Below are 57671 nucleotides of genomic sequence, written 5' to 3' on the forward strand. Positions count from 1 at the left end.
CTGGGTGATCCGGCCCCTACGCTTCAATATACAAGCCCCCAGGAATACCTCTTTACACTCTTTCGCATCTCGATGGTGTTCGGCTTTATTCTGGCTTTTCCTGTGATTGCCCATCAGATGTGGCGCTTTGTGGCGCCGGGGCTCTACAAGAACGAAAAACAGGCGTTTTTGCCTTTTGTTGTCGCGTCTCCGATCATGTTTATCCTGGGCGCGGCCTTTGCGCATTTCGTGGTCACGCCGCTGGCGATGAACTTTTTCCTTGGCTTTGCCGATGTCAGCTCGATCTTTGCCAACCTTTTGTCGGGTGCGGTGAGCGAGGTGGAAACTGTAGCCGACCCCAATCTGCCTGTTGTGCCCGACAATTTCGGAGCCGTGGTGCCGGAAACGGACGAGGGTATTCGCATCACCTTCTTTGGCAAGGTGAATGAAAGCCTCGACATCACCCTCAAATTCATCATGGCCTTTGGCATCTGCTTCCAACTGCCCGTGCTGCTCACCCTCATGGGCAAGGCTGGGCTGGTGAGCGCCGAGGGCCTGGGCGGCGTGCGCAAATACGCGATGGTGGGCATCCTTGTGCTGGCCGCGCTTGTGACACCCCCTGATGTCATCACTCAGCTTATCCTCTTCACCGTGGTTTACGGTCTTTATGAGGTCTCGATCTTCCTTGTGCGCCGGGTGGAGAAGTCCCGCGAAGCCAAGTTGCGCGCCGAGGGCGTGTGGTTTGAGGATGATGAGGAAGAGGCGGATGAAGACCTGCTCGAAGAGCTGGAAGAGGCCGCTTCGGAGAAGGACAAATCGTGAGCGACGCCATGGAGCGGATCGCGGCGGCGCTGGAGCGGATGAGCCCGGCGCCGATGGACGCCCCTGATTTTGAGGCTGCAGACGCGTTTGTCTGGCATGTGGAGCCAGATCGTCTTGAGCCGGTTCTAGACGTCAAACGTGTGGATATGTCCCTTTTGGTGGGTGTTGACCGCTCGCGTGATACGTTGTTGGCCAATACAGTCCAATTCGCACGTGGTTTGCCCGCGAACAATGCGCTCCTCTGGGGCGCGCGGGGGATGGGGAAATCCTCTCTCGTGAAGGCGGTGCATGCCGCTGTGCAGGCCGAGGGGCATGCGCTGAAGATTGTCGAGTTGCAGCGTGAAGACTTGCCTAGTGTCGGGCGGCTCTTGAATGTGCTGCGGACAAGCGAGGCGCGGTTTCTGCTCTTTTGCGATGACCTGAGCTTTAGCCATGACGACCAGCATTACAAATCCCTAAAGGCGGTGCTGGACGGTGGCATTGAGGGGCGGCCCGACAATGTGGTGTTCTATGCGACCTCGAACCGCCGCCACCTGATGCCGCGCGATATGATCGAAAACGAACGCTCAAGCGCCATCAACCCTAGCGAGGCGGTGGAAGAGAAAGTGTCGCTCTCGGATCGCTTTGGCCTGTGGCTGGGTTTCCATCCGTGTTCGCAGGATGAATACCTAGCGATGATCGACGGCTATTGCGCCGCCCATGGTGTCAAAGTCGACACTGAGACTCTGCGTGCTGAGGCCATCGAATGGCAAGCCACACGCGGCGCACGGTCCGGCCGCGTGGCATGGCAGTTCTTTGTTGATCTCGCCGGACGGCACAGGGTGAAGATTTAGGGCGCGCCGGATACGGCGAAGGGTGGGGGCAGTGCTCTACGGCGCCATGTTTTCACCCCGTACCTCATGAGCCGATGTCTTTAAAAAACATCGGTTCGGAAACTTTTAAAGTTTCCGGCACCGTATCAGTTCACTGCAAAAACGGGATCGGATCTACGCTGTCAAAGCCCTTGCGGACCTCGAAATGCACCGCTGCCGCTCCATCGGATCTGATCTCTGCCAGTTGCTCTCCGCGTTCGATGCGGTCGTCCTTGTCGACCTTCACCTTCACCACATTGGAATAGACCGTCAGCAGGTTGTCTTCGTGTTTGACCACGATGATCGGGATGCCGTTTGTGTCTTTGGTGATGGCGGCCACGGTGCCATCGGCCGCGGCGCGGACCGGGGTTCCGGGTGGGGCTGCGATGTCGATGCCGTCATTCTTGCCTTTGGCATATTCGCGAATGATGTCGCCTTTGACCGGGAAGGCCATGCGCGTCTCACGTTTCCTGGTCTCGCCGCTCAGGTCCGGTGCGGCGGTACGCGCCACGGGTTGCGAGGCAGGTGCCGTGTCTTCTTCGGGCAATGGCTCTGAGGCGCTGGGTGGCAAAGGTGTTGGTGTGCCTGACCCGGGGAGTTCGGTGGCCAGCGGTGTGGCTTCAACCGAAGCGGTCCGCGTGTCAGCAACTGCTACTGGGATCAAAAGATATTGCCCTTCGCGTACATCGAAATCGGCACCAAGACCGTTCCAATCCGCGAGACTGCGCACTGAGACGTTGTAGAGCCGGGCTATGGTAAAGGCTGTTTCACCGCGCTGGACCTGGTGACGGGTCGGTTCAACGCCGGGTGTCGCAGGGGTCAGGGTGCCGGGCCTTGGGTTGGCACCGTCAGCTGCATCAATCGCGGATCCCGCCAGCGTTGTGATGTCCACGCCATTTGCCGTTGTCGGCCCGCCAGCAGGTTCAGCTACGCGAGTGGGCAGGGCGATGATTTCATTTTGGCGCAGGGGCGCATCAGGGTTTATGCCGTTGTAGCTGGCCAAGGCGTTCACATCGACGCCAATGCGCTCGGACACCGTGCGCAGCGTATCGCCTCGTTTTGCGACGGCCACCTGATAGCTTGGATAGGAAATGATCCCGCGCGTGTCGGGCGCAGGCCGGTCTGTGTTGGCGTTGCGGGCCGCAGAAGCGGTGCTCGATGCGCCGCCTCGCAAGTCAAAATCCAAGTCGGAACAGGCGGTCAAGACCATCAATGCAGCGCATCCGGTCAGCGTGCCCACGCGGCGTAAGCGGAGAGTCATCTCGATTTTGTCCTCATCACATGCCCCTTGTTGACCGGGGCTTCTTGTTACAACCTGTATCACATCAGCGCATTGCTGCGCTACTCATCTCGGTCGACACCTCCCAAAAGAGGCACAAACCGCACCGGAGTCAGTTCGTCATAGTCAAAACCATTTTCGGTTTTTGTCACCCGAATGAGACTTTGGACCGTGTCAGACTGTCCCACCGGTACAACCATAATACCGCCTATTTTGAGCTGCGCCAAGAGAGGTCCTGGGGGGTCTTCTGCGGCAGCGGTCACCAGAATTCGGTCAAATGGTGCCTGATCAGGCAAGCCAAAACTGCCATCGCCAGTGAGCACGGTGATATTTGTCAAATCAAGTGCGCGAAAGATTTCGGCGGCTTCGCTCGCGAGGCGTGGATGGCGGTCCATTGTATAGACACGGCGGGCCAGTTGGCTGAGGATGGCGGCCTGATAGCCCGAGCCGGTGCCCACCTCGAGCACCTTGTCACGGGGCTGCACTTTGAGCGCTTGGGTCATCAGCCCGACGACCGAGGGTTGCGAAATGGTTTGTCCGCAGGAAATCGGCAACGGCGTATCGTCATAGGCATGCGTGGCGAAGTGACCACGCACGAAAGGGCCGCGATCGATTTTTTCCATAGCCGTAAGTGTCCGCGCATCCGTCACCCCGCGCGAGCGCAGGGAGAAGAGGAACTGCATCTTGCGCTCCGCTGCGCTTTCCTCGGGGTCTTGAGGAGCCTCTTGAGGGGCGTTTTCACTCATTTTTCAGATCATTCAATCATCGTCAAAGCATCGAGTACATCATGTGCGGTCAGATCAGCCCGCATCGGTGTGACGGAAATATACCCTTTTAAATTCCAATCCGCATCTGACCCTTCCGCGGTAGGTTGCTGCTGTGGCGCGCCGGTCACCCACAGGAACTTGCGTCCTGATGGAGAGTGATGTGGTTTGACGCCAAATCCCATATCACGGCGAAAACCCTGGCGGCAGGCGCGCAGACCTAAGACCTCGCTGCCTGGGACCGGTGGGAAGTTCACATTGTAGAAGATACCATAATCGTCCTGGCTCCACACGCCTTTGTCCAAAAGGGTGCGCACCGTGTGTAACCCGTGCTGTCGCGCGGCTTCGAACTTGTCATCGAGATCTTTGTTGCGTGGGCCGTAGTATTGGCTGAGCGCAATGGCAGGCAGCCCTTGAAGTGCGGCTTCCATGGCCGCGCCAACGGTGCCGGAATAGACCGCGTTTTCTGCAGAGTTGTTGCCGCGGTTGACGCCAGAAAGCACGAGGTCGGGTGGCGTGTTTTTCATCACGTCATGCTTGGCGGCCAGAACACAATCCGCTGGACTGCCCTGCACCGCAAAGCGGCGGGGGGCCATTTCTGCGATCATCATCGGATTGGTAAAAGAAATGCAGTGCCCCACACCGGATTGCTCAAACGCGGGGGCAACAACCCAAACTTCACCGTTTGGGCCGGCCAGTTCGGCAGCTATGTCTTCCATGACGGCCAGCCCGGGGGCGGAGATGCCATCATCATTGGTGATGAGAATACGCAAATTCTGCTCCTTGGGGTTGCAACGACTGGAAGCTGTCTGCGGATATCTATCCGCGGGGGAAGAGAGGGGCAAGCGTGCATGACGTCTGCCGCAATGTTGCTTGATTTTTGTAGCGACATAGCTGCTGTGCGCCGAATGGAGCACCGCTGCGTGGTGAAAAGTCAGCAGTCTTCACAACGTATAGCCTTGTCTAAATGGCGATTTATTTGTGCTGGCACAGACACTTTGATCCCGTAAGGTTGGTCAGGCGAAACTGAGTGCGAGATTGGCATGAAGACGGATGTGCAGGTGGCTGTCATCGGCGGTGGAATAGTCGGCGCGTCTGTCTTGTACTGGCTGGCAAAGCTCGGCTGGACGGACACGGTTTTGCTGGAGCGGCGCGAATTGACCTCAGGCTCAACGTGGCACGCAGCCGGAAACACGACGTATTTCGGACCGTATCCAAAAATGACCGCCTTGTTCGCGGGCTCCATTCGCACCTATCTGCAAGCTCAAGAAGAAACCGGACAATCGGTTGGCTTTCATGAGACGGGTAGCCTCAGGTTGGCCGCCACTGAGCGTGAACTGGAATTGTTTCATGTCTACGCGCCGCGATATGAGGCCATGAGAATACCGTTCCACATCCGAAGCCCGGAAGAGGTTGCGGCCCTGCACCCCTTCATCGATGTGGGCGCAATTCACGGGGCGGCACATACCCCGACAGATGGTCACGTAGACCCAACAGGCGCTACGACAGCATTGGCACAGGCCGCCCGGCAGCTCGGTGCGTCGATTGAACGTCACACGCCTGTTGGCGCAATCAGCAAGACTGGAAATAAATGGGTTCTTGAAACTGTGCATGGCGTTGTCACCGCAGACCATGTCGTTGTGGCCACTTCATTCTGGGCGCGTGAAATGCTGCAGCCGCTGGGTCTGAACCTGCCGATTTACCCGACGCAACATCACGAAATCATCACAGAAAACCTCCCCGAGATCGCCGCATTGGACAAGGAACTGCCCTCTATGCGGGACAGTTGGGTGTCGTGCAACGTACGCCAAGAGCGAGACGGGCTATTGATAGGTATCTACGAAAAAGAGCCCGAATTCTGGGCGTTGGACGGCATCCCTCCGGACTTCAAGGAAGAGCTGCTTCCTCCAAACCTTGACCCTTTGATGCCGCATCTGGAACGGCTGATGGAGCGTATGCCGCTTTTTGCCAAGGCCGGGATCAAAGTCGCCAATAATGGGCCGATGTGTCTGACGCCCGATGGATTGCCTTTGATCGGTCCGCTCCCCTCAATGGAGGGCCTTTGGTTGGCCACAGGGTTCAATGTCGGCATTGGAACCGGCGGTGGATCGGCAGAAATCCTGGCCAATTGGATGGTCACGGGTCGGCCACCCAAAGGGCTTGATGCCATCCATGCGGATCGGTTTGGAAATGACATCGGCAGAGATGAGGCAACAAGGTCTATCCGACACGTTTATGCGCGGGGCTATCATTTGCCTGATCACATCTGATGCGGGCTCACGGATGGAACAGGTCCACTCTTTGGCCTCGCAAAGCCTGTGTTTAACCGTCACATTTATGTTGCGAAACTCCGTTACCTCAATCCCAATATGTGCTGCAATATGTAGGTCTTGCCAGCCGCAAAACACGAGATATAGTGGTGGACATCAGGGGCGCAGGATCGCGTCCGGAGACATAAGGTACGAGGCAGACTGAGCAGGAGAACGAGAGCGTTATGATTGCAGAGTTTAGAACTGAATTCGTCAGAGAACCGTCCGCGTTGAAACATCATCCGGCGTTGGTTCTAAATGCGGATTATCGGCCTCTCTCGTACTATCCGTTGTCGCTTTGGACCTGGCAGGACGCCATCAAGGCGGCCTATCTTGATCGGGTGGACATCGTGGCCGAATATGAAGACACGGTGCGTAGTCCGTCCACCGAGATCAAGATCCCCTCGGTTATCGTGCTTAAAGACTACGTGAAGCCGCAAAAGAGGGTCGCCTTCACAAGGTTCAACCTCTTCCTGCGCGATCAGTTTTGCTGTCAATATTGTGGCTCGAAGGGAGACCTCACCTTTGATCACGTTGTGCCGCGCGCCAAGGGCGGAATTACAAGTTGGGAAAACGTCGTGGCAGCGTGCAGCCCTTGCAACCTCAAGAAAGGTGCCAAGAGCCTTCGGCAGTCCAACCTAAGCCTGCGCCGCCCGCCGCGTGCGCCAGAGGCTGAACAGCTGCGCAATCTGGGGCGGAAGTTTCCACCCAACTATCTGCACGAAAGCTGGATGGATTTCCTTTACTGGGATGCCGAGCTGCAGGCTTAGGCAGCCTTACGACGGCGAGGCCTGCGCCTCTTGGTGCCTTGAGGTGCCTGGCCATTGCCCGCAGGTTTCGATGACCTGTTCCGGGGTGGACCTGAACGACGGCGTTGCCCTTGCTTCTGGCCTCGTTTGGGACGCGCTGTGAAATCTGTTGGCGGCGTGCCACCCGCCACAGGGATCGTGATTTTCATCAGTTTCTCGATGTCGCGCAACAACCCGGCCTCTTCATGGGCGCAAAAGGCAATGGCTTCGCCCTCTCGCCCGGCGCGTGCCGTGCGGCCAATCCGGTGCACATAATTGTCCGCCACTTCTGGCAGATCATAGTTGATCACATAGGCGACACCCGGAATGTCGATGCCCCGGGCCGCCACATCCGTGGCCACCAGTACATTGACAGTGCCTTGCCGGAACGCCTTGAGCGCGCGGTCGCGCTGACCTTGGGTCTTGTTGCCGTGAATGGAAGCAGCGTTGAACCCGTCGGCCACCAGACCCTTCATCAGCTTTTCCGCGCCATGCTTGGTGCGCGCAAAGACCAGAGTCAGCGCACCGGGGTCATTCGACAGGATTTCGCGCAGCTTGGAGGGCTTTTCCGGGCCGGGCACAAAATGGACCGACTGGGTGATCTTGTCGGCGGCTTTGCCCGGAGGTGCCACCTGCACCCGTTTGGGATTGCTCAAATAGGCTTGGCTCAGTTCTTCCATCTGTTTTGGCATGGTGGCCGAAAACAGCATGGTCTGACGCGGGGTGCCCAGCTTCGGTGCGATTTTGCGCAGGTCATGGATAAAGCCCATGTCGAGCATCTGGTCGGCCTCGTCCAGCACCAGATGACGCGCGGTTGAAAGATCGAGCGCACGGCGGTCCATCAGGTCGATCAACCGGCCCGGCGTAGCCACGAGGATATCGGTACTCCGGCTCAGAAGCTTGATCTGTTTGCCGATGGATTGCCCACCCACAACGGTGACAACACGCAGCTTAGTTTTAGCCGTCAGATTGCGCAGGCTGTCGGCGATCTGGTTCACCAGTTCGCGGGTGGGGGCCAGGATCAGCGCCTTGACCGTTTTCTCGCGCGGCTTGCCGGGCTGATCCAGCAAATGCTGAATGAGCGGCAGGCCAAAGGCGAGGGTTTTGCCTGTGCCCGTCTGGGCAAGTCCCAGAACATCATGGCCTTCGAGGGCTAGCGGAATGGCTTTGTTTTGGATAGGTGTTGGTTCAGTCAGACCGGCCTCTTTGATGGCCGTGTTCAATTGGGGCGCAAGGCCCAGCATGTCAAAATCGTACAAGTCGTGTCCTTTTCGGAGCGCACAGCCGCAAGGGCATGCACGCAAGTACATAATGCCCGCACCGAATGCGCAGGCGAGAGGGTTTGGCGATGCTTTAAGACAGTCGGGCGTATCCCGCGCCGTCTGGCACCGCATCAGAAACCCTGCGTGATGGGGAACTGGAAATCTTGGGCTGGTTGCTTGTCCCGGCTTTGCCGCCAGGCTCACGCGCAATCACAGCGATAGGCGGGACATGGGGCTTTGGCGGCTAAGTGTCAAGCATTCTTTGTGTTTTTGCGGGAGTGTGTGGCGGGGGTGTCTTCGAAGGTTTTGCGATCCAAACTAATAAAATCGCATTTCATAGGGCACTGGATCACCATCCAATAGTCTGGCGTTTGCACGGTTTAAGTAGATGGTGGGTTTGAGCTCAGAGCAACGTCGGCTTAACTACATTTCTTCAACACTATTCCGCCACTCCAAAGCGGGGCCCTTATGAGTACCGCCTGTATCAACCAACACTTGGATGTGTTCTTGTGAGGGGAAGTCATCGGAGTGGTGAGGCCAAAATTTCATGACGTGCTTTTCCCACCAGACTGCTGGATCTAATTGATTAATTTTGCCATCATGCACTTCTTCGTAAACGAAACCTTCAGACCTAAGTTCGTATACAGCTTTATTCAGCGCGGCCTTAAAATCAGGGGCGGCAACATAGTAAACGACAACTGCCTTTTCCCATTCTTTTGGCATACTAACGTTTGCGCCCCATGACACTAGAATTGGGCATTCAAATAACAGGTTGGTGTAGCTGAAGAGTGGTTCAGAACTATATTGAATTTCGTCTACCAGAGTTTCGTTCAAAGCATCTGAAAATATCAGGTCCATATCGCAAATACCGGCACACTTTTCGGCTAAGTTTCTACCCAACTCAATAGATGCGCCAGAAGCTTCGACAATGAGCGCAATGCGAACCTTTTCTTCGTCTTTGTGCTTTAACTTTGAGAAATAAGCATTTTTTACTTGAGGAAATGACCTAAGAACTTTTCCGACTTCAAACCTTAACACGCCAATCCCACCACCTTTGATATCTCCGAGGAATTCCATATTTGAAGGCTTAGCCTCAGATTGCTCAGGCTCTTTCTTTTTTCCAAAAATCTTTCCAAACACAAAAGCCTCCTGAGTCACCCAAAAGTTCTGTCATATTCTTTTTTGCACTTACTGTTGGAATTGCCAACGACAGCAAAGTCCTGCGGATTCAGCGGATCGCAAAGCCGACATGCAATACCCCAATACACCGAGCACCGCCGCTAAACCCACTCACACAGCGCACATCAAAAAAGGCGCCGCGACAAAGCCGGGCGCCTTTCAAATCTTTTGGCCGGTGGCCTCAGCTCTTGGCTTGCGCCGGAGCCGCCGCAGGGGCGGCTTGCTGTGCGGGCTTCTTTGCGCCTGCGCTGAGTGGATCATCCTGACGTTGAACCGAGCCTTCGAAATGAGCACCGGATTCAATCGCGATGGTCTTGTGGATGATGTCACCCTCAACACGTGCGGTGGATGTCAGGCGTACTTTGAGACCGCGCACGCGGCCTACGATACGGCCATTGATCACCACATCATCGGCAATGACTTCGCCTTTGATCGTGGCGCCTTCGCCGATGGTCAGAAGATGTGCGCGAATGTCGCCCTCAACCGTGCCTTCGACCTGAATGTCGCCGGTTGTCTTGAGATTGCCAGTGACGTGCAAATCGGTCGACAGAGTAGAAGCCGGGGGTTTCGCCTTGGGGGCTGTTGCCTTGAACTCTCCACTTGCGCCGGATGCTGGGGGAACATCGGTGCGTGTCTCAGGCGTCGCGGGTTTGGCCGCGGTGTCTGCCTTCGGTGCTGGTTCGTTGATTTTGCTTTTAGAAAACATTGTTTGCAGCCTTGATGTAGATCATAGGGTTGACGGCTTTGCCGCCGACACGGACCTCATAGTGTAAATGCGTGCCCGTGGAACGTCCAGTGTTCCCCATATCACCAATTCTTTGGCCACGCGAGACTCTTTGACCTTCCTTGACGCGAATGGCGGACAAATGCGCGTACCGGGTCTCAATTCCGAATTCATGCTTTATTTTGATAAGCCTGCCATAACCCGACAACCATCCGGCATGTGTCACCACACCGTCTGCTGTTGAATAGATGGCCGTGCCATGCGGCGCTGCAAAATCTGTGCCGTTATGCGGTCGTCCCCAGCGAATGCCGAAACCAGACGTGTAGCGGAAAGAGCTTTTGACCGGCATGGCAAAAGGCGCTTTCTCAGCTGCGATACGGTAGAGGTTGAGCTTGTCCATCTGGTTCAGGATGCGGTTGGCCCGCTCAGCATCAGGAGAAGGCGTTTCGCCAAGCGTTGAAAAGCTGAGTGGTAGCAAAGGGCCGCCTTGTCCGGAATATCCCCGGCGTACGGTGTTCAGAAGCGACTCTGTGTTCATACCAGCAGCACGAAACATCTTGTCGAGCGGTTCGACCGATATGCTCATGGCTTCCTCCAACTGGCGGAAAATCTGTTCGTTGCGATCTTCCATCAGACGGATCTGCGTGGCCATTTCGTCTGCAGCCAATAGTGCTTCCTGCGCATCCTCAATGACCTTGTCGCGTTCCTGAGCCGTTTGGGCGAGAGCGTTGGAGAGAAAGTCCACGGTGCTGTCGCCTTCGCCGTCGGCCTCAGGTGTGTTGAGAGGTTCTATATCTGAATTTTCAAGCGCAAGGGCGAGGGCTTCGTTTTCGTCGCGTGCGGAGTCGCGCTCTTGCATGGCACGACGCAGTGTGGACTGCACAACCTCAATACCGGTTTCCAGTTCACGCCGACGGGTTTCGGATGCCAAAAGCTCGGTTTGCATCACTGAAATCTGTTCCAGCGCCGAATTGAAACGTTGTTGTGCGGCAAGCGCCTCTTCGGCGCGCAAATTGCGCTCTGCTTCAAGCGCGTTGAGACGTGTCTCGTACGTGCGCTGATCGCGTTTGGCCTGTTCGCGGAAGTTGCCAGACCCGATTGAGTCCATCACCAGAATAGCTGTGGCGATGATGGCCCAGGCCACAACGGCAGAGGCGCCGAGAAAGGCAAAAAGCTGTGACGCCGGTTTCAGGCGGATGAACCGCGTGTCCGTGTCCGAGCGCAAAAACACCCTGCGCTCAGGAAAATTTCGTTCCAACAGATTGTGGATTTTTATCGCAAGACGCGTCCGCACGAGGCCCCCATAGTCGTCTTTGGCCAACCATTCCCTTGTCGGTGCTCTTCTACGCCGCTTTGCCCCATATGTGCTCACTTTCCCATGTGTGCGACATATCAAAACGCCGTCTCGGCACCGTCGCAAATTGCCTACACAGTGCCTCAGCTTTGGGCAAGTGTTTTGACCAACTCATGCCGAAATTGCGACGAAATCCGCTCCAAGCGGCAGAAAATCGCCGACTTAGAAGGGTTTGGGGGTAACCGATGTCAATGCCCGGATTTGACCTCTGTGGCGAGAGGCCAGTAGAAGTCCGGAGGTATCCCGGCCTCTGCGCGTTTTTCTTCGTTGAAAGGCGGCTTCAGCGCGCCATGAAAGTAGCGCCGCACAAGGGTATGAAATGCCTCTTTGGGGTCCAGCTCATGACGACCACACAGAAAGTGGAACCACTTTGATCCGTAGGCCACGTGACTGACTTCTTCGGCATAGATGGTCTTCAATGCATCGACAGCCTTGTCATCCTTGGCCTTGCGGAAAATCTCGATCATGCCGGGGGTTACGTCGAGACCGCGGGCCTCGAGTACCATAGGCACCACAGCCAGTCTGCCCATGAAGTCATTCACAGTGTCTTCGGCGGCACGCCACATACCGGCATGGGCATCAAGCGCACCGTAGTGGCTGCCCAACGCTTCAAGACAGTCGCATACAAGATTGAAATGCTTTGATTCCTCATCCGCAGCTTTCACCCAATCATCATAGAATCCTATGGGCATGGACGTGTCCGCGAAACGCGGAATGATGTCCCAATGCAGATCAACCGCGTTCAGCTCGATATGTGCCACAGCGTGCAAAATCGCAATGCGCCCGGCCTCTGTGCCAGGGCGACGTCGCGGCACGTCGCGTGGATCACGCAAGCGCGGCGTCTCTGGGCGTGACGGGCGCAGGGGCACGTCCGCGTGCCCAATCTGCAAAGGCGTTCCCGCATCTCGCGCCTCGGACCACTGTTGGGCATATGCGCGCGACATTGCGGTTTTCTCACGGCCATCAGCGGTGGTTAGAACCTCCACCGCCATTTCTGAAAGAGTCTTTTCCGTCATGCGATCTGTCTGTCACAAGGCGCGTACGGCCTCCAGCACTTCTTCGGCGTGGCCGGGCACTTTTACCTTGGGCCAGATCTGTAGGATCTTGCCATCGCCCCCAATCAGAACTGTTGTACGCTCGATCCCCATGTATTTCTTGCCATACATGCTCTTTTCTTTCCAAACGCCGTATTGCTCACAGATATCTGCTTCGGCATCTGACAAAAGTGGAATGCCCAAACTATGCTTGTCCCGAAACTTGTCATGTTTGGCCACGGTATCTTTGGAGACGCCAAAGACCTTGGCCCCGGCCGCTTCGAAGTCAGCGTTCAGGCCGGTAAAGGCGATGGCCTCTTTCGTGCATCCCGAAGTGTCATCTTTGGGATAGAAGAACAGAACAACAGGTGCCGGGCGCAGTTCGGAGAGCGTCACGTCGTCTCCGCCATCGCGCGGCAGGGTGAAATCAGGGGCCAAATCGGCGATTTCGGGCATTTAGGGACCTCCAAAAATAAAAAGTGAGTTTTAAATTAGAGTGTAACGCGCGAGAATAAAGGCAGCAGGCAGGCCAAGTGGCCATAACGGGAAAAATGACCGAAACGGCAGAGACAAAACCGCGTCGCGGCTGGGTGAAGAAAACCGGCATGCGTTTGGGTGTCGGCTTACTTCTGATAGCCGGGGTCCTGGCCGTTTTGTTTTCAGCTTTGATTGGCACCCGAATTTCTGCACCAGACTGGGTGCGTGATCGGCTGACCACAGAGATCAATGAAGAGCTTGAAGGTGTTTCGCTGCACTTTGGGGATGTGGCGGTTGTGCTCAATGAAAACCTCGTGCCGCGTCTGTGGTTGCGTGACGTCATGTTGCGGGATGAGACTGGCCTGCCAATAGCCAATCTTTCTGATCTACAAAGCCAAGTTGCGCTTAAGCCGTTGATGCGTGGTGAAGTGCAGCCAAGTTACATCAAGCTGAGTGGTGTTCGCTTGTCTCTGCGCCGCGAAAACACCGGCGCAGTGGGGTTGTCGGTCGGGCAAGCCGATGCGCCTGTTGAAGAGGCCAGCAGTTTGCGCGAACTGATCGGCGAGACCGAAGCCATTCTGTTGCGCCCAGGGTTTGCCGATCTCACCTTAATTGACGTGGAAAACGTCTCGGTGCGGTATGACGACTTGCGTGCCGGGCGGTCGTGGAGCGTGGATGGTGGGCGTCTGTCATTGACCCGTGACGACAATGATCTGCGCCTGCGTGGAGACTTTGTGCTCTTGGGCGGGCGAGACTACGCGACCACGCTGGAAATGAACTACACGACCCAAATTGGCGAGACTGCCGCCGAGCTTGGTCTCAACTTTGAGGACATGCATGCGCGGGATATTGCGGGCCAGTCGCCTGCGCTTGCGTGGCTCAGTGCGCTGGACGCACCGATTTCAGGTGCCTTGCGCGTTGCTGTGGAAGAGGACGGTGCGCTTGGGCCTCTTAATGCAACACTGCAAATCGGGGCAGGTGTGGTTAAACCTAACGAGGCAACCAAACCCATCTCGTTCGATGCGGTGCGCAGTTACTTTACCTATGACCCGGAAGATCAGGAGATCCTTTTCAGCGAGCTATCGGTCGATAGCAAATGGCTGAAGACAAGTGCAGAGGGGCGCGCCAATCTGATCGGGGTTCGACAAGGTCTGCCGAGCGAGATTGTCCTACAGGTCGGACTTGACCAGATCCAGGCCAACCCGGCGGATATTTACCCCGAGCCCATTACTCTCGGCCCCGCTCGCATGGATATGCGCCTGCGGTTGGACCCGTTTGTCGCCACATTGGGTGAGTTGTCGTTAAGCGACAATGACGTCAATGTCGTATTGTCCGGAGAAGCGCGCGCAGGTGACGATGGGTGGACTGTGGCACTTGATGGCGGGGTTGATGAAATTGGCGATGCTCAGCTTTTGGAGCTTTGGCCCAAGACATTGTTGGCCAATGCGCGCAATTGGATTGCCGAGAATGTGCGCAGGGCAACTATTCAAAATGTGCAGCTTGCCGTGCGCTCTTTGCCCGAACACAAGCCAGATGTCTTCCTTGGTTTTGATTTCGAAGGCCTCGACACGCAATATGTCAAACGCGTGCCGATCATCGAGAACGCTGCCGGGCATGCCACGCTTTATGAAAATCAATTTGTCCTTTCTGCGCAATCCGGTTCCATCAGCCCCGCCCAGGGTGGGCGGATTGATATTTCCGGCACAAGTTTTGAGATCCCTGATGTCGATATGAAGCGCACGCCCGCACAGGTGCATTTGCGCACGCAAAGCACCATCACTGGCGCGCTTTCGCTTTTGGACGAAGAGCCGTTTCGCTTTATGCAAAAGGCGGGGCGGCCGGTCACACTGGCAGATGGACGAGTTGATTTGTCCGGCCTGCTCAAGTTTCGCATGGTTCCCAAACTAACAACCAAGGACGTTCTCTTTGACGTTGCGGGCACATTGCGCGATGTGCGCAGTGAGGTTCTTGTGCCGGATCGGGTGTTGAAAGCCAACACGCTTGACCTCAACGTTACGCACGAAGTTCTGAAGGTCAGTGGCCCAGGGCTTCTTGGTCAGGTGCCCTTTGATGCTCAATTTGAAGCGCTCCTGGCCGAAGAGGCGAACGGTGCGGCTAAGGTTCGCGGCACTGTGGAGCTTTCGGAACGGTTTACCGATGAGTTTCGGATCAACTTGCCACCTGGCAGTGTATCGGGCTCAGGTCAGGCAGATGTAGAGCTTGATTTTGAGAAGGATAGGCCCGGTGATTTTCGCTTGAGCTCTGATCTGGCGGGCATTGCTCTGCGGTTGCCTGAGATTGATTGGGCGCTTTCGCAGGGCGGCACGGGAAGCTTGTCGCTTGAAGGTCGGCTCGGTGAGCCGCCTGTGATTGATCAAATCACGTTGAATGCGGCAGGGCTTGAGGCGCGTGGAAACGTGTCTCTGTTGCCTTCCGGCCAGCTTGATCGTGCGTCTTTTACCCGCGTACGTGCCGGAAACTGGATTGACGCGCCAATCGAGCTTGTCGGGCGCGGCGGAAACACACCTCCTGCGGTGCGTGTGTTGGGCGGAGAAATTGACCTAAGAGAGACATCTGTCAACGGTGGAGATGGCGAGGAAGGCACATCTGGGCGGCGTGGACAGACTGGCCCGGTGTCTCTTGTTTTGGACCGGTTAATTGTCTCTGACAGTATCGCGCTCACTGGGTTCCAGTCGGATCTGGACATGCGCAATGGGCCTGATGGAAAATTCACCGCACGCGTCAATGGAAATACACCCATTGAAGGCCGCGTTATTCCACGCAACGGGCGCAGTGCGTTTCGCATTCAGTCTCAGGATGCAGCGGGTGTGTTTGCCTCGGCGGGCTTGATCAAGCAGGCGCGCAATGGGGTGTTGGACCTAACTTTGATTCCGGGAAAGGCGAGCGGCACTTATGAAGGCCGCCTGCAGGTCACAGACGGCATGCGCATCAAAGATGCGCCGTCCATGGCCGCCCTGCTGAACGCGGTCAGCGTGGTGGGGCTTTTGGAACAAATGGGTGGCGAGGGCATCCATTTTCAAGAAGTTGACGCGCGGTTTCAACTCGCGCCAGATCGTATCACGCTCTATTCGGGTAGTGCGGTTGGGGCTTCCATGGGCATTTCGATGGATGGGTACTACTACCCCGAAAATGGGCGCATGGACATGCAGGGGGTCTTATCGCCGGTTTATCTCGTTAATGCTGTCGGCAGGCTGTTTACGCGTCGAGGTGAAGGCTTGATCGGGTTCAACTACACAATACGCGGCAGTGCTTCTGACCCGCAGGTCGGCGTTAATCCTTTGTCGGTTTTTACACCTGCGATGTTCCGGGATCTGTTTCGCCGCTCACCCCCAGAACGACCGGATCTTGAAACATCTCAGAGGGCATCTGATGCGGCGCAACCGGACGCCGCAGCCCCACAAGACCCGCCGAGTGACAGGTTTCGACCGCCCCAGATCGAGGAAGACGGCGGTCGATGAAGCTTTCCGAATTTGATTTCGATCTGCCTGAAGAGTTGATCGCAACGCGTCCTGCGCGGCCACGCCCTTCGGCGCGGCTTTTGGTGGCTGAGGGGGATCAGACCACGGATGCACATGTCTATGACCTTGGCCATTGGTTGCGACCCGGAGATCGGCTTGTTCTGAACAACACCAAGGTGATCCCGGCGCGTCTCTTTGGCGAAAGGTTTCGCGAGGGGCCGCAAGGTAGAAGTAAAGCAAAGATTGATGTGACGCTATTGGAGCCCGATGGGCAGGGGCACTGGTCGGCTATGGTGCGGCCATTGAAGAAGCTGCGCGAAGGTGAACGTATTTGTTTCAATGCCGACTTCTCGGCCACGGTTCTGTCAAAGCAAGAGGGCCAGGCCACGCTGTCTTTCAATCTGGCAGGCGATGATTTTGACGCGGCGCTGAACCAAGCCGGGGCGATGCCTTTGCCCCCTATATTGCCAGCAAACGTGCGGCAGATGCCCAGGACCGCGAAGATTATCAGACAGTCTTTGCCAAGAAAGAAGGGGCCGTTGCCGCGCCCACCGCCAGTTTACATTTCGACCAAGCGCTTTTGGCTGAGCTTGCAGAGCAGGGCATCGAGTTCACCGAAGTGACTTTGCATGTAGGGGCAGGGACCTTTCTGCCTGTCAAAGTTGAGGATGTGACCACCCATAAAATGCATGCTGAATGGGGTGAGGTAAGCGCGGCCGCAGCTGCTGAAATCACAGCGACGCGGGCGGCGGGGGGCGGATCATTCCGGTGGGCACAACGGCGTTGCGGTTGATCGAAAGCGCCGGGCGAAGCGGTACGATCCAGCCATGGCAAGGGGAGACGGATATTTTCATCTACCCTGGTTTTACCTTCCATGTTGCTGACGCTCTGATGACCAATTTCCACCTTCCCAAGAGCACTCTGATGATGCTGGTCTCGGCGATGATGGGGCAGGAGCGGATCAGAGCCATCTATGAGCACGCTGTGCGCGAAAAGTATCGCTTTTTTCTTACGGGGACGCGTCCTTGTTGATTCCGTGACAATCGCCTGTCACGAGGGTTTCAACGACATTTGCGAGTCGTGTTTGAGCCAGACATATACCTGGCCAACCACGTAGAGCGCTCGTAACCATTCGGAGTGCGCGATGTTTTCGGTCTTATCCAGCGCTTGGGCTTTGTTGCTCGGCATGATGCTGTTGCAAGTCGGGAACGGCATGCAGGGCACGCTCTTGGGTGTGCGTGGAGAGATCGAAGGGTTCTCGACTCTGGAAATGTCCCTCGTCATGTCTGGATATTTTGTCGGGTTTCTCTTTGGCTCACGAAAAGCACCTGACATGATCCGCCGCGTCGGGCATGTTCGCGTCTTTGCGGCGCTCGCGTCCATGATCTCGGCTGTGATGATCCTCTATCCGGCATTTACCAATGTTTACGCATGGGGGGCAGGGCGCATTCTGATCGGGTTCTGTTTTTCCGGCGTGTATGTGACCGCTGAAAGCTGGCTCAACAATGCCGCGACCAACGAGAACCGCGGCAAGGCGCTTTCACTTTACATGATCGTGCAAATGGTCGGCATCGTAAGTGCTCAGGCCCTGATGTTGAGCGCGGATCCGGGGGGCTTTTTGCTCTTTATCATTCCGTCAGTTCTGATTTCGTTATCCTTTGCGCCGATCCTATTGTCCGTCAGCCCTACGCCGTCTTTCGATTCTACCAAGCCTATGTCTTTGCGAGAAATCCTTCGCATTTCGCCTCTGGGCTGCGTGGGCATGTTCCTTTTGGGCGGGATATTCTCGGCTCAGTTTGGCATGGCCTCGGTTTACGGGGCCGAAGCTGGTTTAAGTGTCGGGCAAATATCGACCTTTGTGGCAACGTTTTATGTTGCGGCGTTGCTGATCCAGTATCCGTTGGGATGGCTTTCGGATCGTATGGACCGGCGCCTGCTTATCCTTGGTGTGTCCGCCGCCTGCGGGGTCGGGGCCATTATCGGCATGCTTTTTGGAAGTGTGTTCACACTGCTTCTTGTCGCAGCTTTCATTGTCGGGGGCACGTCCAATCCGCTCTATTCGCTTCTCATTGCGTACACCAATGACTTTCTGGGCCATGACGATATGGCCGCCGCTGCTGGCGGCATGGTGTTCATCAACGGGTTGGGGGCCGTGTTTGGGCCAATCATCACGGGTTGGATCATGGGGATCATCGGCCCTAGCGGATTCTTTCTTTTTATAGCCGTACTTTGCGCCGCCATGGTGGCCTATGCGGCTTATCGGATGACACAGCGTGCGGCCCCTGCGGTGGAAGACACCGACAGCTATGCCGCCGTGGCACCGGGGGCATCCCCCATTGTGGTTGAGGTGGCGCAGGAATACGCCATCGAAACCGCTCAGGACGACGAAGAGACAGCACCCTGAGTTTGTCACCAAATTGTCACGCAGTATTGCCGCTGTAGTAATTTTTTACTGTGCAGAAGGGTTTAACTGTCGTTTACTCGCCTTATGTGCGGTGTGTCTTGGTGAGGAGGGTGAGATGAAAGCGCCTGAAGATGTGTTGGGGTTTTGGCTCGACAAAGTCGGCCCCAAAGGCTGGTACGAACAATCCGATGAACTGGACGCTGAAGTTCGTGATCAGTTTCAAGGAGCTTGGGAAAATGCGCGCGAAGGCACCTATGGCCTTTGGCTCACCTATTCGAGTGGGACATTGGCCTACATCATCCTGATGGATCAGTTCCCGCGCAATATGTTCCGTGATCATGCACTGTCTTTCTCCACCGACAAACACGCTCTTGCCGCCGCCAAGGCCGCCATTCATCGTGGCTGGGACAAGCGCATAGACGGACCCGCGCGGCAATTCTTTTACTTGCCACTTATGCACTCCGAGAACTTGTGTGACCAGGACCGCTGTGTGCGGTTGATCTGTGAGCGGATGAGTGACGATGATGGCACCAATTTATTGCACGCGCGGGCGCATCGCGAAGTGATCCGTCGATTTGGTAGGTTCCCGCATCGCAATGCGGCTCTGGGGCGCGCGTCCTCTGCAAAAGAAGAGCAGTTTTTAGAGACCGGTGGCTATGGCGGCATCGTACGTGAGCTGCAAAAGGCCGACGCGGCCTGAAAATTCCTTTCCAAAAGTTGACCTAAATCAAATCTTTAAGGTCGGCACCCGTGGCAAGTTGTTGCGGGTGTGAAATGCTGCGTTGCGGCGTTCTGCAAAATAGTTTAATATCAAACTAGTTTTGAAACGGAGATGAACATGGCGGCGAAATCCTTCGACATGATTGTGATCGGGGCGGGGCCCGGTGGATATGTTGCGGCAATCCGTGGCGCGCAACTGGGGATGAATGTCGCCGTTGTAGAACGTGAGCATATGGGTGGCATCTGTCTCAACTGGGGATGTATTCCGACCAAGGCGATGCTGCGCTCGTCCGAGGTCTTTCACCTGATGCACCGCGCCAAAGAGTTTGGTCTTAAGGCCGACAAGATCGATTATGATCTTGATGCCGTGGTCAAAAGATCGCGCAGCGTTGCAGGGCAGCTTTCTGGCGGCATTGGCCACTTGATGAAGAAGAACAAGGTTACCACCGTGATGGGGGAGGCCACGCTGACCGGGAAAGGCAAGGTGTCGGTCAAAACCGAGAAGGGCACCGAAGAGCTCACGGCCAAGAACATTGTGCTGGCCACAGGTGCGCGGGCGCGGGAATTGCCTGGGCTTGAGGCCGATGGGGATTTGGTCTGGACCTACAAACATGCGCTTCTGCCGCCGCGCATGCCCAAGAAGCTTCTTGTGATCGGCTCCGGTGCCATCGGGATCGAATTTGCCAGTTTCTACAATACGCTTGGGGCCGACACGACCGTCGTTGAGGTTATGGACCGGGTTTTGCCCGTAGAAGACGCCGAGATTTCGGCCTTCGCCAAGAAAGCATTCACGAAGCAAGGCATGAAGATCATGGAGAAAGCCATGGTCAAGCAACTCGACCGCGCCAAAGGCAAGGTCACTGCGCATATCGAAGTCGGTGGCAAGGTCGAGAAGCATGACTTTGATACGGTGATTTCAGCCGTGGGCATTGTGGGGAATGTTGAAAACCTTGGGCTGGAGGCTTTGGGCGTAAAAATCGACCGCACCCATGTGGTCGTGGACGCATACTGTCGCACCGGCGTTGATGGACTCTATGCCATTGGGGACATCGCTGGGGCACCGTGGCTGGCTCACAAGGCCAGCCACGAGGGTGTCATGGTGGCCGAGCTGATTGCGGGAAAACACCCACATCCCGTCCGCCCTGAAAGCATCGCGGGCTGCACCTATTGTCATCCGCAAGTGGCCAGCGTGGGCTACACCGAGGCCAAGGCCAAGGAACTGGGCTATGACATCAAGGTGGGTCGCTTTCCGTTTATCGGCAATGGCAAGGCAATTGCGCTGGGTGAGCCTGAGGGCATGATCAAGACGATCTTTGACACCAAGACGGGTGAGCTTTTGGGGGCGCATATGGTGGGCGCGGAAGTGACCGAGATGATTCAGGGCTATGTCGTGGGTCGTCAGCTTGAGACCACCGAAGAGGATCTGATGCACACGGTCTTCCCGCATCCGACGCTGAGCGAGATGATGCATGAAAGCGTGCTTGATGCCTATGGGCAGGTCATTCATATGTAAGCTTGGACGCCGCAAGATGCGGAGTTTTGGGTATTTTTGACAAGAAAGAAGCAAAGGCGGGTTTTCTCGGCTTTGCGCTTCTGAAAGATTGCTGGCATGGCCAGTCTAAACCGCATCGTTCTTTACAAGACCACTCGTGCCTGGCTCGAAGAGCTGGATCTTGCGTCGATGGATGTGGCCGAGATTTCCGGCAAGCACGGGCGGCGGTATGAGTTCAAATCCTACGAACGCTTTCGGTTTCCCGCTTATGATATATGTGCGGGGCCGTTTCTGGATGAAGATGGCGCGCCCAAACAGTTCGACATGATCCTTGCCAATCAGGTGTGGGAGCATCTCGACCGGCCTTATGCGGCCACGCGCCATGTGTTGAACATGCTGCGCCCGGGCGGCTATTTCTGGGTCGCTGTGCCATTCTTTGTGCCGTATCATGGTGACCCGGTGGATTGCTCGCGCTGGACAGCACGCGGGTTGAAAAACCTGCTGATCGAGGCGGGGTTTGATGAGGGCAGGGTGCGCGCTGAGCAATGGGGCAACCGGCTGGCCGGGTTGCGCAATCTGGGCGAGGAATGGCCGCCTGTATACAATCCGGAACGAGATGATCTGACCAATGATCCAGACTTCCCGATCTGTTCCTGGGCCTTGGCGCAGAAATAACTGTGGATAAGTCAAGGATGCTGACAGGTTCTGACGCGTGTTCTGTTTATGTTCTCATTTTTAACTTGGAAGACCGAGCGTCCTAAACTATGTGTTGAGCATCGTGAACCGGGGGTCACATGGCCGAGCTGAAAAATATCGAGGTGCGCGGCGCGCGCGAGCACAACCTCAAGAATATTGATGTTGATATTCCGCGCAACGAGCTTGTGGTGATCACCGGTCTTTCGGGCTCGGGCAAATCGTCTTTGGCGTTTGACACGATCTATGCTGAAGGACAGCGGCGCTATGTCGAGAGCCTCAGCGCGTATGCACGGCAGTTCCTGGATATGATGGAAAAGCCCGATGTGGATCACATCAGTGGCCTTAGCCCGGCGATTTCGATTGAGCAAAAGACGACATCGAAGAACCCACGCTCCACCGTGGGTACAGTTACGGAAATCTACGACTACATGCGTCTGCTCTTTGCACGGGTCGGCACACCCTACAGCCCCGCCACGGGCCTGCCCATCGAGGCGCAGCAAGTGCAGGATATGGTCGATCGGATCATGGGGATGGAGGAAGGCGTGCGCGCCTATCTTCTGGCCCCCATTGTGCGGGACCGGAAGGGCGAATACCGCAAGGAGTTTCTGGAACTGCGCAAGCAGGGCTTTCAGAGGGTGAAGGTCGATGGCGCGTTTTACGAGCTGGATGAACCGCCCACGCTCGATAAGAAGTTCCGCCACGACATTGATGTTGTGGTCGACCGGATCGTTGTGAAAGACGGGTTGGAGACCCGGCTGGCGGACAGTCTGCGTACTGCGCTTGATCTGGCTGATGGCATTGCTGTGCTGGAGACCGCGCCCAAGGAAGGGGAACCGGAACGCACCGCTTTCAGCGAGAATTTTGCGTGCCCGGTCAGCGGTTTCACCATCCCCGAGATTGAACCGCGCCTGTTTTCCTTCAACGCCCCCTTTGGCGCCTGCCCGGATTGTGACGGCTTGGGCATGGAGCTTTTCTTTGATGAGCGGCTTGTGGTGCCCGACGAGGCCCTGCGCGTGGATGACGGAGCTCTGGCGCCCTGGCGCAAGGGTAAGTCGCCGTACTTCCTGCAAACGATTGAAGCGATTGCGAAGCACTATGAGTTTGATGCCAAAGCCCCTTGGAAAGATCTTCCGCCGCATGTGAAGCAGGTGTTCCTGTATGGCTCGGGTGAAGAAGAGATTAACTTTCGATATGATGAAGCTGGCCGTGTCTATCAGGTGAGCCGTGTGTTTGAGGGGGTTATCCCCAACATGGAACGCCGCTATCGCGAGACCGACAGCAACTGGATCCGCGAGGAGTTTGAGCGGTATCAGAACAACCGTCCCTGTGGGGCCTGTGAAGGCTACCGGCTCAGAGACGAGGCGCTGGCAGTGAAGATCGCGGGCCTGCATGTGGGGCAGGTGGTGCAGATGTCGATCCGCGAGGCATTTGACTGGTGTGAGAGCGTACCAGAGCACCTGACGGCACAGAAAAACGAGATTGCGCGCGCGATCCTGAAGGAAATCCGTGAGCGCTTGGGCTTTCTGAACAATGTGGGGCTTGAGTATCTCACTCTGAGCCGCTCGGCAGGAACGCTCTCGGGCGGGGAAAGTCAGCGGATCCGGCTGGCCAGCCAGATCGGCTCGGGGCTGACAGGTGTGCTTTATGTGCTCGATGAGCCATCGATCGGCCTGCATCAGAGGGACAATGGGCGCTTGCTCACCACCTTGCAGAACCTGAGGGATCAGGGAAACACCGTGATTGTGGTCGAGCATGATGAGGAGGCCATTCGCACGGCAGACTACGTGTTCGACATTGGCCCCGGCGCAGGTGTGCATGGTGGTGATGTGGTGAGCCATGGCAAGCCCGAGAAGATTGCGCGCGATAAGAAATCCATCACCGGTCAGTATCTTTCGGGTACGCGCGAAATAGCCGTGCCAACTGAACGGCGGACGGGCAATGGCAAGTCTGTCAATGTGATCAATGCGACAGGCAACAACCTCAAAGCCGTTGATGCAGAGTTTCCTTTGGGCAAGTTTGTGTGCGTCACTGGCGTATCTGGCGGCGGTAAATCGACGCTGACCATCGAAACACTGTTCAAAACAGCGTCCATGCGTCTGAATGGGGCACGTCAAACACCGGCTCCGTGCGAAACGATCAAGGGGCTGGAGCACCTCGATAAGGTCATTGACATTGACCAGCGCCCCATCGGGCGTACGCCGCGGTCCAACCCCGCAACCTATACAGGGGCATTTACGCCGATCCGGGATTGGTTCTCCGGTCTGCCAGAGGCCAAGGCGCGGGGCTACAAGCCGGGGCGGTTTTCCTTCAACGTCAAGGGTGGTCGTTGCGAGGCCTGTCAGGGTGACGGGGTCATCAAGATCGAGATGCACTTCCTGCCGGATGTCTACGTGACTTGCGAGACCTGTCAGGGCAAGCGGTACAACCGCGAGACTTTGGAAATTCTGTTCAAAGGCAAGAGCATTGCGGACGTTCTTGATATGACCGTCGAGGACGCCCAAGAGTTCTTCAAGGCTGTGCCCAGTATTCGTGAGAAGATGGACGCGCTCATGCGCGTAGGGCTGGGCTATATCAAGGTGGGTCAGCAGGCGACAACGCTTTCAGGTGGTGAGGCGCAGCGGGTCAAGCTGTCCAAAGAGCTGAGTAAACGCTCAACCGGGCGGACCCTGTACATTCTAGACGAACCGACAACCGGGCTACATTTCGAGGATGTGCGCAAGCTTTTGGAAGTGCTGCATGAGCTGGTGGAATCAGGCAATACGGTGATCGTGATCGAACACAATCTCGACGTGGTCAAAACCGCTGACTGGATCATCGACATCGGCCCCGAGGGTGGTGATGGTGGCGGTGAGATTGTGGCAGTGGGAACACCGGAAGATGTGGCTCAAGTCGGGCAAAGTCACACGGGGCATTACCTCAAGGACATGCTGCCCGCAGGTAAAGTCGCCGCAGAGTAGCTTAAGCGTCTGATGTGGCTTTAGAGAGTCCGTGAGCTGTGTTTCATGGGCGCTGATTATTTTAAATATTTGTTTTTAAAAAATATTTCATGATTTTTGGGTGTGCGTTCTGCCGCATGCCGCGCCGTCGTCACAGTGGCTCACAGAAGCATGAATTTCGGTGCGTTGTTTCGGACGCGGTGCTTCCCACATGTCATTCGACGAACAGCTCAATGAAAAGGAGCATTGATATGACACTTCGATTTCTTGGAACGGCATTTGCGATGAGTTTGCCCATCCTTGCGGCTTTGACGCCCAACTCAGCGCTGGCGTCGGACAATCGCGACATCGCGGGCGCGCTTCTGGGTGGCATCGCTTTGGGTGTGATTGCAAGTGAGTTGCTGGACAAGGATGATGACCGACATCACCGCAGCTATAACAGGCATCACAGGCACGAACACCGCAAGTATCAGTCACAAAGCTACAAATATGGCGATCGGCACAACAATCGTGCGCGCCATCATGGTCAACGCTACCACAAGCATCAGCCTGGGTATCACGGCCGGTACGATTATGACAGGCGTTAGGTGCGGCTGACATGTATAGCGGGTTATGACATCCTCGCCGGGTGCCTCCTGGCGGGGATGTATTTTTGCGGAGAAAAGCTCTGAAAAGTGAGACTATTTCTCAAGTTTGCGGGTTGAGATCCCGATAATCGAGTAAAGCGCGCAGCTGCTCATCACCCCTGTGGCAAGGGCAATGCTGCCGGCCACAAGATAAAGCCAGCCAAAGCTCGCGCCTGAATTCAGGAAAAACCCAGCGATCAGGGCAATGCCCAGGGCAATTCGGATGATCCGATCCAGAGAGCCAACATTTTTCTTCAGCATAACACATCTCCTCTGACGTTGCGCCCTTTGTTGGGCTTAGCTTTGTGAGATCTAGAGCACATCGGGAGGCATGTCGGTGACTTGGTCACCAAGGTGCTATTGGGTGCGTGCAATTTCCTTGAGTGCATCGGCGTCCAGGATACGAACCAGACCCCGTTCCAGCTTGAGGATACCGCGCCGGTCCAGCGCCTCCAGACGGCGAGAGATCACTTCCCTGGCAGTGCCAATGATTGTGGCGATCTCGGCGTGGGTGCTGTGCAGGACACCGGCCTGCGCTCGCGCCAGAAGACACTCGGCAAGCCGCGCCTCGACACGCTGAAACGCCACCTTTTCAAGAAGATGCATCATTGACTGCATGCGTGCAGCAAAGGCGGAGAAGACAAAGCCCCGAAAACTCTCGGAGCCTTGCAAGAGTTTGAGAAACAGCGCGCGCGGCACCAAGACAAGTTCGGCTTTGTCGCGCACAATTGCCTCACCGGAATAGGCTTCACCGCCCAAAAGGCCGAGTGTCGTCTGCACACAGCTCTGCCCCGGTTCCACTGTATAAAGCAGAATGTCGCGCCCAGTGGGGCCGGTCAGAAACACGTCAACCCGGCCCGATAGCATGATCACAAACCCTTCCGCGGTATCTCCGGGATGAAAAAGTGCTGCGCCTTCGGGCAAGAGGACCGGCGCAAGGTGATGCAGGTGGTCTTGAGTGTCCGGGTCAAGATGCTCCAGACCAAAGGCATGTGCTGTCCAGGTCATTGGTCAAAGATAATCATAATGACCGCCAGTGCAAAGACGTCCCAAATCACGAGCCTGAAGCGCGCCAGTGATTTGAGAAAAGGTGCCAGGTCCAGAGGATAGGGCAGGTGGCCTTCGGGTGATGTGCCTGGGTTGAAGTTGATCTGCACCGACAGCGCCGGAGTGGCCAGTTCCAGAACGCGGTTTTTGATGCCGCGTTCGGTCTCATAGAGGATGGCAGTCGTGATATCGGCATGCGGCAACACCCCGTCGCCAATTTCCACCTAGTCGGCATAGACATGCATCTGCGCCCGCCGCGCTTTGACCCAGGCCAGGGACGGGTGCGGTGGCCTTGACATGCCGTCTGCCGCCTTCACAAATGCGCTCCACAATACGGTGTCTCGCTCATCCGGTGTGGCCGCGTTTTTCAAAGCGGGGCAGCATGGCCGAGAAATCACGACCACGCCCATCTTCCTCTTCGACAAATTGCTGATAGAGCGCCTGCGCCATCTGACCAATTGGGGTGTCGGCATCAGCGGATTTGGCGGCCTCCATGGCAAGACCCAGATCCTTTAGCATAAGCTCTGCGGCAAAGCCCGGTTTGTAGTCATTATCCGCCGGGCTTTGTGGGCCGATGCCCGGGGCAGGGCAATAGGCGTTCATTGACCAGCTGTAGCCCGATGAGGTGCTGACCACGTCAAACATCTTTTGCCGATCCAGGCTGAGTTTGTCCGCAAGCGCAAAGGCCTCGCACGTGACGATCATGGTCGCGCCGAGGATCATGTTGTTGCATATCTTGGCGGCCTGCCCGTTGCCCGATGGCCCGCAATGCACGGCCTTTTGTCCCATGATGTCAAAAAGCGGGTTGGCGATGGCGAAGGCGGCATCTGCACCACCCACCATGAATGTGAGCGTGCCTGCCTGCGCGCCGCCAATCCCACCGGAGACCGGCGCATCAAGGGCCAAAAGGCCCGCAGCCTGCGCTGCATCGGCCACGGCGCGGGCGCTGTCGACATCCACCGTTGAGCAATCCAGAAGCACAGCGCCGGGTTTCATGGCCGGGATCACCTGATCCGCTACGCTGCGCAGTATGGCCCCGTTAGGCAGCATGGTAATCACCACATCAGCCCCCTCAGCCACGGCCTCTGCGGTGGCGGACTGTGTCACCCCATCCGCTGTGGTGCCAGCCGTATCAAAGCCGGTGACATCATGGTGCGCTTTGGCCAGATTGGCGGCCATCGGTGCGCCCATGTTGCCCAGTCCGATAAATCCGATTTTCATGAGAGGCCTCCTTTGTCGAAGCTCAGTGTGTCTTGTCCCAATGGCATCAGCATCTTTGTCGCCGCCAGGCTGGGTGGGGTGTCGAGATCATGTTGCCAAATGGGGCTGCGATCCTTGTCGATCACGGCAGCGCGGATTCCTTCGAGGAAATCCCCATGTTCTGTGGCACGAAAAGTAAACCGGTATTCCATCTCCAGCGCGCGGCGGATCGTGGCGGCCTGGCCGCGCAGCCGGTGGATGACCTCGATAGTAGATGCCATCGAAAGAGGGGAGTTGCGCTTTAGCGCCTTGAGCGCGCTTTGGTTAAAGTCGCTCTCGGTGGACGTCAGCGTATTGAGAATTGCGCGCAGGTCTTCGCCCCCAAAGGCTGCGTCAATGTTAGATTGCAGGATGTCCAGCGTGCCGTCCGGGGCTGGACGGCTGGCAGGGGCAATCAAATTTGGATCGCCAGTGGTTTCCAATTGGCGGATCAGATCAGGCCAGTGATCGCGTGGAATGTAGTAATCTGCAAATCCGGCATAGATCGCATCGGCAGGCCCCATGCGTGTGCCGGTCGTGCCGAGATATTCCCCAAGCCGTCCCGGCGCGCGCGCCAGAATGAACGACCCTCCCACATCTGGTATCAGCCCGATGCCGCATTCCGGCATGGCGATCTGGCTGGTGTCACAGACAACCCGATGCGAGCCGTGGCAGGAAATCCCCACGCCTCCGCCCATCACAAAGCCCTGCATGAAGGCCACATATGGTTTGGGATACTCCGCAATCTTGGCATTAAGACGATACTCATCTCGCCAGAATTTTTGACCATAAGCAAAATCGCCCGCGCGGCCGGCATCGTAGAGGTCTTGGATGTCGCCGCCTGCGCAGAAGGCCTTGTCGCCTATCGCGTCGATGATCACCAGATCAATCGCGTCATCCTCGCGCCAGTCATCAAGGGCTGCCTCAATCGCCAGACACATGTCATAGCTCATGGCGTTCAAAGCCTTGGGACGCGTCAGGGTGATCCGGCCCGCACGCCCGGTGATGTGGATGTCGATGTCACTCATAATCCGGACTATGCCTCAGCCAGCATATGGCGTGCAACGATCAGGCGCATGATCTCGTTGGTGCCTTCGAGGATTTCATGCACCCGCAGGTCACGCACCAGTTTCTCGATCCCGTAGTCTGCCAGGTAGCCATAGCCGCCATGCAGCTGCAGGCATTGGTTGACGATGTGGCTGCCGGCTTCGGTCACGAATTTTTTGGCCATGGCGCAATGGGCGGTGGCGTCATGTGCGCCGGTGTCGAGTTTCCAGGCGGCCTGACGCAGGAACACGCGCGCGGCCTGTAGCTCAATCTCCAGATCGGCGAGGCGGAATTGCAGCGCCTGAAACTGGTCGATGGATTTGCCGAAAGCTTTGCGCTCAGACATATATGTTTTGGTCAAATTGAGTGCCTGTTGAGCGGCCCCAAGGCTACAGGCTGAGATATTCAGCCGCCCACCATCCAGCCCCGCCATGGCATAGCTGAACCCTTGGCCTTCTTCGCCCACAAGGTTCTCGGCGGGAATGGCGCAGTCATCGAACTGGACTTGCGCCGTTGGTTGGCTGCGCCAGCCCATCTTGTCTTCCAACGCGCCAAAGCTGAGCCCCGGCGCACCGTCCTCTACATACACGGTTGAGATGCCTTTGGGACCATCTTCGCCGGTGCGCACCATGCAGACATAAGCATCCGAATACCCGCCGCCCGAGATAAAGGCCTTGGTGCCATTCAACGTATAGCCGTCGTTTGTGCGAGTGGCACGCGTCTTCAAAGCGGCGGCGTCTGAGCCTGAGCCGGGTTCGGTCAGACAATAGGAGAGCACGGTCTTCATCGGGATCACGTCGGGCAGGACGCGGGATTTGAACTCATCGCTGCCAAAGCTGTCGATCATCCGCGCGCACATGTTGTGGATCGAGAGAAACGCCGCCACCGAAGGACAGGCCATGGAAAGCGCCTCAAAGACCAGCGTCGCATCCAGCCGCGTGAGGCCGGAGCCGCCGCTCTCTTCGCTCACGTAAAGCCCGCCAAAGCCCAGATCGCCGACCTGCGGCCAAAGCTCTTTGGGGATCGTGCCTTGCGCCTCCCAATCGCGGGCATGAGGCGCGATATTCTCCTGACCAAAGGCATGGGCCATGTCGAAAATGGCGGTTTGTTCTTCACTCAGAGCGAAATCCAAGGCGATCCCTCCCATGCCGGGCGATAATTGAACGTGTGTTTAATTATCAACTGTTGCAGGAGTATTGCAAGGGGCAGGGCCGTACGAGCGCAAAGCGAGCGAAGCAGACGTGCCTACGACCCAGACGGATAGCAGATTTTCAGCTTTCGCGTCCTTCAGCCTTCAACCGTGCCCTCAATTTGCACGCCTCATCCGCCCCTGCCTCCAAGGCGAAAACATACGCATGGGTGAGGAAGAAACACGCAGTATCCATGTCATTCGCCGCATCCGCAGCCGCGGTGTAGAGGGTGACCAATGCGCGCAAATCCCCCGCCTCGTGGGCGGCAATCATTTGTGCGTCTAAATCCTCATTCATTCCGCGGCGCGTTGGGTTCCACGATGGGCTTCGACCTTGCTCGCCACCCACTCGTGGAAGCAATGCGTGGGGCTATCCATCACCGGTGAGAACCGCCCGCCGTCAAACTGATCTGCGTGGCGCCCGCGCTGCATGCCCTCTACGACAAAAATGTCTTCCTCAAAGACCTCTTTCCACTGCACTGTGTTCTTGGCGCGCAACTTGGCTTCGGTGTTAGGTTCGGAATAGTAAAGGTGAACATGTTCCATCGTAGCTTCAGGCCCCTTAGCCTCCAGAATGATGGCGAAGGCATGGTCCCGGTGAACCCCTAAAAGAACATTGGGGTAAACAGAGATATATTCGGCCTGTTCGTTCCACTTTGCGCCGACATCCTCGAAATCCGGGAACACAGACCCGTCGTCGCCCTTAAGCTGGCGGTAAACCATCGTGCCCTGACCGGAATACGCCCCTGGCTTTTCGATGTGATAGTGATCTTCCAGACGCGAATAGCTGTTGAGGCCCGGATGCACCCAGGGCAGGTGGTAGCTCTCGCAATAATTCTCAACTGCCAGCTTCCAATTGGTGGCAACCTCAAGCTCAAACTTGCTATCGGCCCCGCCATGATAGAGCGGTTTATCAAACTCTGCCCACCGCGCGATCAAGTCTGCATGCACTTCCTCAAAGGGCGCCGCATCGCCTGAGGCATTGATCCAGACCACATCGCGCCAGACATGGCTGCGGACCTCCAAGAGACCCAGTTCATCGCGTTTGATAGCATCATGTGTGTTGTGGCCCGGTCCGCCCACATGCGGGGTTGAAACAAGTTTGCCCTTCGTGGAATAGCACCAGGAATGATAAGGACAGCGGATTGCGCCTTCGATCTTGCGCGGCTCCTCCACCAGGATCATGCCGCGATGGCGGCAGATGTTTTGAAAGACGCGCACGTCGCCGTCTTTGTCCCGCAAAAGGAGAAGCGGCATGCCCAGAAAGCTGATCGGTTTCGCGTCACCAGGTTCGGGGACATCGGAGGCGACGGCCAGTCCTGCCCATTGTGAATAGAGCAGGGCGTGCTTTTCTTCTTCGAAAATGGACGGGTCGATGTAATGCGCATTTGGCAGGCCATTGGCGTGCTCGACGCTGGTGCGGACGGTGGACAGGTTGGTGACGATATCGGACATGAGCGGCCTCCTGAAATCCGGCGGGACACATCAAATCTGCCCGAAAACAGCGGCATTTACCTACATTTCACGACATGGTTTGTCTTGATGCGACAGAAATCAGCGGAATTCTTCGCTCAGCCGCAACAGACGCAGGTGAAACGGTGGCACTTCATCTTGGGTGATCAGCCCCGATTGCCGCGCGGCCGCCAAAACGGCGCTCGTGTTCTCGCCCAGGTATTCGTAGACCATGCGTGCGGCGCGGCGTCCCGTGAGCTTCTCACGTACAGTGCGCGTTGCGTACCCTTCCCAGATATTGGATTGAAACGAGGTTTCCGGCGTCAGAAAATTAAAGGAACAGGCCAAAGAGTTTCTATGTGTGACAACAGCCATGACGCCTTCTTCCTGGCGCAGGACAAGACCTCGGTACTCCCGATTGGCGGATGCCGTTGACAATCCCTGAATGCGCATCGCACCGCGCGGCTCAAACCCTCGCAGGAACGTATAGTTGTTGCGTCGTGTCACATGCACCAACCCGGTCGTAAACTGCGTGTCATCAATAAAGCTCCGGCGCACAAAACGAAAAAACCCACTCGGGAACAAGGTGTGGGACACTCTGGTTGCTTCGGAGCCAAAATATCCTTGGAGGAAACGTTGGTTCAACAGGTCAGAGGAAACCGGGTCCAGATCTTCTATCGGCTCCAGTAGGATCCGCGCGTCCACGCCAAAAAACGTGCAAATCTGATCCAATATATCTGGCCTTGGAAAGCTTTCTCCAGACAAGTAGCGGTTGAATTGCGTGCGATTGAGGCCGAGGTCCCGGCACAGTCCGGCTACAGACGGATAGCCTGCACTCAGAATTTTCAGATTTGTTCCAAAGACTGACCGTATGGCCGCAGGGCTGCGCGTCAACTGGTTCTTTTTGGCGTCTGCTTTGTCGAACACTGATGTCTACCAAATTGAGAGATCCAAGAGTGATTACAATCATAGTGCTATTTGCAAGCATTTGGAGAAAAAACATCAAAATCGCATGTTTCTGACGCCAATTAGCATCAATCTTGAGAAAAGTTGACACAAATACCCTGGGGATATCGCCAAATACACAGATGTACGAAGGCCACTTGTCACGTATCTTAACAGCCATAGGGATGCGGAAATTGGGGAAGATATGTACGGCGTAATTTTATGGAGCGATTCCAAGTGTGACCGGGCGTTAATCTGGTGTGAAGACCATGGAAAACTTGCGTTTTTCAATGGACAAACGGACCGGCCAGACACTCTAGAGGAGATTGAAGCAGGGGATCTCGTCAAATTGGAACTGGAAGAAACACGTGATTTCCGCCTGGCGCGAAACGTCAAGTTGGTATCATCGGATGAATATCCGAAACTGGCAGATACACTGCTGGAAGTCGGGGAAAATTTCTTGGGCCAGCCACAGCAAAAACAACCTGCGTCTGAGAGCAATGTCATACCATTTGGCCGACCTCGGCCCATGGCGCAGTCAGAGAAAGCTTCAAAGAAGTCGGCTCTGCCGAGGTCGTGAGCGTCGCTTGCACCTAATCCCCACGCAAGAGGGCGGCCACTCCGGTGCGCGCAATCTCCTGTAACCCCAATGGGCGCATCAAGTCGGAAAAGGCATCGACCTTTTCCGGCGCACCGGTGATTTCAAAGACAAAGCTGTCAAGCGTGCTGTCCACGACGTTGGCGCGAAAGATATCGGCAAGGCGGAGCGCCTCAACACGTTTCTCACCTTCACCGGTTACTCGGAGCAAAGCCAGCTCGCGTTCCACTGAAGGTCCCTCCACGGTCAAATCGTTGACCTGATGCACCACAACAATACGACCAAGCTGCGCCTTGATCTGTTCAATGATCTGCGGTGTTCCGGCTGTGACGATTGTGATGCGTGACTGATGCCCTTCGTGATCCACTTCGGCCACGGTCAGGCTGTCGATGTTGTAGCCTCGGCCCGAGAATAGCCCGATCACGCGGGCAAGCACGCCCGGTTCGTTGTCTACGATCACTGCCAATGTATGCCGCTCGACCGTGTCGGAAAACGTGGGTCGCAAGTTGTAGGCGGAATGGCTCGTGGCGCCTTTTTTGATTTTTAGGGCTGACATGGGTCTATCCTTTGGGGTTCTTTACGTGTGGAGCGTAGGGTACGTGTGATGGCAATTTCGTAACGCTGAGGGGCCTCTGTTTTTGAGGTGTTTGACGCGATGGTTTTATCGGCTTTTTGGTATTCGCGATCATGCGGGCTCTTCCGGTTTTGACGAAGACAACATCACATCGCGCAAGCAAAGCGCGAAAGCGATACAGGCTAATAGCAAAGAAACAACCCGCAAAAGGTCATTTGGGCCGGTGAGTGATTGTAGCAAAACATATGGCCCGAGCCCCAGCCAAAACGCGATTCCCAAGACCGCGGTTATAGAGTCTTTGTTGAGAACCCCTGCACGAAGCATAAATAAGGCAGCTGGGGCCATCATTGCAGCTTCGTAGTACCAAAGATAGGGCGAAGACAACGGGATGGCGGTCAACAAAGTCGCCGCACGTAGATCAAATCCGATTGATACCTTGCGCCACGCCCAAAAAACGGCCGCCGCACAAAATGCAGTGACAACCCACTGCATCGGGAGTGCGGCGTTCTCGGAAAAGCCGAGTGAAATGAGTGTGGCATAAGGTCCGATCAGAAGGTCGAGTTCCCCAACCGCGCCACGCACAACAGTGCCATGCCGTTCAATAATAGCAAGTAGCTCGGTCCAGTATTCAGCGCCGTAGATGAGTGTGGGAACTGCAGAGATCAAAATCGTTGTAAGGGTTGCCGCAACGATGGTGCGCCATGCACTACACGCCAGCAGCGCAAAAGGGATGAGCAATCCAAGTTGGGGCTTCAACGTCAACAAACCAATAAGGACGCCAGCAAGAACGGGACGATCAGCGCGTAACGCAGCAAGTGCGCCAACAAGTCCCGCACACCACAAAACACTCACTTGACCGTTCAAAAGAGTTGGCAACACCGCCGGCGCCAAAGCGACACAGAGTATGACCTGAACTTTTCCTGCGCAAAAAGGTTTCACTGCGAACCATAGAGCGCCGACGGAAAGCACTGAAAAAACAGCCCAAGCAGTCGCGAACGGCATCAAGCCGAGAGGCGTGATCAAGAGCAGAAACCCCGGCGGATAGAGCCAAGCCATCCACGCTGTGGTGCTTGTTGCGGCAATCTCAATCAACCGCTGCGGATCGAATGCTTCAAGAGGAACGCCCTGCAGTGCCAGTTTCGCCGCCGCCCAAAATACAAAAAAGTCGTTTGAAATGGTCTTGAGCTCGGTTGCCTTGATTTCCAAATGGGCCGCAATAATCGCTGTTGCACACCATAGGACAGTGACCGCAGCACCAAATATTCCGATTTGCCAGCCGCGTTTTTGATCAAACACGGCCAGCCTTTGATCACCCTGATGAGCATCGACTGAATAGCTCTGCTTCGTGCCGTCGCGAGCGTTGTTTTGAGGGAGTGATGTCATTGCTCTAAACCCACGCCGGAGTTTAAACCAGCACCGCTCCCCCGCATCGATCGCATCCTTGGTCGAGGCGTTCTCGCCCAGAAGCATTTCGTTATGGGCCTTGCCGGACGGGATCATCGGGAAGCAATTTTCGTGCTTTTCCACCAGACAATCAAAGATCACGGGCCCATCGTGATTGATCATCTCCATGATCGCATCATCAAGATCGGCAGGGTCGTTGCAGATGATCCCCTTGGCGCCAAACGCCTCAGCCAGTTTGACGAAATCGGGCAAGGCGTCTGACCAGCTGTGCGAATAACGCTCGCCGTGCAGGAGTTCCTGCCATTGCCGCACCATGCCAAGCCGTTCGTTGTTGAGGATGAACTGCTTAACGGGCAGGCGGTACTGCACCGCGGTGCCCATTTCCTGCATGTTCATCAGCCAGGAGGCTTCTCCGGCGACGTTGATCACAAGCGCGTCGGGATGGGCGATCTGCACGCCGATGGAGGCGGGGAAGCCATAGCCCATCGTGCCCAAGCCACCCGACGTCATCCAGCGGTTTGGATCCTCAAAGCCGAGATACTGCGCCGCCCACATCTGATGCTGGCCCACTTCGGTACAGATATACCGGTCATGCTCCTTGGTCAGCGCCTCGAGCCGATCCAGCGCATATTGCGGTTTGATCGTCTTACCTGCTTGCGTGAAAGCCAGGCAGTTGATCTTTTTCCAGTCATTGATCTGCGCCCACCATTTGCCAATGGCGTCGCTGTTCACCTTGCGCCCGCGCTCTGTCCAGACATCTGTGAGCTGTTGCAGCACGGTGGCGACATCGCCCACAATGGGGAAATCGGTGCGGATGACCTTGTTGATCGACGAGGGATCAATATCGATATGAGCGCGTTGCGATCCGGGGCTGAACGCATCGAGCCGCCCGGTGATCCGGTCATCAAACCGCGCGCCGATATTGATCAGTAGATCGCAATCATGCATGGCCATGTTGGCCTCATAAAGACCGTGCATGCCCAGCATCCCGATCCAATTTTTGCCGGACGCCGGGTAACAGCCCAGACCCATCAGGGTCGAGGTGATCGGAATGCCAGTGGCGTCGACCAGATTGCGCAACAGCTTTGTGGCTTCGTCTCCGGAATTGATCACCCCGCCGCCCGTGTAGAAGATCGGGCGCTTGGCCGTTTCGAGCGCCTCGACCAGTTCTGCGATGGTCTCGATGTCGCCTTCCATCTGTGGTTGGTAATGCGATACCTTCGTCTTCTCTGGCGGCGTGTAGGTCGCAGAGGCAAACTGCACATCCTTGGGAATGTCCACCAAAACCGGCCCCGGACGACCCGAGGTGGCCACATGGAAAGCCTCATGTATGGTTTGCGACAGGCGCTCGGTCTCCTTCACCAGCCAGTTGTGCTTGGTGCAGGGGCGCGTGATGCCAACGGTATCGGCTTCTTGAAATGCGTCCGAGCCGATCATGAAGGTCGGGACCTGACCAGTGAGAACCACAATCGGAATGGAATCCATCAGCGCATCGGTGATGCCTGTGACCGCATTTGTGGCCCCGGGGCCAGATGTCACAAGAACAACACCGGGCTTGCCCGTTGAGCGCGCATAGCCTTCGGCGGCATGCACCGCGCCCTGTTCATGGCGCACAAGAATGTGGCGAATGTCGTTTTGCTGGAAAACCTCGTCATAAATCGGTAGCACGGCACCCCCGGGATATCCGAATACGACGTCCACACCCTGATCCTTCAGGGCTTGAACCACCATTTTCGCTCCGGTCATCTGACGTGCCATCTGTTCTCTCCGTTCATGACATCATTCATTTGTCTTACGCATAAAAAAGCCCCCGGTTTTTTCCGAGGGCGCATGGGGTACCGTTATGGTGTCCGTTACCGGCCCATGCGCCATTTGCCTACAATTACGACTAGTTCCGCCATATTGGCCGACTCCTTTATACGCGTTCGGGGACACTAGGTTGGGGGTGCGAGGGCGTCAACAGGATTTGTGAAAAAAATGTCGCAGCGCAGCATTTTTCTTTGCGATTGTTGCGCCGGGTGAATTTCTAACGCGCGCGCACTGCCGCGCCAATGAAGTTGCAGATCAGCCTTTCGGCATGAACAAGCGTAGTTTGCCCAACATCCTGAGAGGGTGCGATTTCCACAATATCCATGCCCACCATGCGGCCTTTGGCAAAGAGTCCGTGAAGCAGTTTGTGCATCTGCACCCAGCTCAGGCCGCCGGGTGCCTGATACATGACACCAGGCATAATCGTTGGGTCAAGACCATCCGCGTCTACGGTGAGGTAGTAGGGCCCACCATTTGGGATGCGGTCCAGCACGGCCTCTATGCCAATGTCGTGCATTTCATAGGCGGTAACAATATCCGCCCCATAGGCGCGGGCGACCTCGACCTCTTCTGGCCGCGCGCTTCCGATGCCGCGAATGCCGATTTGGATGATATCTCCGATCCAGTCCATTTCCGAGGCGCGGCGGATCGGGCTGGAATAGCCCTCACGCTCTCCATTCACATCATCACGCCAGTCGATATGGGCATCGACTTGCACCAGTGTGATTTTCTCACCCAGCACGTCAAGCGCACGCAGAACAGGGATGGGGATACCGTGATCACCGCCAATGGATATGAGCGATGCGCCAGAGGCAAATATCTTGCGCGCTGCGGCCTCGGCGTTGAGGTAATGCGTGTCGGGATTGGACATGTCGGCGACGACGTTCCCGCAATCCACCACCTTGGCCCCGGTATCGCCCAGAAGGGTGCCTCCGAAATCAAAATTGTAGCTACCCAGCATATAGTCAGGCCGCAACGTCGCCTGCCGGAGCGCATCCGGGGCGCGGCTTTGATCATTGGCGAGCTCGTCGGGACCATAAGGTTTGCCATATGGGATGCCAAGGATCGCGATATCCGCGTCGAGGGCATCAAGATCATCGACGAAAGGAAACCCAAGGAACGTATTGGGAACGCTGTCTGGCTTGGTGACGAGCTTGGTCATAAGGGGCCTCCGGGGCTGTTTGCCGGTTTAGCTTATGCTGCGCTTTGCAGTGTGGCCAGTGGCGGTGATTTTGCCAGTTCCGGGCGACGCAGAGCAAGAGTGCGTCGCGCTTCTTCGGTTCGGTTGAGACGCATGAGGACATTTACGTAGGTGAGTTCCAAAAGATCCCGTTGCGCGCGGCTACCGCCCAGGCGCTCATGCGTGGCCATCACGGGTGTGAGGTGGTCCAACGCGTCAGACCAATTCTCATGCGCAATAGCCTTGAACGCACGCGCAATCGGCCGCACCAGATCTCCGGCAAAGCCCTTGGCGGTTTCAGCGATATAGGCAAGCCGTTCGCCTTTACCGGCCATGGCGTGGCTGAGCGCGGCGTGCAGGTCGGCAAAGCTCTGGCCAGTTTCGGGAAAAAATTGCGCCGCGTAGTCGCTCAAAGCGCTCCAACGTTCTGGTGCTACAGGTAAGCCAGCCAGATCAGCCCGGTGATAGATCGCTGCTGTGTCTGTTAGCACGTTGATTGGTAAACCTTTGGCCCCACCCGGCGCGACGGCGCTGTCCACAACAGACCAGAGCGTCTTTTCATCACCATCTGCCAGCGCCCAAAGTGCTTGATGCCAACTGAGATGGCTGTGCAGAACAGACCGATCATCATAGTCCGGCATCCATTTCGCCAGATAAGCCCGGCCCGCAGCAGTTTCGCCTGCCTCGTATTGCGCATGCGCTTTGAAATGCGACCCGTTTGCATTGCGCGGCTCAATCGCAAGGGATTTCTCCATCAGTGTGATGGACGCATCGGTCTGTCCGGTTTCACACAGTGACAGCGCATGCATCGACATCATCCACCAATCTTCACCGTAATGCGGCAAGAGCGCGTGGGTGTAAGCCAGAAGGGCGGCTTCGCGGCCCACCTCACCGGAAAACCCGATGAGGCCAAAGACATTGGTGCACATTTGTGCCGCCAGCGCATCGCGGGGATAGCTGCGCACATGCTCTTCGACCATGCGCCGGGTCTCTACCGGTTTGCCCGCAAGCAGCATGTCAAACGCGGCGATATGGGCCGCCTCACGCGCTGTGACGCCGCTTGTCAGAGACATGGCTGTGCTCACAGAGGTCTTGGCGGCATCCATCTGCGCCGCCATCATCTGTGCTCGTGCCAGGGCGGCGTGGCCCAAGGCAAATCCAGGGTCAGCTGCAACGGCGTCAGAGAAAGCCTCGACCGCGCCGTAGTTGCCGCTCAGAAAAAGCTGAATGCCTGTGTCATAAGCATCGCGCGCGGCATCAGATGTTGTTGTAATGTCGTTGCCGTAGCAATCTTTCCGCATCAGAGAGACACCCCCGTACCCTGCAACACGCCATGCTCCAAAGCATAGCGCGTCAGGCCAGCCGTCGAGGAGATACCGAGCTTGCGCTTGATGTTCTTGCGATGTGTTTCCACGGTACGCACCGAAATATCGAGTTCCAGAGCGACCTCCTTGTTGGACTTGCCTTGGGCCAATTGCAGCAGGATGGTTTGCTCGCGATTGGTCAATTGTTCTCGGGCATCCGAGCCATCCGGATTGAGCGACCCTTCCGCCCCGGTGCACAGATACCGCTCACCGCGCATCACCGTGTCGATGGCCTGTTTGATCTCTTCGGTAGGCACATCCTTGAGCACATACCCCATGGCCCCATGGCTCAGAGCCGATGAGATGTATTCAGGACTGTCATGCATGCTTAGAATGAGGATACGCATATCGGGGCGGCGTTCGAGCAATATCTCTGTGGTGCTCAGCCCGCCGATACCCGGCATGTTGAGGTCAAGCAGAATGACATCGGGATCCAATCGCTCACTTTGATCAATGATATCCTGACCGGTCGAGAGGGTCGCGATCACCTTGATATCGTCATAGCTTTCGAGAATGGCCTGAATGCCCTCGGCGACCATGGGATGATCATCAACAATGGCGATGCGAATTGGAACAGATGCGGTCATGCGCTGGCCTTTGTTTCTGGCTCTGTGCCTTCCTGCGGGGGCAATAGGTGTGACAGAGGAACGGTGGCTTCAATAACGGTGCCGGTTTTGCTCGACAAAACGCGCAGAGTGCCGTCGAGCTGTTCGATGCGTTCTTGCATATTGCGCAGGCCCAGGCCGCTCGATGGGGTGGCGTTGGTTTGGGAATGGTCCAGCCCGTGACCATCATCGGCGATGCGCAATGTTGCCCCCTTGGCATGACCGCGCACATCAACGGTGACACGTCCTGCACCGGCATGGCGTTCAACATTGGTCAGCGCCTCTTGCGCAACGCGGTAGAGGGCCGTCTTGGCGTCTTTGTCGAGCCGGTTGCGGAAGGGGACAGTTTTGAACTCTGTCTGAAGTCCGGTGCGTGTGCCGAAATCCTCGACGAGGGATTTAAGGGCCGGGCCAAGCCCCAGATCATCCAGCACACCGGGACGCAGATCACGGCTGATGCGGCGGACCTCCTGAATGGCACCGGAGAGATTTTCGATGCCTTTGTCGAGAGTTTCTCCGGCCCGATCATCGCCAGACGCAAAGCGGCGGCGGGCGCTGTCGAGTGCATAGCGCACGCCAACCAGGATCTGGCTGATCCCGTCGTGCAGCTCGCGTGCGACGCGCCCGCGCTCTTCTTCCTGTGCGTCAAACACCCGTTGAGTCAGCTTCTTGAGCTTGGCGTCGGCCAAACGGCGTTCACGAATGTTAATGAAGAGGCCCGAGGCAAAGACCACCAGAAGTGCCGCCAGCGTGAGCGCGCCGATGTAAAGGAATGTCTTGCGAATGCGGGTCTCCACATCGGCCTTGGCGGCATTCACCGTGGCGGTCACATCATCGATGAACACGCCCGTACCGATGGCCCAGCGCCAGTCCTGCAACCCGATTGTGTAGGTGACCATCTGTGCCTTTTCACCGGTTGAGGGCTTGGTCCACTCATAACTGTGATACCCACCACCTGAGCGCGCGAGGCGAATGATCTCGTCCGTAATGACGGTGCCAAACGCGTCTTCCAACCCGGTCCAGTTTCGCCCAATCAGTTCAGTGCGACGGGGACTGACAAGATTGTTGCCTTCATAATCGTAAACAAAGAAGTACCCGTCCTGACCATAAACCATACCTGCCAGGATTTGCGTCACGGCCAGCTTGGCCTCTTCATCATCTGGTGCGGCACGTCCGTAGATATTGATGATGGCAGTGCGCGCAATAGAGAGGTAGTTCTTCAACTCATCCCGTTTGGCGGTAATGAGCTGTTGCTCCAAGTTGCGGATTTCGCGCTCGGCCAGTTGCCGAGATTGCAGCGTCACCAGAACAGATATCGTCACCGCCGCGATAATCAGCGGCAGCGTGGCTGTCAAAAAAAGCTTCTGACCATAGTTCAGATGAATGCGAAAACGCTCCAATCCCATACCGAATCGTTAAATCGAATCGGCCGCGTTGCCCAGTAAATTTGCTGAAAAACAGGGCAAGAGCGCCTCTGAAAACGTTGAAAACGGGCAGAATGTTGATCGCGCTACGTAGTAGTCGGTATTCCAATCATCCGAATCGCGCGCTAGGGTCCGCGCACTTGCAACGATCCGCGCCGGGACTTCGACGTCTCTGGCGCATTCATTGACTTGGGAGGACTTACCATATGGATCGTCGTTCTTTTCTAAAAAATACCGCTCTGGGTGGCTCGGCCGCCGCCGCGACATCGCTGGCAGCACCGGCTTACGCTCAGGGCAACCGGACCCTGACCATGGTGACCAGCTGGGGCCGTGGTCTGGCGGGTGTGTTTGATGCCGCACAAAAATGTGCCGACAACATCAACGCTATGACCGATGGCTCGTTGACCATCGACGTGAAAGCCGCAGGCGAGCTGGTTGGCGCTTTTGAAGTGTTTGATGCCGTGACCGCCGGTCAGGCCGATATGTACCACGCCGCAGACTACTACTTCGTGAGCCAGCATCCTGGTTTCGCCTTCTTCACTGGCGTGCCCTTCGGCATGACGGCGACCGAGCTGAACAACTGGTACTACCACGGCAACGGTCAGGCGATGCATGACAAGCTGGGCGAAATCTTTGGTCTGAAATCCTTCCTGGCGGGTAACACCGGCACACAGGCGGGCGGTTGGTTCGCCAAGGAAATCAAAGGCCCTGAAGACTTCAACGGTCTGAAATTCCGTATGCCTGGTCTGGGCGGCAAGGCTCTGGGTTACATGGGTGCATCGGTTCAGAACCTGCCCGGCGCAGAAGTGTATCAAGCGCTGGCCTCTGGTGCGATTGACGGAACTGAGTGGATCGGCCCATGGGCGGACGAGAAAGCTGGTTTCCAGGAAATCACCAAGTTCTACTACACCGCGGGCTTCCACGAGCCAGCAGCAGGTCTGTCGCTGGCGACAAACCGCGAAGTGTTCGAGAGCCTGGCACCAGCGCACCAGTCGGCCATCGAGATCGCAGCGGGCCACGCCAACGTGTGGAACCTGAGCCAGTTCTTGATGAACAACGGTGCGGCGCTTGAGCGTCTGAAAGCCGGTGGTGTGAATGTTCTGGAATTCCCTGACAGCGTTTGGGATGCCATGGGCACCGCGTCACAGCAGGTCTATGACGAGTTCATGGGCGATGAGCTTTTTGCGGAAATCTTCAACGATTACCGTGGCTCGATGAAGGCGTCCTCGGGCTGGCTCACCCAGTCGATCAGCGCCTATCGCAACCAGCGCGACCGCGTTCTGGGCTAAGCCAATCGAAAAAGTACCGGACGGGCCCTTTCCTGGGCCCGTTCATCGAGATTAAGATCGAATAACGATCACTCAACAAAAAGGCGTGGGGACATATGCTGGACGCAATCGTCTGGTTTTTCCAGAATATCGCGCTTGCCTTTTATAATTTCGCATATGCGATCACACATCCGGCAAGCTGGCTGAACTGGTCTGACAAAGAAGCGATCATGCGCTTCGTCTATTACGGTGGATCGGTCGAATTTTTCTTTGTCGTCTTCACGGCGATTTTGGTTATGACCGGTATCGGCTTGTGGCGAAACAGCTTCATGTGGGGCTGTGTGCGCGTCATGGAAGGCTTTGCCAACATGGTCGGTCGGCTCTTTGCCTGGGCTGGTCTGATCATGGTGATCCAGCAGATCGTCATCGTCTTTATTCAACGGATTTTTGTACGCCCTGATATTTCGTTCGGGTTCGGCATTGAACTTGCCTTTGATATCAGCTGGTGGGCCGAAATGCTTAAGCTGCACAACGCTATGGTCGTGGCGCTGTGCTGTACCTACACCTTTGTGCAGGGTGGGCATGTGCGTGTTGACCTGTTCTATGCAGGGGTAAAATTCCGGACGAAAAAGATCATCGACATGACAGGTAGCATTATCTTCATGTTGCCCACTGCCGTGCTGGTCTGGATGTATGGCTGGTACTTTATGTGGCGCCACCTCATCACGCCGAAACCGTCGGCCTCTGATACGCTGGACCGCCTGCTGCTGAAGGCCAAGGCGGTGCGCTGGAACGTGGAAACAATCGGCTTTAGCCCGAACGGCTTCAATGCCTATTTCCTCTTCAAGATTCTCATGGTGGCGTTTGCCGGCATGGTCTTTATCCACGCCATCGCATTTTTCTATCGCTCTTACCTTGAATGGAAAGAAGGCGAGGAAAGTGAAGGAAAATACCTCGACAAGGACAGCCTTGGGGAAGGTGAAGAAGCCTATGAGGGGACGCACTGATGGAACGTTTTCAGCAAAAGTGGGAACCGGTTTTGCGGTTCGAAAACGTGACGGTGGAGGCTTAGATGTTGTTTGGACTTGATGGCGTCGAGATCGGCCTGATCATTGTATTTCTATGCCTCTTCGGGGGTATCCTCTCGGGCTTCCCAGTGGCCTTTGCCATTGGTGGGGCCGGGGTCATCTCCTTTGGCATTATCGCCGCGCTCGACAGTGCCGGATTGCTCATACACCAGGCGATAGACACCGGTTCTGAGGCGTATCGCGCGCTTGTTGCGGGTGGGCTAAAAGCCGAGACGATATCCGTCTTTACGCATCCTGATCTGCCGCGAATAGGCACGCCTGTTTTCCCGCAAGGGTGGGAAACCGCGCTTGATCGCAATGTCAGCTTTGTCGTCAACCGCATGAATGAGCGCGTCTTTGCGGGGCAATCCATCGAAACCCTTCTGGCGGTTTTGATGTTTGTCCTGATGGGCATCACTCTGGAACGCTCGAAAATCGCCAACGACCTTCTGACCACAATGGCGCGTGTCTTTGGCCCGCTTCCCGGCGGTTTGGCCGTATCGGTTGTAGTCGTGGGCGCCTTCCTTGCCGCCTCGACCGGGATCGTGGGGGCGACCGTGGTGACCATGGGCTTGCTGAGCTTGCCGACTATGTTGCGCAACAACTATAGCCCCGAGATTGCCACAGGCGTGATTGCAGCGTCGGGCACATTGGGGCAGATCATTCCGCCTTCGATTGTGATCGTTCTCCTGGGCACCTTGGCGGGGGATCTCTATTCCGTTGCACAGGAAAACCGCGCGCAGGAGGCAGGATGTACTGACGCGCTCACCTATCTTGGTGAACCTGCCGTCGTTTCGGTTGGCACGCTGTTTCAGGCGGCTCTGTTGCCCGGTATTCTTTTGGCCTTGCTCTATGCGCTCTATGCGTTCGGCTATGCGCTGGTGAATCCAAGCCGCGCGCCTGCGGTGGAAATGGGCAGCACCAATTCCGAGCCGATCACACGCTCGGAAAGCTTCACCTGGTTTTTGGGCGTGCCCACAGCGCTCATTGCAGGTGTGATCCTGATGGGACAAATCAACATCGTCGGATCACAAGACCTGACCGTGGACAGCTTTAGTGCACAGGGCCAATCGGCCAGCTTGCGTACAAATGTCAGCCCCGAGTGTCAGGCTTCGATGATTGAGTTGCACGGCCAGGCTGCGTGGGAAGCGGCGGTTGCTGAACAAGAGGAAATTGATGCGGCTGGTGGCGTTCAGCAGTCCAAGGAGTTGACCGAGGAAGAGGTCGCCGAGGCGCTGTCGTCCAAGATCGCCAATGCCGCGCCGATCGGGACCGGTGTCGCCATCTTGTTCCTGCTCTTTGCTCTGGTTCTCGCAGTGGCGCGTGGCATCAAACCGTCTGCCAGCTCCAAACCTTTGTTGGTCGGGGCCGTTGGTGTCGTGCTGGCGTTGCTGGCAGACATTTTGATCATTGGCCCTCAGATGTCCTCGGGTGCGTCTTTCCTCGTATTGGCGATCCCAACGGTGCTGGCTCTATACGGATGTGCACATGGGGCAGGGCGGCTGGCTCAGAATGAGCTTATCCGCGTGGTCTTTCCACCGCTGGTTCTCATTATTGCCGTGCTTGGCTCGATCCTTGGCGGCATCACCAATCCAACACCCGCCGCTGCTCTGGGCGCAGGTGGCGCGATCATGCTGGCGGCCTATCGCAAACTGAAAGACGAGGAACGCTCTGGTCGGATCATTCTCTTTGCGACTTTCGCGATTGTTGTTGCCATTCTGATCGGGGTGAATTTCGATCTGCGCATTAACGTCGCCAACGTCAGTTTTGAAACTTGGGTCGCGTTCTTCTTTGCCAAGGCGGCGTATCTTTATGCGCTCTTCGGTCTGCTCTTTGCGTGCTGGGTGCTCTTTGCAGGCGGTGTTTTGACCCCGGTGGTGAGAGAAACGGCCAAGGTCACGAGTATGGTCTTCACCATCCTCATCGGCTCGCAGCTCTTGAACCTGGTGGTGATTTCCTTTGGCGGTGAACACTACATCCAACAGTTCCTGAAGAGCTTTGACAACGAGTTCAAGGTCTTCCTGATCGTGATGCTGGTGCTGTTCGTCCTTGGTTTCGTGCTCGACTTTCTGGAGATCATTTACATCGTGATCCCCATCGTCGGACCAGTCATTTATGGCGGCACGTTTGATCCCAAATGGGTCACGATCATGATTGCAGTGAACCTGCAGACCTCGTTCCTGACACCGCCTTTTGGTTTTGCGCTCTTCTATTTACGAGGGGTCGCGCCGAAAGAAGTCACGACCGGGCATATCTACCGTGGTGTGGCACCTTTCGTGCTGATCCAGGTGGTGGGTCTGGCGATCTTGTGGTTCTTCCCGGACATCGTGACGATCCTGCCGGACCTGATCGGGCGGTAACACTTGCCAAGAATTGAGAAAGGCCGTCCTGAGGGGCGGCCTTTCCACTTGTGCATGACGCGTTTTATTCGTGACGTGTTCGCAGAGGACGGCTGTCGGGTAGCGAGATATTCGCCACCTGCTCGGCAATGGGATCATTCGACAAAGGATGTCGTTTGGAATCGTAATCCTTCGGATCACGCATTTTCTGCCAGGCGCCACCGGAATAGACCTCAAGCCCGGAAAACCCGGCCTTGTAGCCCATCTTGTCACTGCCCGGCACCCAATAGCCCAAGTAGACATATGGTAGGTCCGCTTCCTGAGCGATGCGGATGTGGTCAAGGATGATGTAGGTGCCCAGCGACGTGCCGTTCTGGTCGGTGTCAAAGAATGAGTAGACCATGCTGACCCCGTCATCAAAGACATCCGTCAGGCATACCGCAACAAGCTCTCCGCTCTCCGGCTCGACATATTCCACCACGCGTGTGCGGATGGGTGTCTCTTCGATCATGGCGGCAAATTCAAAGCTGTCCATGTCTGCCATGCCGCCCGTGGCATGCCGGTCTTCAAGGTAGCGACGAAAGAGCGCATATTGCTCTTCTGTGGCCCAGGGCGAGGTGGCCCGACGCTCAAGATGGCCTGCGCGTTTCAGCGTGCGGCGCTGGCTGCGTGAAGGCGTGTGTTCCGCCACATTGATCCGGGCCGACAAACAGGCCGCGCAATCGGCGCATGAAGGGCGATAAAGGACATTTTGAGACCGCCGAAACCCTTGTTTTGAAAGGGAGTCATTGAGCCTCTGCGCGCCATCCCCTTGCAGCGCCGTGAACAGCTTTCGCTCCATCCTGCCTTCAAGATAAGGACAGGGCTGTGGGGCCGTCACATAGAACTGGGGCGCAAGTGGAAGCGTGTGGCGCATGCATGCTCGTGGGTTGATCTAGTAGACCACGATAACAATGAATAGGTGATGCGCCAAGTCAGAATAGCGACGGTGGCTTGTTACATTGCGGCACGACGATTTACGGCAAGTGTACCGAGCATCACATCGGTCAGGCCCTGACCCCGCGCAGTGGTCAGCATCATCACGCCTGATGCCACAAGAAGTGGCGGGATGACACATGACACTGTAAAGCCGAGGCAGTGCCAAAACGCATATGTCTTATCAAGCCGTTCGCCGCGTAAGGTGATGAATTCAATCGACATCAAGCGCATCCCCAGGGTCGCGGAGCCTTGGGTGACTGTGGCAAGGCGATAAAAGAACCCAACCGTGAGAAACAGCAGCGGCAGGAAAAAGAGCCCTGTAAACGCAGTGAAGGGCAGGATGATGACGCACAAAAACAGCGTGATGATGGTGTCGGCGCACCACGCAACAAGCCGTTTCACCGGAACGTCGTGGTAAAACTCCGGTTGCGTGTCCGGATCGGGAATTTGCCAGCTGGTGTCAGTCATGTCACAGATATAGGTCTCCGCCCCATCGCGTGAAACGAAAGAGCGGAGCAGGTGCAGATCATGGGCGGTGCCTTGCCGGTCAGGCAGGCTTGGTGTCTGCGTCTGTGTCGTCTACTTTTGCAGCGCGCTCATCAATGAACTGGTCAAACTCGGCCTTGTCCCGTGCGTCGCGCAGACGTTTGAGGAACGCTTCAAAGTTCTGTTGTTCTTCTTCCAGACGTTGCAGCGTTTCTTCGCGGTAGGCGTCAAATGCCGCATTGCCCGTGCCGCCAGTTCGAGGGTGATGACGGCGGAACTTGTGCGAATGGCATGTCATTTTTTTGCTCCAGATCATGTAGGCCAGAAGGGCAAGACCAAGCGGCCAGAACACGATCAGCGACACAGCCAATAGCGCGATCCAGGCACCTTTGCCTTTTTCATCCAGCCAGGCCTCGGCGCGCGACAACCAACCGGTGGACCCGGTGGCGTGTGGAGAAGTGGCGGCGATGCTCATGCGTGAACCTTTCTTTTGTTGGGTTTAGGTTAATGTGAATGCTCTTCACATTACAGAGATCGTGATCGCCAGAAGCAATTACAAGAGCTAATGTTAAAAATATTTACATAGAGAAAAGGAGCGCTGATCAAAGCGCTCCTTTTGGATGTTTATTCTAAGTTTACACTTAGGATTGCTTGAAACGGCATCCTTGCTCGCGTGCCAGCTTTACCAGAATGGCTTCGCGCTTGTTCGAGGCTTCCATCGCTTCATTGGCATTCGCATAGTTTCCGATAACCGCAGGCCAAAAGAAAACTGCAGCCGCCACATTGGCCCCAGACATCGTCTTTCCTTTGCGTGCATGCGCGCGAATGTCTTCGAGCTGTTGCATCTGCAGGGCGATGTCGTGGCAACTTAGCTGTCCATTCTCGATCTTATGCGATGACACAACATCCGGTGCTACGCAGCCCGAAAGGGCAACTGTCACGACCAGCGCCCCAGCACTAAAATGTATCTTACTCTTCATGATCCTTGATTCTGCTCAATGGTTTGTGGCGTCTGTGATGTCACAAAAAGATCAATATTCAGTTTCATCTCCTCGCGGATATTGCTCGTGCGGTGATTGACGCCTCACCGGCTTCGCCCCATGGTCACGCCTATGAGTTTTGCGTCGCGCATGAACCGTACGCCTGATGCGTTTGACCCCGAAGCCGGGCGCGAGACGCGTGCGAGTTTGCCCGATCTTTCTCCAGAACTCGGAGCACTGATTGAAGGGGCCGCGGGGTGCAGCCCATATCTGAAATCCCTCATCCTGCGCGAGGCCGAGTGGCTGCCTTCAGCTCTGGAAAACCCCGAAGCGTCTTTGGCGGGCCTTTGCGCTGAATTACCTGAAACGTCTCCTGATCAAATGGGCGCAGCTTTGCGCCGTGCCAAAGGGAAAATGGCGCTCGTCGTGGCTCTGGCAGATCTTGGTGGTGTCTGGTCGTTGGAGGACGTCACGGGCGCGCTCACCCGGTTTGCTGATGTGACCGTGTCTCTTGCGCTGCGCACGACCCTTGCCCCGGAATTGCGGCGCGGCAAGGTGCCAGGCATGTCGGAAGATGATCTCGACACGATGGCGGGCATGTTCGTCTTGGCGATGGGCAAGATGGGGGCAGGCGAGCTCAATTACAGCTCAGACATCGATCTTATCTGTCTCTTTGATGACAGTCGGTTTGATCCCGCTGATTACCATGACGCCCGCGCCAGTTTTGTGCGCGCCACACGTAAAATGGCTGCACTTCTCAACGACCGAACATCCGACGGTTATGTCTTCCGCACCGATTTGCGATTGCGCCCTGATCCGGCGGTGACACCGGTTTGCCTCGCTGTGTCTGCCGCAGAGACCTACTACGAAAGTCTGGGGCGCACTTGGGAGCGTGCCGCCTATATCAAGGCCCGTCCGGCCGCCGGTGATCTGGATGCGGGGGCGCAGTTTCTGGAAACGATGCGCCCATTTGTGTGGCGAAGGCACCTTGATTTTGCCGCCATCGAAGACGCGCATAATATGCGTTTACGCATTCGGGAGCATAAGGGGCTGGGCGGTGAGCTGAACCTGTCTGGGCACAACATCAAACTCGGGCGTGGGGGTATTCGCGAGATCGAGTTTTTCACGCAGACACGGCAGCTCATTTCAGGAGGGCGCGACGCACATCTCAGGGTGCGTGGCACCGTTGAAGGGTTAGACCGCTTGAAAGAAAGCGGCTGGATTCCTGATGACGCGGCCAAGACCTTACAACATCATTACAAGTTTCACCGCGAGATTGAGCACAGGCTGCAGATGCTGCGCGATGCGCAGACGCAGACCCTACCCAATACTGACGAAGAATGGCAGCGTCTGGCCGCCTTTACGGGCCGTTCACTCAAAGATATGCAGGACGATCTCAAGGCACGCCTTGGCGAAGTACACGAGGTGATTGAAGGCTTCTTTGCACCAGAAGAGGCCGCGTCGCAAACAGCGACACCGGACGGTCTGGACGAAGAAATTATTGCGGGTTGGCCGGCTTACCCTGCATTGCGGTCGTCGCGCGCGCTGGAAATCTTTCGCCGGCTGCGCCCCGATATCCTGTCGCGCCTGTCGCGCGCTTCAAACCCCAATGAGGCTTTGCGCGCCTTTGACGGGTTCCTCGCAGGCTTGCCAGCCGGTGTGCAGGTATTCTCGATGTTCGAGGCCAATCCGCAATTGATTGACCTTCTGGTTGATATTGCAGGTACGTCTCCGGCGTTGTCTTCCTATTTGTCGCGCCACGCGAGAGTTTTCGAGGCGGTGATCGCGGGTGATTTCTTTGCCGATTGGCCGGGTGAAGAGACGCTTTTTGCTGAGGCGCAGGCCCGGCTTGACAGTGAAGATGACTACGAACGCAAGCTGGATGCGGCCCGGCGGTGGCACAAGGAATGGCATTTCCGCATCGGCGTGCATCATCTGCGCGACCTGAGCGACGCACAGCGGGCAGGGCAGCAATATGCAGACCTGGCCAAGGCGACGTTGCGGGTTGTGTGGGATGTGGTGCGCGCGCAATTTGAGGCCAAACACGGTCCGGCGCCGGGGCGCGGTGCTGCTGTTCTGGGGATGGGCTCACTGGGGGCAGGGTGGCTCAATGCCGGATCAGACCTTGATCTGATTGTGATTTATGACCCAAAGGACGACGACAGCTCTGATGGCCCTCGTCCCTTGGCAGCCAGACCTTATTTTGCACGTCTCACACAGGCTCTGATCACCGCGCTTACGGCCCCGATGGCCGAAGGGCGGCTCTATGAGGTGGATATGCGCCTGAGGCCCTCGGGCAATCAGGGCCCGGTGGCGACAAGCTGGGGGTCGTTTCGATCTTATCAGCGGGATGAGGCCTGGGCGTGGGAGCATCTTGCGCTGACGCGCGCCGAGGTGATTGCAGGGCCAGAAGACCTCAGCGCGGATATCGAGGCATTTCGGCAAGACTTGTTGCAATCCAAAGGCGCGGCTGAACCCGTTTTGGAAGAAATCACCAAGATGCGGGCCCGCATTGCTGAGGCCAAAACCCCAGAAGGTGAATGGGATACCAAGCTTGGGGCTGGACGCCTGCAGGAAATCGAATTGATTGCACAGGCCGGAGCGTTGATGAACGGAAATCCGGCGCGCAGCGTGCAAGACGGTCTGGAGAGTGGTGTCGCAATCGGATGGTTGAGTGACGCAGACGGGGCGGCGCTTTCTGAGGCTTATGCGCTTTGTAAGAAAATTGTTCAGGTGGGCCGACTAGTCAGTGACAAGCCGCTCGACACAGATGCGCTTGGCAAAGGCGCGAAGTCTTTTTTGCTGAGGGAAGCGGGGTTTGAGCATCTGGGCGAACTGCAAGCCGCTGTGGCTCAAGCCACGTCTGCCGCGGCGGACGTGATAGATGCGGCGCTGAGCCGCAAACCAAAGGATGAGACCCCATGACGCGGGATGCGCTGGACCCCAAGAACCTGATCCGAGAGGCGTACCGCATTGAAGGGATCACAGGCGGTGAGTGCCGGTCGGTCTTTTTGGATTGGGCGCTGTCCATGGAGAACACGGCAGATCACCGCGCCGCAATTGAGGGCTTGCTGGAACGCTATGCGCCTGATGCACCGGATCATCCGATGACTGAGGTTTTGAGAGAAGGCTTGCACGCGGCGCAAGCCCCCAAGCGGCGTGGCGGCTGGCGCTCGCGGTCCCGCGACAATGGGTAGATTCACGGAAAAATAAGCCGTTTATAGGCGTTTAAGCCTCAAAAGATTCACTCAATTTCACCAAATTTGACGCAAATCAGCCGTATTTCTTAATGAAATTCCATGCCGATCAGAGGCATGACCCCGTATATCGAGCAATCAAAAAAGCCGGGGTCGAAGGAGGGTCTATGAAACCTATTCGTATTTTCGTCATGGCTGTGGCAGGCCTTGCGCTTGCAGGCTGTTCATCCGTTGATACCGCGACGCGCAACGCCCCGGCACAAGTCGTGGCATCGGGTGCAGTTCCGGTTGATCAATTGTCTTTTGACATCCAAGAGATCCGGGTCAGCGTGCCTAAGTCGCTGACCGTGTCAGAGGCCAATCGATACCTGCCCAAAGCCGACATTGTCTGGCGCGAAGATGCGCCTGGAGATCGTCACGCACAGGTGCAGGCGATTTTTGAGGACGCAATGGCCCGTGGGGTCAGCGGTCTTCCGCAGGGCACTTTGCCGGTTGTGCTGGATATTCAGGTCACCCGTTTTCATGCGCTGACGGAAAAAGCCCGTTACACGGTGGGCGGCGTGCATGATCTCGAATTTCTTGTCATCCTGCGTCATCCTGAAACCGGCCAGATGCTTAACACTCCCTACCAAGTGACGGCGGACCTCAAAGCCTTTGGCGGGAGTGCGGCCCTGGAGGCGGAAGCGCGCGGTGAAACCCAGAAAGTGCGCATCACAGACCACCTGGCCAAGGTCATCCGGACCGAACTCACCAGTCAGGAAGGGTACAAAGCCCCCAAGCATGGCGTTTTGGGCTTTCTCAACAGCATCTGACCTTTTCGCCAGCGCTTAAACGACTTAAGGGGACGGTATGACATCGTCCTCTTTGCCTGTGATCCGTCTTAAACCCAAAGCAAATGCCGCCGCCATCCGCCATGGCGCACCATGGGTTTATGACAATGAGCTGGTCACAGACCGGCGCACCAAGGCGATTGCGCCGGGCAGTATTGCCATATTGGAAGATGCGGCGCGCGCGCCTCTGGCACTTGTCGCGGTGAACCCATCCTCGCGGATCATGGCCCGGGTGCTGAGCCGTGATGTTTCGACCCGGATCGACAAAACGTGGCTTGCGTCCAAACTCCAACGCGCCTTGGCCCTGCGCTCCAAGCTTTTTGACGCGGCATATTACCGCCTGATCCATGCAGAAGCTGACGGTTTGCCCGGTGTGATCATAGATCGCTTTGGTGATATCGCCGTTGTGCAGCCCAATGCCGCCTGGGCGGACGTGCTGTTGTCAGAGCTTACAGAGGCTTTGACGGACGTGGCGGGTGTGTCCTGCGTCCTGAAGAACGCGTCGGGCCGCGCACGGGGATTGGAAGGGTTGGACGATGTATCCACGACCTTGGCGGGCACCGCGCCTTCGGGCCCCATTCCCGTGCCAATGAACGATGCGACATACATGGCTGATCTTGTCGACGGGCAAAAGACCGGGCTTTTCTTTGACCAACGCCCCAACCATGCCTTTGCGGCTCGGCTGGCAAAGGACGCGCGTGTTTTGGATGTTTTCAGCCATGTGGGCGGCTTTGCCCTCGCCGCTTTGAAGGCCGGTGCCACATCTGCATTGGCGGTAGATGGGTCAGCTCCGGCTCTGGAGCTTGCTTTGAAAGGGGCAGAGGCTTCGGGTGTCGCTGATCGCTTTGATACGCGCCAAGGGGATGCCTTTGATGTCCTGACCAAGCTGAACGAAGAGGGCGCGCAGTTTGATCTGGTCATCTGTGATCCGCCCGCCTTTGCGCCCAACCGCAAGGCACTTGAGGCGGGTCTCAGAGCCTATGAGCGCATTGCCCGGCTTGCATCCCCATTGGTAAGCGAAGGCGGGGCACTGGTGCTTTGTTCGTGTTCCCATGCGGCCTCACTTGAAAAGTTTCGCGCAAGTTCTGTGCGCGGCATTGGAAGGGCAGGGCGCGAGGCCACACTTATTCACACCGGGTTTGCCGGACCCGATCACCCGCTGCATGCGTCTCTTGCCGAAAGCGGTTATCTCAAAGCTTTGTTTTTCCGGCTATGAGAGCGGTGCTGGACACCTGTGTGATCTACCCAACGGTGATGCGCGAAATGCTGTTGAGTGTTGCTGGCGCAGGGGCCTACACACCGCTTTGGTCTGCGCGCATCATCGAGGAATGGCAACGTGCCGCACAAAAACTGGGCCCGGATGGTGTGGCGCAAGCTGCATCGGAAGCCGCATTGCTCAAAGTTTCGTGGCCCAAAGCAGAAGTGACCTGGCCTCCATCTTTGGAACAGCGTTTGTGGCTTCCGGACAAAGCCGACCATCACGTTTTGGCTGCTGCCATTGCCGGGTCGGCGGATATCATCCTGACGGTGAATGCCAAGGATTTCCCACGCCATATCCTCGCGGAAGAGGGCATCAGCCGGGCTGATCCGGACGGGTTTCTCATTGGTCTATATGAGGCTCAGCCAGAATTGATCCGTGACGTGGCGCAAAATGTTTTGACCAAGGCCCGGGCGTTGTCGCAAGACGATTGGCAGATGCGGCCGCTTTTGAAAAAGGCGCGATTGCCAAGGTTGGGCAAGGCTTTGGGGTAACGCTTACGCTTCCAGCCAGCGCTGTTCCAGTTTTTCGATCGCGGCGATGCGTTCCGGCGTCTTGGGGTGGCTCATCAGCCATGCCGGCATTGCGCCTGAGCGCGCTTGGGTCAGGTCTTCAAGCTTGTTGAAAAGCGTTTTTTGCGGATGCGTACCAATCCCGGCCTTGGTCAAAAGGGCTGCGGCATAGGCATCGGCCTCGTACTCATCCCCGCGCGACAATCGTGCAGCCAATACCGTGGTGAGCATATTGGCAATCCAAACACCAACCCCGGGAATGAACCGCGACAGGATCATAGCAAGGGCTGTGCGCAGGGCGTTTTGCCCTGAAAAGTCGATCATGCGTCGGCGCGAATGGCCAAGCGCCACATGTCCCAGCTCATGCGCAATCACGCTTGCCAATTCTTCGGCGCTGACCTCGCCGTTTTGGTATTTGCGATAGAATCCCCGCGTGATGAAAATTCGCCCATCAGGCGCGGCCAAACCGTTCACCGGGTCAATCTCGTAAATATGCACCTTGACCCGATCCAGATCGAGCGCGCTGGCCATTTTGTCGGTCAGACGTTTGAGCTTGGGATCGGCCAGTTCGGTGGATCGCTCGTCCAGCTCACGCGACGTGCGCCAGACAGAAAACCGGTACATGACCAGCCCGTAGATGACCGCCAAAAGGATCGGGAAAAACTTAATCATAACGAAGATATGGGGCGCGTGTCAGGGCCTGACAAGCGACAATTGGGCATGTTCAATGCGCGTTTGACACCAAAACCTCATTCTCTGCGACATGACGTCTTGCCATCCGCTTACACTTGGGTCCGTTCACAAAATCCCGTGCAGGCGCCATGTTGAACACACCATCCGCCAATTCAGGGAAAATCGCGTAGATTTCCGCGCGTGCCTCGGGCGACACACCATTCAATGACACCGGCCCCATGAAAAGGCTTTCGCACTCTGCTCCTTCAGCGAAAAGCACGTGATGCTCGTCAAGAAGGATATGATAATACGTCACCTTTGGCTGGCGCACCTGTTCAATGCCATCAATCACGGCAAGCGCGCGCACGGGTGCCAGAATCTCATCACAGCCAAACATGTGGCGCGCAATGTTGGAGCTTACCAGAACGCGGTGAAGCGGTGAGACAAAGAGATTGCGTTCTGGCAGTCCCTGACCCAACGCACCTTTTTGCACACGGTAGGGATAAAGATGCGGCTGTTCTTTGAGTTCGGCCGTTCCGAGCGTGCGATGGCCGATCCAGCGAATGGGTTGCGCACCGTTATCCTTTGTTAAAACAAGATCACCGACCTTTAAGGTTTCGATCGCTTGCGGGCCGCTGTTGGTTGCGATCAAGGTGCCTGCAACAAAACAGGGCGGGCTAGGCTGACCGGGTTCTGGGGTGGCCTCCTGAAAATCGCCATTGGCATCACGGCGGAACGCCGTGCCATTGGGCGCACCACTGGTGAAGGTTTCTCCGCCCAGGTCATTTGTGCCAGTGAACCCCGGCGGCGGCGGAAGAAGCACGGCGTTTTGGCCGTATGAAAAGGATATGAATTCCCCGGTGTTCGTGTCCAGCAGGTAAAGCGTGTCGTTCCGGGTGCCTTCACCGTCTTCCAGAAACCCCTGATTTGAATTGTTATCGGGCAACCCGGCATCATAGAACCCATCCGGTTCGGCCCCGTCATACTGACCAACAACAGTGGCAGTGCCATTTGGCCCAAGATCGTCACCTGCGTTGAACTCAAAGAGCAGACCGCGCTTGGCACTCCAGATCTGAACGCCGTCTAGATCAATATTTACGCCGCCAACGGTCTGAATTTCGATGAATTCATCAGCCTTGTTCGCACCGCCGTCGCCATCGGTGTCAAACGCATTGCCCCCGGCATTATCGGCCAGAAACTCTGAGAAAAAAGTCCGTTTGAAAGCGTGACTGCCATTCTGCTCAACTCTAATTTGATCGGCTAAGACCGGGATGCCGTGCCTAACTGTTAAAAGCATATGGTCAAAGTTAGTAATTTATTAGCAAAGTTTAAGGCTGATGCGTGTTCTGGCAGATCTTTGCGAGACTTTGACCCGTGAGTTTATCGCACCAAAAGCTCTAAACTCTGCTTTGATAGCCGCTCAACACCGGTCTCTGTCACCAGTACGCAATGGCCCAGGCTCATTCCAAGTCCTGCGTCGCTGTCGGCCAGAATCATGTGCAGGAAAAACACTTGACCAGACTGCATGGGCAGCGGGTTTCCCTCGTAAAACATCGGGAAATCGACCCAAATCGGATTGTAGATTGCCCCCATGCCGTAGCCGCAGGCCTGCATCCGGGCATGCGAGAACCCGTGACTGTCCATCACTTTGGTATGGGCATCAAACACCAGACCCATCGGATCACCGGGTTTGATCGCCGCTTCGCAGGCTTCAAGTGCTTCATACGCGGCGGCGTGCATACGTTTTTGCGCATCGCTTGGCGTGCCGATCACAACTGTGCGCATCATTGCGGCGTGGTAGCGCGCATAGGCCCCGGCCCATTCCCAGGTCATCTGGTCCTGTGCATCCAGATGCCGCCTGCCGGAAAAATACCGCACCAAAAGCGCGCCGGGTCCTGATCCAAGAATGAATTCATTTCCGGCGTAGTCCCCGCCGCCTTTGAAAACAGCACCCTGCATCGCGGCCAGAATATCGCCTTCAAATGCGCCGGGGCGTGTCTCGGCAAGGCCTGCATCCATGGCGTCGTCCGAAAGCCGTGCCGCGCGGCGGTGCATCTCGATCTCGGCAGGGGATTTAACGCGACGGAGGTGGCGAATGAGGTCTGACTGATCCGTCAGCTCCGGCAGCGCAGCACGCAGCATTTGCCCATTAAAGTCTGTTAACCCAACGGTTTGGGATTCAAAGCCTAACCTGCCTTCTGCCACTTTGAGCTCGCGCAGCAGCGCGACAAGAGACTCCGCAGGATTGGCGCCTTCGGTCTCGGTCCAGATATGAATCTGATCCTCGCTGAGCGTCGAGGTCAAACGTGCCTGACGCAGATCAGGCAGGCGTGTGAGCAGATGCAAATCCCCCTTGGCTGTTTGCACAAGGCATTGAAACATCGCGAAACCGAACGTGTCATAGCCGCAGAGCCAGTAATGGCTTTCGGGTGCAAACATCAGCAGCGCGTCAAGACCCGCGTCGGCCACGGCCTGGGTCGCCTTGGCTTGTCGTGCGGTGTATTCGGCATCATCAAAGTGAAGGGGCATGAAGGGCTCCGTTGTCAGTTTGACCGGAGCCTAGTCCGTTTACTTTCGTAAATGCACGTAAAAACTTAGCCCGAACAGCTGGCCCCGCCCAGCACACAGAATTTAGCGCAATGCGGATGGTTGAGAGCCACATCTCGTTCGGCCTCTTCCAAAGTTCCGCCTAGTTCGAATTCCGGCTCATAGGGCAGCAGTGTGCAGGCCAGAACAGCAGGACGATCCGCGCCCTTGCGTTTCACAACCATGCGGGATGACGCGCACATGACATCGTTGGGCGACTTGTCCAATATTCCCCAACATGCCGTGGTGATCTCAGGCACTTCAGCCTGCGTATCCATTTCCGGAAACAACACGGTCATACCGTGGTTGTTCGCATCTATTTCAAAGCCGTGTTTGTCAAAGAAAGCAGCATATCCTTTGCGGGACTCAGCATCACTTTCGCCCCAGACTGTGCGGCCGGCGATCGACATGCGAATGCCAGCATCGCGCAGCCACTCCATGCCTTC

51 protein-coding genes and 2 pseudogenes (2 of these 53 only partly in view) are annotated in these 57671 nt (G+C 56.5%); 20 read left to right on the plus strand and 33 right to left on the minus strand.

Annotated features, from left to right (window positions below):
• Together tatC and RZS32_RS15230 are read left to right on the plus strand one after the other, a co-directional pair.
• Positions 1 to 801, plus strand: the 3' portion of a protein-coding gene (tatC, locus tag RZS32_RS15225) for a twin-arginine translocase subunit TatC (protein ID WP_339106700.1). 183 nt of this gene lie to the left of the window's left edge; the window shows 801 of its 984 coding nt (coding positions 184-984); its start codon lies off the left edge, out of view; its stop codon occupies positions 799 to 801.
• Positions 798 to 1634, plus strand: a complete 837-nt coding sequence (locus tag RZS32_RS15230; protein WP_317054306.1) for an ATP-binding protein — start codon at positions 798 to 800, stop codon at positions 1632 to 1634. Before tatC ends, RZS32_RS15230 begins: the two co-directional genes overlap by 4 nt.
• Positions 1635 to 1764: 130 nt before the next feature.
• Here the strand turns inward: RZS32_RS15230 and RZS32_RS15235 are convergent, their stop codons facing one another.
• The 3 genes from RZS32_RS15235 to surE all read right to left on the minus strand — a co-directional run bounded on the left by RZS32_RS15235 (position 1765) and on the right by surE (position 4468).
• Positions 1765 to 2913, minus strand: a complete 1149-nt coding sequence (locus RZS32_RS15235) for a peptidoglycan DD-metalloendopeptidase family protein (RefSeq protein WP_317054307.1) — start codon at positions 2911 to 2913, stop codon at positions 1765 to 1767.
• 80 nt (positions 2914 to 2993) lie between these two features.
• Positions 2994 to 3677, minus strand: a complete 684-nt coding sequence (locus RZS32_RS15240) for a protein-L-isoaspartate(D-aspartate) O-methyltransferase (protein ID WP_317054308.1) — start codon at positions 3675 to 3677, stop codon at positions 2994 to 2996.
• An 8-nt stretch (positions 3678 to 3685) separates the two neighbouring features.
• Positions 3686 to 4468, minus strand: coding sequence for a 5'/3'-nucleotidase SurE (gene surE, locus RZS32_RS15245; RefSeq protein WP_339106701.1), 783 nt, complete (start codon positions 4466 to 4468; stop codon positions 3686 to 3688).
• Between the two features lie 270 nt (positions 4469 to 4738).
• On the opposite strand from surE, the gene RZS32_RS15250 reads away from it, so the two are divergent.
• Positions 4739 to 5965 carry an NAD(P)/FAD-dependent oxidoreductase gene (locus RZS32_RS15250; RefSeq protein WP_317054423.1) on the plus strand — a complete coding sequence of 409 codons (1227 nt, stop codon included), beginning with the start codon at positions 4739 to 4741 and terminating at the stop codon, positions 5963 to 5965.
• A 224-nt stretch (positions 5966 to 6189) separates the two neighbouring features.
• Positions 6190 to 6774, plus strand: a complete 585-nt coding sequence (locus tag RZS32_RS15255; RefSeq protein ID WP_317054424.1) for an HNH endonuclease — start codon at positions 6190 to 6192, stop codon at positions 6772 to 6774.
• Here RZS32_RS15255 and RZS32_RS15260 read toward each other — a convergent pair.
• The 6 genes from RZS32_RS15260 to RZS32_RS15285 all read right to left on the minus strand — a co-directional run bounded on the left by RZS32_RS15260 (position 6771) and on the right by RZS32_RS15285 (position 12801).
• The gene (locus tag RZS32_RS15260; protein ID WP_317054425.1) at positions 6771 to 8051 is read right to left on the minus strand and encodes a DEAD/DEAH box helicase; all 1281 of its coding nucleotides are present in this window, start codon (positions 8049 to 8051) and stop codon (positions 6771 to 6773) included. The two genes, RZS32_RS15255 and RZS32_RS15260, sit on opposite strands and share 4 nt — an antisense overlap.
• A 426-nt stretch (positions 8052 to 8477) precedes the next feature.
• Positions 8478 to 9194 carry a hypothetical protein gene (locus tag RZS32_RS15265; RefSeq protein WP_339106702.1) on the minus strand — a complete coding sequence of 239 codons (717 nt, stop codon included), beginning with the start codon at positions 9192 to 9194 and terminating at the stop codon, positions 8478 to 8480.
• A 220-nt stretch (positions 9195 to 9414) separates the two neighbouring features.
• Complete coding sequence (locus RZS32_RS15270) at positions 9415 to 9939, minus strand: bactofilin family protein (RefSeq protein ID WP_317054427.1); 525 nt, start codon at positions 9937 to 9939, stop codon at positions 9415 to 9417.
• Entirely contained in the window at positions 9929 to 11251 is a 1323-nt protein-coding gene (locus RZS32_RS15275; RefSeq protein ID WP_317054428.1) for a DUF5930 domain-containing protein, read from the minus strand. Before RZS32_RS15275 ends, RZS32_RS15270 begins: the two co-directional genes overlap by 11 nt.
• A 248-nt stretch (positions 11252 to 11499) precedes the next feature.
• Positions 11500 to 12327: a ferritin-like domain-containing protein gene (locus tag RZS32_RS15280; protein WP_317054429.1), complete on the minus strand. Its 828-nt coding sequence runs from the start codon at positions 12325 to 12327 to the stop codon at positions 11500 to 11502.
• Between the two features lie 12 nt (positions 12328 to 12339).
• Positions 12340 to 12801, minus strand: coding sequence for a peroxiredoxin (locus RZS32_RS15285; RefSeq protein ID WP_317054430.1), 462 nt, complete (start codon positions 12799 to 12801; stop codon positions 12340 to 12342).
• Between the two features lie 95 nt (positions 12802 to 12896).
• On the opposite strand from RZS32_RS15285, the gene RZS32_RS15290 reads away from it, so the two are divergent.
• The 8 genes and pseudogenes from RZS32_RS15290 (at position 12897) to RZS32_RS15325 (ending at position 25136) form a co-directional block, all read left to right on the plus strand.
• A complete protein-coding gene (locus RZS32_RS15290) occupies positions 12897 to 16301 on the plus strand; it encodes a hypothetical protein (RefSeq protein WP_317054431.1) in 3405 nt (1134 codons plus the stop codon).
• A pseudogene (gene queA / locus RZS32_RS15295) lies at positions 16298 to 17341 on the plus strand (tRNA preQ1(34) S-adenosylmethionine ribosyltransferase-isomerase QueA). Before RZS32_RS15290 ends, queA begins: the two are co-directional and overlap by 4 nt.
• A gap of 104 nt (positions 17342 to 17445) precedes the next feature.
• Entirely contained in the window at positions 17446 to 18705 is a 1260-nt protein-coding gene (locus tag RZS32_RS15300) for an MFS transporter (protein ID WP_317054432.1), read from the plus strand.
• 115 nt (positions 18706 to 18820) lie between these two features.
• On the plus strand, positions 18821 to 19405 hold the full coding sequence (locus RZS32_RS15305; RefSeq protein ID WP_317054433.1) for a DUF924 family protein: 585 nt from the start codon (positions 18821 to 18823) through the stop codon (positions 19403 to 19405).
• A gap of 138 nt (positions 19406 to 19543) precedes the next feature.
• Entirely contained in the window at positions 19544 to 20938 is a 1395-nt protein-coding gene (lpdA, locus tag RZS32_RS15310) for a dihydrolipoyl dehydrogenase (RefSeq protein ID WP_317054434.1), read from the plus strand.
• Positions 20939 to 21034: 96 nt separating this feature from the next.
• Entirely contained in the window at positions 21035 to 21592 is a 558-nt protein-coding gene (locus RZS32_RS15315) for a class I SAM-dependent methyltransferase (RefSeq protein WP_317054435.1), read from the plus strand.
• Positions 21593 to 21711: 119 nt separating this feature from the next.
• Positions 21712 to 24570, plus strand: a complete 2859-nt coding sequence (gene uvrA, locus RZS32_RS15320) for an excinuclease ABC subunit UvrA (protein ID WP_317054436.1) — start codon at positions 21712 to 21714, stop codon at positions 24568 to 24570.
• A gap of 230 nt (positions 24571 to 24800) precedes the next feature.
• Complete coding sequence (locus RZS32_RS15325; RefSeq protein WP_317054437.1) at positions 24801 to 25136, plus strand: hypothetical protein; 336 nt, start codon at positions 24801 to 24803, stop codon at positions 25134 to 25136.
• 93 nt (positions 25137 to 25229) lie between these two features.
• Here RZS32_RS15325 and RZS32_RS15330 read toward each other — a convergent pair whose 3' ends face one another.
• The 16 genes and pseudogenes from RZS32_RS15330 to RZS32_RS15400 all read right to left on the minus strand — a co-directional run bounded on the left by RZS32_RS15330 (position 25230) and on the right by RZS32_RS15400 (position 41034).
• Complete coding sequence (locus RZS32_RS15330) at positions 25230 to 25436, minus strand: YgaP family membrane protein (RefSeq protein ID WP_317054438.1); 207 nt, start codon at positions 25434 to 25436, stop codon at positions 25230 to 25232.
• 96 nt (positions 25437 to 25532) lie between these two features.
• Positions 25533 to 26183 (minus strand): Crp/Fnr family transcriptional regulator, encoded by a 651-nt coding sequence (locus tag RZS32_RS15335; protein ID WP_317054439.1) that lies wholly within the window; start codon positions 26181 to 26183, stop codon positions 25533 to 25535.
• Positions 26180 to 26446, minus strand: coding sequence for a hypothetical protein (locus tag RZS32_RS15340; protein ID WP_317054440.1), 267 nt, complete (start codon positions 26444 to 26446; stop codon positions 26180 to 26182). The genes RZS32_RS15335 and RZS32_RS15340 overlap by 4 nt, the downstream gene beginning before the upstream one ends.
• Positions 26447 to 26567: 121 nt before the next feature.
• Positions 26568 to 27443, minus strand: coding sequence for a 3-hydroxyisobutyrate dehydrogenase (gene mmsB, locus RZS32_RS15345; protein ID WP_317054441.1), 876 nt, complete (start codon positions 27441 to 27443; stop codon positions 26568 to 26570).
• A complete protein-coding gene (locus RZS32_RS15350; protein ID WP_317054442.1) occupies positions 27440 to 28489 on the minus strand; it encodes an enoyl-CoA hydratase/isomerase family protein in 1050 nt (349 codons plus the stop codon). Before RZS32_RS15350 ends, mmsB begins: the two co-directional genes overlap by 4 nt.
• A gap of 8 nt (positions 28490 to 28497) precedes the next feature.
• On the minus strand, positions 28498 to 29640 hold the full coding sequence (locus RZS32_RS15355) for an acyl-CoA dehydrogenase family protein (RefSeq protein ID WP_317057805.1): 1143 nt from the start codon (positions 29638 to 29640) through the stop codon (positions 28498 to 28500).
• A 139-nt stretch (positions 29641 to 29779) separates the two neighbouring features.
• Positions 29780 to 29995, minus strand: coding sequence for a hypothetical protein (locus RZS32_RS15360; protein ID WP_317054443.1), 216 nt, complete (start codon positions 29993 to 29995; stop codon positions 29780 to 29782).
• A complete protein-coding gene (locus tag RZS32_RS15365; RefSeq protein WP_317054444.1) occupies positions 29992 to 31152 on the minus strand; it encodes an aromatic ring-hydroxylating oxygenase subunit alpha in 1161 nt (386 codons plus the stop codon). Before RZS32_RS15365 ends, RZS32_RS15360 begins: the two co-directional genes overlap by 4 nt.
• A gap of 99 nt (positions 31153 to 31251) precedes the next feature.
• A complete protein-coding gene (locus RZS32_RS15370) occupies positions 31252 to 32076 on the minus strand; it encodes a helix-turn-helix domain-containing protein (RefSeq protein ID WP_317054445.1) in 825 nt (274 codons plus the stop codon).
• 611 nt (positions 32077 to 32687) lie between these two features.
• Positions 32688 to 33248: an acetolactate synthase small subunit gene (ilvN, locus tag RZS32_RS15375; RefSeq protein ID WP_317054446.1), complete on the minus strand. Its 561-nt coding sequence runs from the start codon at positions 33246 to 33248 to the stop codon at positions 32688 to 32690.
• Between the two features lie 129 nt (positions 33249 to 33377).
• Entirely contained in the window at positions 33378 to 34649 is a 1272-nt protein-coding gene (locus RZS32_RS19015; RefSeq protein ID WP_317054447.1) for a glycosyltransferase family 87 protein, read from the minus strand.
• A gap of 22 nt (positions 34650 to 34671) precedes the next feature.
• Positions 34672 to 36428, minus strand: a pseudogene (locus tag RZS32_RS19020) (acetolactate synthase 3 large subunit).
• Between the two features lie 268 nt (positions 36429 to 36696).
• Complete coding sequence (locus RZS32_RS15385) at positions 36697 to 37641, minus strand: arginase family protein (RefSeq protein ID WP_317054449.1); 945 nt, start codon at positions 37639 to 37641, stop codon at positions 36697 to 36699.
• A gap of 32 nt (positions 37642 to 37673) precedes the next feature.
• Complete coding sequence (locus tag RZS32_RS15390; RefSeq protein ID WP_317054450.1) at positions 37674 to 38960, minus strand: tetratricopeptide repeat protein; 1287 nt, start codon at positions 38958 to 38960, stop codon at positions 37674 to 37676.
• Entirely contained in the window at positions 38960 to 39610 is a 651-nt protein-coding gene (locus RZS32_RS15395) for a response regulator transcription factor (protein ID WP_317054451.1), read from the minus strand. The genes RZS32_RS15390 and RZS32_RS15395 overlap by 1 nt, the downstream gene beginning before the upstream one ends.
• Positions 39607 to 41034, minus strand: a complete 1428-nt coding sequence (locus tag RZS32_RS15400; RefSeq protein ID WP_317054452.1) for a cache domain-containing protein — start codon at positions 41032 to 41034, stop codon at positions 39607 to 39609. Before RZS32_RS15400 ends, RZS32_RS15395 begins: the two co-directional genes overlap by 4 nt.
• A 224-nt stretch (positions 41035 to 41258) precedes the next feature.
• On the opposite strand from RZS32_RS15400, the gene RZS32_RS15405 reads away from it, so the two are divergent.
• From RZS32_RS15405 to RZS32_RS15415, 3 genes are all read left to right on the plus strand, one after another.
• A complete protein-coding gene (locus RZS32_RS15405; protein WP_317054453.1) occupies positions 41259 to 42341 on the plus strand; it encodes a TRAP transporter substrate-binding protein in 1083 nt (360 codons plus the stop codon).
• A gap of 95 nt (positions 42342 to 42436) precedes the next feature.
• On the plus strand, positions 42437 to 43327 hold the full coding sequence (locus tag RZS32_RS15410; RefSeq protein WP_317054454.1) for a TRAP transporter small permease subunit: 891 nt from the start codon (positions 42437 to 42439) through the stop codon (positions 43325 to 43327).
• Positions 43328 to 43392: 65 nt separating this feature from the next.
• Positions 43393 to 45747, plus strand: coding sequence for a TRAP transporter large permease subunit (locus tag RZS32_RS15415; protein WP_317054455.1), 2355 nt, complete (start codon positions 43393 to 43395; stop codon positions 45745 to 45747).
• A gap of 64 nt (positions 45748 to 45811) precedes the next feature.
• Here RZS32_RS15415 and RZS32_RS15420 read toward each other — a convergent pair whose 3' ends face one another.
• The 4 genes from RZS32_RS15420 to RZS32_RS15435 form a co-directional block, all read right to left on the minus strand.
• On the minus strand, positions 45812 to 46642 hold the full coding sequence (locus tag RZS32_RS15420; RefSeq protein ID WP_317054456.1) for an arginyltransferase: 831 nt from the start codon (positions 46640 to 46642) through the stop codon (positions 45812 to 45814).
• A gap of 80 nt (positions 46643 to 46722) precedes the next feature.
• The gene (locus RZS32_RS15425; RefSeq protein WP_317054457.1) at positions 46723 to 47172 is read right to left on the minus strand and encodes an RDD family protein; all 450 of its coding nucleotides are present in this window, start codon (positions 47170 to 47172) and stop codon (positions 46723 to 46725) included.
• Between the two features lie 79 nt (positions 47173 to 47251).
• On the minus strand, positions 47252 to 47665 hold the full coding sequence (locus RZS32_RS15430) for a DUF2852 domain-containing protein (RefSeq protein WP_317054458.1): 414 nt from the start codon (positions 47663 to 47665) through the stop codon (positions 47252 to 47254).
• Between the two features lie 166 nt (positions 47666 to 47831).
• A complete protein-coding gene (locus tag RZS32_RS15435) occupies positions 47832 to 48170 on the minus strand; it encodes a hypothetical protein (RefSeq protein ID WP_317054459.1) in 339 nt (112 codons plus the stop codon).
• A gap of 132 nt (positions 48171 to 48302) precedes the next feature.
• Here RZS32_RS15435 and RZS32_RS15440 point away from each other — a divergent pair, with 132 nt between their 5' ends.
• The 5 genes from RZS32_RS15440 to RZS32_RS15460 all read left to right on the plus strand — a co-directional run bounded on the left by RZS32_RS15440 (position 48303) and on the right by RZS32_RS15460 (position 53949).
• Positions 48303 to 51095 carry a glutamine-synthetase adenylyltransferase gene (locus RZS32_RS15440; RefSeq protein ID WP_317054460.1) on the plus strand — a complete coding sequence of 931 codons (2793 nt, stop codon included), beginning with the start codon at positions 48303 to 48305 and terminating at the stop codon, positions 51093 to 51095.
• Positions 51092 to 51367: a hypothetical protein gene (locus RZS32_RS15445; RefSeq protein ID WP_339106704.1), complete on the plus strand. Its 276-nt coding sequence runs from the start codon at positions 51092 to 51094 to the stop codon at positions 51365 to 51367. Before RZS32_RS15440 ends, RZS32_RS15445 begins: the two co-directional genes overlap by 4 nt.
• Before the next feature lie 167 nt (positions 51368 to 51534).
• Entirely contained in the window at positions 51535 to 52179 is a 645-nt protein-coding gene (locus RZS32_RS15450; RefSeq protein ID WP_317054461.1) for a DUF6778 family protein, read from the plus strand.
• Between the two features lie 37 nt (positions 52180 to 52216).
• Complete coding sequence (locus RZS32_RS15455) at positions 52217 to 53413, plus strand: RSP_2647 family RNA methyltransferase (protein ID WP_317054462.1); 1197 nt, start codon at positions 52217 to 52219, stop codon at positions 53411 to 53413.
• Entirely contained in the window at positions 53410 to 53949 is a 540-nt protein-coding gene (locus tag RZS32_RS15460) for an RSP_2648 family PIN domain-containing protein (protein WP_317054463.1), read from the plus strand. The genes RZS32_RS15455 and RZS32_RS15460 overlap by 4 nt, the downstream gene beginning before the upstream one ends.
• A 3-nt stretch (positions 53950 to 53952) precedes the next feature.
• Here the strand turns inward: RZS32_RS15460 and RZS32_RS15465 are convergent, their stop codons facing one another.
• From RZS32_RS15465 to RZS32_RS15480, 4 genes are all read right to left on the minus strand, one after another.
• Complete coding sequence (locus tag RZS32_RS15465) at positions 53953 to 54639, minus strand: M48 family metalloprotease (RefSeq protein ID WP_317054464.1); 687 nt, start codon at positions 54637 to 54639, stop codon at positions 53953 to 53955.
• Between the two features lie 52 nt (positions 54640 to 54691).
• Positions 54692 to 55936, minus strand: coding sequence for a Hint domain-containing protein (locus tag RZS32_RS15470; protein WP_317054465.1), 1245 nt, complete (start codon positions 55934 to 55936; stop codon positions 54692 to 54694).
• An 83-nt stretch (positions 55937 to 56019) separates the two neighbouring features.
• Entirely contained in the window at positions 56020 to 57168 is a 1149-nt protein-coding gene (locus RZS32_RS15475; RefSeq protein WP_317054466.1) for a M24 family metallopeptidase, read from the minus strand.
• 65 nt (positions 57169 to 57233) lie between these two features.
• A protein-coding gene (locus RZS32_RS15480; protein WP_317054467.1) for a radical SAM protein crosses the window boundary here: on the minus strand, positions 57234 to 57671 show its 3' portion. Its footprint extends 516 nt past the window's final position; 438 of the gene's 954 nt are visible here — the last part of the coding sequence; the start codon falls outside the window, past its right edge; it ends in the stop codon at positions 57234 to 57236.

Origin of the sequence: Roseovarius sp. W115 (assembly GCF_032842945.2) — a bacterium.
Lineage (GTDB): Bacteria > Pseudomonadota > Alphaproteobacteria > Rhodobacterales > Rhodobacteraceae > Roseovarius > Roseovarius rhodophyticola.

Bases quoted from the DNA above. Each gene is read 5' to 3' on its own strand.
- RZS32_RS15305 (WP_317054433.1), top strand. From the start codon at position 18,821: ATGAAAGCGCCTGAAGATGTGTTGGGGTTTTGGCTCGACAAAGTCGGC.
- RZS32_RS15395 (WP_317054451.1), bottom strand. From the start codon at position 39,610: ATGACCGCATCTGTTCCAATTCGCATCGCCATTGTTGATGATCATCCC.
- RZS32_RS19015 (WP_317054447.1), bottom strand. From the start codon at position 34,649: ATGACATCACTCCCTCAAAACAACGCTCGCGACGGCACGAAGCAGAGC.
- RZS32_RS15365 (WP_317054444.1), bottom strand. From the start codon at position 31,152: ATGTCCGATATCGTCACCAACCTGTCCACCGTCCGCACCAGCGTCGAG.
- RZS32_RS15450 (WP_317054461.1), top strand. From the start codon at position 51,535: ATGAAACCTATTCGTATTTTCGTCATGGCTGTGGCAGGCCTTGCGCTT.
- RZS32_RS15315 (WP_317054435.1), top strand. From the start codon at position 21,035: ATGGCCAGTCTAAACCGCATCGTTCTTTACAAGACCACTCGTGCCTGG.
- RZS32_RS15455 (WP_317054462.1), top strand. From the start codon at position 52,217: ATGACATCGTCCTCTTTGCCTGTGATCCGTCTTAAACCCAAAGCAAAT.
- RZS32_RS15285 (WP_317054430.1), bottom strand. From the start codon at position 12,801: ATGCCCGAAATCGCCGATTTGGCCCCTGATTTCACCCTGCCGCGCGAT.
- RZS32_RS15290 (WP_317054431.1), top strand. From the start codon at position 12,897: ATGACCGAAACGGCAGAGACAAAACCGCGTCGCGGCTGGGTGAAGAAA.
- RZS32_RS15465 (WP_317054464.1), bottom strand. From the start codon at position 54,639: ATGATTAAGTTTTTCCCGATCCTTTTGGCGGTCATCTACGGGCTGGTC.
- RZS32_RS15350 (WP_317054442.1), bottom strand. From the start codon at position 28,489: ATGAGTGACATCGACATCCACATCACCGGGCGTGCGGGCCGGATCACC.
- RZS32_RS15460 (WP_317054463.1), top strand. From the start codon at position 53,410: ATGAGAGCGGTGCTGGACACCTGTGTGATCTACCCAACGGTGATGCGC.
- RZS32_RS15400 (WP_317054452.1), bottom strand. From the start codon at position 41,034: ATGGGATTGGAGCGTTTTCGCATTCATCTGAACTATGGTCAGAAGCTT.
- uvrA (WP_317054436.1), top strand. From the start codon at position 21,712: ATGGCCGAGCTGAAAAATATCGAGGTGCGCGGCGCGCGCGAGCACAAC.
- RZS32_RS15440 (WP_317054460.1), top strand. From the start codon at position 48,303: ATGAGTTTTGCGTCGCGCATGAACCGTACGCCTGATGCGTTTGACCCC.
- RZS32_RS15325 (WP_317054437.1), top strand. From the start codon at position 24,801: ATGACACTTCGATTTCTTGGAACGGCATTTGCGATGAGTTTGCCCATC.
- RZS32_RS15300 (WP_317054432.1), top strand. From the start codon at position 17,446: ATGTTTTCGGTCTTATCCAGCGCTTGGGCTTTGTTGCTCGGCATGATG.
- mmsB (WP_317054441.1), bottom strand. From the start codon at position 27,443: ATGAAAATCGGATTTATCGGACTGGGCAACATGGGCGCACCGATGGCC.
- RZS32_RS15270 (WP_317054427.1), bottom strand. From the start codon at position 9,939: ATGTTTTCTAAAAGCAAAATCAACGAACCAGCACCGAAGGCAGACACC.
- RZS32_RS15390 (WP_317054450.1), bottom strand. From the start codon at position 38,960: ATGCGGAAAGATTGCTACGGCAACGACATTACAACAACATCTGATGCC.
- RZS32_RS15405 (WP_317054453.1), top strand. From the start codon at position 41,259: ATGGATCGTCGTTCTTTTCTAAAAAATACCGCTCTGGGTGGCTCGGCC.
- RZS32_RS15420 (WP_317054456.1), bottom strand. From the start codon at position 46,642: ATGCGCCACACGCTTCCACTTGCGCCCCAGTTCTATGTGACGGCCCCA.
- ilvN (WP_317054446.1), bottom strand. From the start codon at position 33,248: ATGTCAGCCCTAAAAATCAAAAAAGGCGCCACGAGCCATTCCGCCTAC.
- RZS32_RS15475 (WP_317054466.1), bottom strand. From the start codon at position 57,168: ATGCCCCTTCACTTTGATGATGCCGAATACACCGCACGACAAGCCAAG.
- RZS32_RS15425 (WP_317054457.1), bottom strand. From the start codon at position 47,172: ATGACTGACACCAGCTGGCAAATTCCCGATCCGGACACGCAACCGGAG.
- RZS32_RS15280 (WP_317054429.1), bottom strand. From the start codon at position 12,327: ATGACGGAAAAGACTCTTTCAGAAATGGCGGTGGAGGTTCTAACCACC.
- RZS32_RS15255 (WP_317054424.1), top strand. From the start codon at position 6,190: ATGATTGCAGAGTTTAGAACTGAATTCGTCAGAGAACCGTCCGCGTTG.
- RZS32_RS15330 (WP_317054438.1), bottom strand. From the start codon at position 25,436: ATGCTGAAGAAAAATGTTGGCTCTCTGGATCGGATCATCCGAATTGCC.
- RZS32_RS15445 (WP_339106704.1), top strand. From the start codon at position 51,092: ATGACGCGGGATGCGCTGGACCCCAAGAACCTGATCCGAGAGGCGTAC.
- RZS32_RS15250 (WP_317054423.1), top strand. From the start codon at position 4,739: ATGAAGACGGATGTGCAGGTGGCTGTCATCGGCGGTGGAATAGTCGGC.
- RZS32_RS15360 (WP_317054443.1), bottom strand. From the start codon at position 29,995: ATGAATGAGGATTTAGACGCACAAATGATTGCCGCCCACGAGGCGGGG.
- RZS32_RS15235 (WP_317054307.1), bottom strand. From the start codon at position 2,913: ATGACTCTCCGCTTACGCCGCGTGGGCACGCTGACCGGATGCGCTGCA.
- RZS32_RS15335 (WP_317054439.1), bottom strand. From the start codon at position 26,183: ATGACCTGGACAGCACATGCCTTTGGTCTGGAGCATCTTGACCCGGAC.
- RZS32_RS15415 (WP_317054455.1), top strand. From the start codon at position 43,393: ATGTTGTTTGGACTTGATGGCGTCGAGATCGGCCTGATCATTGTATTT.
- RZS32_RS15435 (WP_317054459.1), bottom strand. From the start codon at position 48,170: ATGAAGAGTAAGATACATTTTAGTGCTGGGGCGCTGGTCGTGACAGTT.
- lpdA (WP_317054434.1), top strand. From the start codon at position 19,544: ATGGCGGCGAAATCCTTCGACATGATTGTGATCGGGGCGGGGCCCGGT.
- RZS32_RS15470 (WP_317054465.1), bottom strand. From the start codon at position 55,936: ATGCTTTTAACAGTTAGGCACGGCATCCCGGTCTTAGCCGATCAAATT.
- RZS32_RS15385 (WP_317054449.1), bottom strand. From the start codon at position 37,641: ATGACCAAGCTCGTCACCAAGCCAGACAGCGTTCCCAATACGTTCCTT.
- RZS32_RS15240 (WP_317054308.1), bottom strand. From the start codon at position 3,677: ATGAGTGAAAACGCCCCTCAAGAGGCTCCTCAAGACCCCGAGGAAAGC.
- RZS32_RS15410 (WP_317054454.1), top strand. From the start codon at position 42,437: ATGCTGGACGCAATCGTCTGGTTTTTCCAGAATATCGCGCTTGCCTTT.
- RZS32_RS15430 (WP_317054458.1), bottom strand. From the start codon at position 47,665: ATGAGCATCGCCGCCACTTCTCCACACGCCACCGGGTCCACCGGTTGG.